At 70.6% G+C, this 57322-nt stretch carries 48 protein-coding genes and 1 pseudogene (1 of these 49 cut by a window edge); 26 read left to right on the plus strand and 23 right to left on the minus strand.

What is annotated here, in order from left to right; genetic code table 11:
• Window positions 1–119: 119 nt before the first annotated feature.
• Window positions 120–533, minus strand: a complete 414-nt coding sequence (locus ABTZ59_RS29835; RefSeq protein ID WP_503003776.1) for a hypothetical protein — start codon at window positions 531–533, stop codon at window positions 120–122.
• A 41-nt stretch (window positions 534–574) separates the two neighbouring features.
• Window positions 575–1369: a DUF8842 C-terminal domain-containing protein gene (locus ABTZ59_RS29840; RefSeq protein WP_351419880.1), complete on the minus strand. Its 795-nt coding sequence runs from the start codon at window positions 1367–1369 to the stop codon at window positions 575–577.
• Window positions 1370–1872: 503 nt separating this feature from the next.
• Here ABTZ59_RS29840 and ABTZ59_RS29845 point away from each other — a divergent pair.
• The 3 genes from ABTZ59_RS29845 to ABTZ59_RS29855 all read left to right on the plus strand — a co-directional run bounded on the left by ABTZ59_RS29845 (window position 1873) and on the right by ABTZ59_RS29855 (window position 4382).
• The gene (locus ABTZ59_RS29845; protein WP_351419883.1) at window positions 1873–2784 is read left to right on the plus strand and encodes a hypothetical protein; all 912 of its coding nucleotides are present in this window, start codon (window positions 1873–1875) and stop codon (window positions 2782–2784) included.
• Between the two features lie 76 nt (window positions 2785–2860).
• Complete coding sequence (locus ABTZ59_RS29850) at window positions 2861–3820, plus strand: helix-turn-helix transcriptional regulator (RefSeq protein ID WP_351419886.1); 960 nt, start codon at window positions 2861–2863, stop codon at window positions 3818–3820.
• 346 nt (window positions 3821–4166) lie between these two features.
• A complete protein-coding gene (locus tag ABTZ59_RS29855; RefSeq protein ID WP_249951270.1) occupies window positions 4167–4382 on the plus strand; it encodes an I78 family peptidase inhibitor in 216 nt (71 codons plus the stop codon).
• A gap of 158 nt (window positions 4383–4540) precedes the next feature.
• Here ABTZ59_RS29855 and ABTZ59_RS29860 read toward each other — a convergent pair whose 3' ends face one another.
• Window positions 4541–5542 (minus strand): phosphatase PAP2 family protein, encoded by a 1002-nt coding sequence (locus ABTZ59_RS29860; RefSeq protein ID WP_351419889.1) that lies wholly within the window; start codon window positions 5540–5542, stop codon window positions 4541–4543.
• Window positions 5543–5965: 423 nt separating this feature from the next.
• On the opposite strand from ABTZ59_RS29860, the gene ABTZ59_RS29865 reads away from it, so the two are divergent.
• Complete coding sequence (locus tag ABTZ59_RS29865) at window positions 5966–7705, plus strand: MFS transporter (RefSeq protein WP_351419893.1); 1740 nt, start codon at window positions 5966–5968, stop codon at window positions 7703–7705.
• Between the two features lie 153 nt (window positions 7706–7858).
• On the plus strand, window positions 7859–9100 hold the full coding sequence (locus tag ABTZ59_RS29870; RefSeq protein WP_351419898.1) for an acyl-CoA dehydrogenase family protein: 1242 nt from the start codon (window positions 7859–7861) through the stop codon (window positions 9098–9100).
• A gap of 38 nt (window positions 9101–9138) precedes the next feature.
• On the opposite strand, the gene ABTZ59_RS29875 is transcribed toward ABTZ59_RS29870, so the two are convergent.
• Complete coding sequence (locus ABTZ59_RS29875; RefSeq protein WP_351419901.1) at window positions 9139–9573, minus strand: cell division protein SepF; 435 nt, start codon at window positions 9571–9573, stop codon at window positions 9139–9141.
• A 238-nt stretch (window positions 9574–9811) separates the two neighbouring features.
• Here ABTZ59_RS29875 and ABTZ59_RS29880 point away from each other — a divergent pair, with 238 nt between their 5' ends.
• The 9 genes from ABTZ59_RS29880 (at window position 9812) to ABTZ59_RS29920 (ending at window position 24106) form a co-directional block, all read left to right on the plus strand.
• A complete protein-coding gene (locus ABTZ59_RS29880) occupies window positions 9812–11035 on the plus strand; it encodes a DUF5685 family protein (protein WP_351419904.1) in 1224 nt (407 codons plus the stop codon).
• A gap of 397 nt (window positions 11036–11432) precedes the next feature.
• On the plus strand, window positions 11433–13466 hold the full coding sequence (locus ABTZ59_RS29885) for an FAD/NAD(P)-binding protein (protein ID WP_351419906.1): 2034 nt from the start codon (window positions 11433–11435) through the stop codon (window positions 13464–13466).
• A gap of 15 nt (window positions 13467–13481) precedes the next feature.
• Window positions 13482–14591: an LLM class flavin-dependent oxidoreductase gene (locus tag ABTZ59_RS29890; protein WP_351419909.1), complete on the plus strand. Its 1110-nt coding sequence runs from the start codon at window positions 13482–13484 to the stop codon at window positions 14589–14591.
• The gene (locus ABTZ59_RS29895) at window positions 14588–15949 is read left to right on the plus strand and encodes an NtaA/DmoA family FMN-dependent monooxygenase (protein ID WP_351419912.1); all 1362 of its coding nucleotides are present in this window, start codon (window positions 14588–14590) and stop codon (window positions 15947–15949) included. Before ABTZ59_RS29890 ends, ABTZ59_RS29895 begins: the two co-directional genes overlap by 4 nt.
• Window positions 15946–16782, plus strand: a complete 837-nt coding sequence (locus ABTZ59_RS29900) for a DUF1684 domain-containing protein (protein WP_503003777.1) — start codon at window positions 15946–15948, stop codon at window positions 16780–16782. Before ABTZ59_RS29895 ends, ABTZ59_RS29900 begins: the two co-directional genes overlap by 4 nt.
• Window positions 16783–17064: 282 nt before the next feature.
• The gene (locus ABTZ59_RS29905; protein WP_351419916.1) at window positions 17065–18147 is read left to right on the plus strand and encodes a S1 family peptidase; all 1083 of its coding nucleotides are present in this window, start codon (window positions 17065–17067) and stop codon (window positions 18145–18147) included.
• A gap of 350 nt (window positions 18148–18497) precedes the next feature.
• On the plus strand, window positions 18498–21995 hold the full coding sequence (locus ABTZ59_RS29910; RefSeq protein ID WP_351419918.1) for a DNA polymerase III subunit alpha: 3498 nt from the start codon (window positions 18498–18500) through the stop codon (window positions 21993–21995).
• Window positions 21992–22972, plus strand: coding sequence for a DNA polymerase Y family protein (locus ABTZ59_RS29915; RefSeq protein ID WP_351419920.1), 981 nt, complete (start codon window positions 21992–21994; stop codon window positions 22970–22972). Before ABTZ59_RS29910 ends, ABTZ59_RS29915 begins: the two co-directional genes overlap by 4 nt.
• A gap of 189 nt (window positions 22973–23161) precedes the next feature.
• Window positions 23162–24106: an esterase/lipase family protein gene (locus ABTZ59_RS29920; RefSeq protein ID WP_351419921.1), complete on the plus strand. Its 945-nt coding sequence runs from the start codon at window positions 23162–23164 to the stop codon at window positions 24104–24106.
• A gap of 167 nt (window positions 24107–24273) precedes the next feature.
• Here the strand turns inward: ABTZ59_RS29920 and ABTZ59_RS29925 are convergent, their stop codons facing one another.
• A complete protein-coding gene (locus ABTZ59_RS29925; protein WP_351419923.1) occupies window positions 24274–25344 on the minus strand; it encodes a lytic polysaccharide monooxygenase auxiliary activity family 9 protein in 1071 nt (356 codons plus the stop codon).
• 400 nt (window positions 25345–25744) lie between these two features.
• Between ABTZ59_RS29925 and ABTZ59_RS29930 the strand changes: the two genes are divergently transcribed.
• The gene (locus ABTZ59_RS29930) at window positions 25745–26596 is read left to right on the plus strand and encodes a putative protein N(5)-glutamine methyltransferase (RefSeq protein ID WP_351419925.1); all 852 of its coding nucleotides are present in this window, start codon (window positions 25745–25747) and stop codon (window positions 26594–26596) included.
• A 33-nt stretch (window positions 26597–26629) separates the two neighbouring features.
• On the opposite strand, the gene ABTZ59_RS29935 is transcribed toward ABTZ59_RS29930, so the two are convergent.
• From ABTZ59_RS29935 to ABTZ59_RS29975, 9 genes are all read right to left on the minus strand, one after another.
• Window positions 26630–27943: a pectate lyase family protein gene (locus tag ABTZ59_RS29935; protein WP_351419928.1), complete on the minus strand. Its 1314-nt coding sequence runs from the start codon at window positions 27941–27943 to the stop codon at window positions 26630–26632.
• A 27-nt stretch (window positions 27944–27970) separates the two neighbouring features.
• Window positions 27971–29308: an ABC transporter substrate-binding protein gene (locus ABTZ59_RS29940; RefSeq protein WP_351419932.1), complete on the minus strand. Its 1338-nt coding sequence runs from the start codon at window positions 29306–29308 to the stop codon at window positions 27971–27973.
• Window positions 29309–29447: 139 nt separating this feature from the next.
• The gene (locus ABTZ59_RS29945; protein WP_503003778.1) at window positions 29448–30320 is read right to left on the minus strand and encodes a DUF6807 domain-containing protein; all 873 of its coding nucleotides are present in this window, start codon (window positions 30318–30320) and stop codon (window positions 29448–29450) included.
• Window positions 30317–31501 (minus strand): Gfo/Idh/MocA family protein, encoded by a 1185-nt coding sequence (locus ABTZ59_RS29950; protein WP_351419936.1) that lies wholly within the window; start codon window positions 31499–31501, stop codon window positions 30317–30319. The genes ABTZ59_RS29945 and ABTZ59_RS29950 overlap by 4 nt, the downstream gene beginning before the upstream one ends.
• Entirely contained in the window at window positions 31498–32400 is a 903-nt protein-coding gene (locus tag ABTZ59_RS29955; RefSeq protein WP_503003779.1) for a carbohydrate ABC transporter permease, read from the minus strand. The genes ABTZ59_RS29950 and ABTZ59_RS29955 overlap by 4 nt, the downstream gene beginning before the upstream one ends.
• 8 nt (window positions 32401–32408) lie before the next feature.
• A complete protein-coding gene (locus ABTZ59_RS29960) occupies window positions 32409–33362 on the minus strand; it encodes a carbohydrate ABC transporter permease (protein WP_351419941.1) in 954 nt (317 codons plus the stop codon).
• A gap of 81 nt (window positions 33363–33443) precedes the next feature.
• A complete protein-coding gene (gene araD, locus ABTZ59_RS29965) occupies window positions 33444–35198 on the minus strand; it encodes an L-arabinonate dehydratase (protein ID WP_351419944.1) in 1755 nt (584 codons plus the stop codon).
• Window positions 35195–36109: a dihydrodipicolinate synthase family protein gene (locus ABTZ59_RS29970; protein WP_351419947.1), complete on the minus strand. Its 915-nt coding sequence runs from the start codon at window positions 36107–36109 to the stop codon at window positions 35195–35197. Before ABTZ59_RS29970 ends, araD begins: the two co-directional genes overlap by 4 nt.
• Complete coding sequence (locus ABTZ59_RS29975; protein ID WP_351419949.1) at window positions 36106–36750, minus strand: GntR family transcriptional regulator; 645 nt, start codon at window positions 36748–36750, stop codon at window positions 36106–36108. The genes ABTZ59_RS29970 and ABTZ59_RS29975 overlap by 4 nt, the downstream gene beginning before the upstream one ends.
• 468 nt (window positions 36751–37218) lie before the next feature.
• Between ABTZ59_RS29975 and ABTZ59_RS29980 the strand changes: the two genes are divergently transcribed.
• The 3 genes and pseudogenes from ABTZ59_RS29980 to ABTZ59_RS29990 all read left to right on the plus strand — a co-directional run bounded on the left by ABTZ59_RS29980 (window position 37219) and on the right by ABTZ59_RS29990 (window position 40461).
• Window positions 37219–38433, plus strand: a complete 1215-nt coding sequence (locus ABTZ59_RS29980; protein ID WP_351419951.1) for a hypothetical protein — start codon at window positions 37219–37221, stop codon at window positions 38431–38433.
• A 117-nt stretch (window positions 38434–38550) separates the two neighbouring features.
• Window positions 38551–39189 (plus strand): annotated as a pseudogene (locus tag ABTZ59_RS29985) (LysE family translocator).
• Window positions 39190–39399: 210 nt separating this feature from the next.
• The gene (locus tag ABTZ59_RS29990; RefSeq protein ID WP_351419953.1) at window positions 39400–40461 is read left to right on the plus strand and encodes a hypothetical protein; all 1062 of its coding nucleotides are present in this window, start codon (window positions 39400–39402) and stop codon (window positions 40459–40461) included.
• A gap of 305 nt (window positions 40462–40766) precedes the next feature.
• On the opposite strand, the gene ABTZ59_RS29995 is transcribed toward ABTZ59_RS29990, so the two are convergent.
• Window positions 40767–41450: a response regulator gene (locus tag ABTZ59_RS29995; RefSeq protein WP_351420013.1), complete on the minus strand. Its 684-nt coding sequence runs from the start codon at window positions 41448–41450 to the stop codon at window positions 40767–40769.
• A gap of 149 nt (window positions 41451–41599) precedes the next feature.
• Here ABTZ59_RS29995 and ABTZ59_RS30000 point away from each other — a divergent pair, with 149 nt between their 5' ends.
• The 5 genes from ABTZ59_RS30000 to ABTZ59_RS30020 all read left to right on the plus strand — a co-directional run bounded on the left by ABTZ59_RS30000 (window position 41600) and on the right by ABTZ59_RS30020 (window position 46356).
• Entirely contained in the window at window positions 41600–42583 is a 984-nt protein-coding gene (locus tag ABTZ59_RS30000) for a Bug family tripartite tricarboxylate transporter substrate binding protein (RefSeq protein ID WP_351419956.1), read from the plus strand.
• Window positions 42580–43125, plus strand: a complete 546-nt coding sequence (locus tag ABTZ59_RS30005) for a tripartite tricarboxylate transporter TctB family protein (protein WP_351419958.1) — start codon at window positions 42580–42582, stop codon at window positions 43123–43125. Before ABTZ59_RS30000 ends, ABTZ59_RS30005 begins: the two co-directional genes overlap by 4 nt.
• Before the next feature lie 3 nt (window positions 43126–43128).
• The gene (locus ABTZ59_RS30010; RefSeq protein ID WP_351419960.1) at window positions 43129–44661 is read left to right on the plus strand and encodes a tripartite tricarboxylate transporter permease; all 1533 of its coding nucleotides are present in this window, start codon (window positions 43129–43131) and stop codon (window positions 44659–44661) included.
• Window positions 44662–44816: 155 nt separating this feature from the next.
• A complete protein-coding gene (locus tag ABTZ59_RS30015; RefSeq protein WP_351419963.1) occupies window positions 44817–46031 on the plus strand; it encodes a methyltransferase domain-containing protein in 1215 nt (404 codons plus the stop codon).
• A complete protein-coding gene (locus ABTZ59_RS30020) occupies window positions 45982–46356 on the plus strand; it encodes a GntR family transcriptional regulator (protein WP_351419966.1) in 375 nt (124 codons plus the stop codon). Before ABTZ59_RS30015 ends, ABTZ59_RS30020 begins: the two co-directional genes overlap by 50 nt.
• Window positions 46357–46516: 160 nt before the next feature.
• On the opposite strand, the gene ABTZ59_RS30025 is transcribed toward ABTZ59_RS30020, so the two are convergent.
• From ABTZ59_RS30025 to ABTZ59_RS30040, 4 genes are all read right to left on the minus strand, one after another.
• On the minus strand, window positions 46517–47626 hold the full coding sequence (locus tag ABTZ59_RS30025; RefSeq protein ID WP_351419968.1) for a DUF5925 domain-containing protein: 1110 nt from the start codon (window positions 47624–47626) through the stop codon (window positions 46517–46519).
• Between the two features lie 143 nt (window positions 47627–47769).
• On the minus strand, window positions 47770–48564 hold the full coding sequence (locus tag ABTZ59_RS30030) for a polysaccharide deacetylase family protein (protein ID WP_351420015.1): 795 nt from the start codon (window positions 48562–48564) through the stop codon (window positions 47770–47772).
• Between the two features lie 35 nt (window positions 48565–48599).
• A complete protein-coding gene (locus ABTZ59_RS30035; protein WP_351419970.1) occupies window positions 48600–49700 on the minus strand; it encodes a glycosyltransferase family 2 protein in 1101 nt (366 codons plus the stop codon).
• Window positions 49701–49780: 80 nt separating this feature from the next.
• The gene (locus tag ABTZ59_RS30040; protein ID WP_351419973.1) at window positions 49781–50686 is read right to left on the minus strand and encodes a glycosyltransferase family 2 protein; all 906 of its coding nucleotides are present in this window, start codon (window positions 50684–50686) and stop codon (window positions 49781–49783) included.
• Between the two features lie 527 nt (window positions 50687–51213).
• Between ABTZ59_RS30040 and ABTZ59_RS30045 the strand changes: the two genes are divergently transcribed.
• Together ABTZ59_RS30045 and ABTZ59_RS30050 are read left to right on the plus strand one after the other, a co-directional pair.
• Window positions 51214–52023: an SGNH/GDSL hydrolase family protein gene (locus ABTZ59_RS30045; RefSeq protein WP_351419976.1), complete on the plus strand. Its 810-nt coding sequence runs from the start codon at window positions 51214–51216 to the stop codon at window positions 52021–52023.
• A gap of 284 nt (window positions 52024–52307) precedes the next feature.
• Window positions 52308–52571, plus strand: a complete 264-nt coding sequence (locus ABTZ59_RS30050) for a hypothetical protein (protein ID WP_249951233.1) — start codon at window positions 52308–52310, stop codon at window positions 52569–52571.
• A 295-nt stretch (window positions 52572–52866) separates the two neighbouring features.
• Here the strand turns inward: ABTZ59_RS30050 and ABTZ59_RS30055 are convergent, their stop codons facing one another.
• Window positions 52867–53643: an ABC transporter permease gene (locus tag ABTZ59_RS30055; RefSeq protein WP_351419981.1), complete on the minus strand. Its 777-nt coding sequence runs from the start codon at window positions 53641–53643 to the stop codon at window positions 52867–52869.
• Window positions 53640–54680 carry an ATP-binding cassette domain-containing protein gene (locus ABTZ59_RS30060; RefSeq protein ID WP_351419984.1) on the minus strand — a complete coding sequence of 347 codons (1041 nt, stop codon included), beginning with the start codon at window positions 54678–54680 and terminating at the stop codon, window positions 53640–53642. Before ABTZ59_RS30060 ends, ABTZ59_RS30055 begins: the two co-directional genes overlap by 4 nt.
• A gap of 64 nt (window positions 54681–54744) precedes the next feature.
• Here ABTZ59_RS30060 and ABTZ59_RS30065 point away from each other — a divergent pair, with 64 nt between their 5' ends.
• Window positions 54745–55473 (plus strand): TetR/AcrR family transcriptional regulator, encoded by a 729-nt coding sequence (locus tag ABTZ59_RS30065; RefSeq protein WP_351419988.1) that lies wholly within the window; start codon window positions 54745–54747, stop codon window positions 55471–55473.
• A 106-nt stretch (window positions 55474–55579) separates the two neighbouring features.
• Here the strand turns inward: ABTZ59_RS30065 and ABTZ59_RS30070 are convergent, their stop codons facing one another.
• A complete protein-coding gene (locus ABTZ59_RS30070) occupies window positions 55580–56791 on the minus strand; it encodes a type ISP restriction/modification enzyme (RefSeq protein WP_351419992.1) in 1212 nt (403 codons plus the stop codon).
• 105 nt (window positions 56792–56896) lie between these two features.
• Window positions 56897–57322 carry the 3' portion of a GntR family transcriptional regulator gene (locus tag ABTZ59_RS30075; protein ID WP_351419995.1) on the minus strand. The gene runs 333 nt beyond the window's last position, so only the last 426 of its 759 coding nucleotides appear in the window; its start codon lies off the right edge, out of view; it ends in the stop codon at window positions 56897–56899.

The following is a 57322-nucleotide window of genomic DNA, read 5'->3' on the forward strand; positions in this document are numbered from 1 at the left end:
GACTACGTTATTAGGCCCGGCGCGCCCGGCCGGCCCCGCGGCGCGGCGGACCGCGGGGGGGAGGGGGGGGGCCGCCCGCGGGGCGCCCCCCCCCCCCCCCCCCACCGCTTCCGGCGTGGTCATCTGCCCCGGCGGGGGCCCGGCGGAAGGGCGGGCGGCAGCGCCGCCTGAGCCGGCCGCCCCGTGTGCTGCCGGGGGTCGCGCTGCCAGGACCCGGGGTACGGCGTATGCCCGAGCCCGGAGTGGCCGCCGTACCCGCCACGCGCGGCGTGCAGCCCGGTGCCGAAGGCGGTGAAGCCGAGATTCTCCTCATTGCTGCGGTCACCGGGCAGCGCCCTGAAGGACCGGCGGAATTCGGAGTACAGCGCGTCGTAGATCGGGGTCGTGGAGAACCCGTCGGCGACGTCCTGCGCGGGGCGCATGGACGGGATATGGCTCTGGTACTGCTGGCGGGTGGGGTCGTATGAGTGCACGTACGTGCCAACGACCTCGTCGCCCGTCGGATGCGGGCTGTCCTGGGATTTCGCCGCCACCGGGGTATGCAGCGGCGGGCGGGCGGGGCGCGTGGCCCCGGTCACGTGCCGGCCAGCGGCATCGCCGCGGCGACCAGCTTGCCGTTGGCAGCGGCCTTCTCCAGGGCGTCGCGCAGCAGGTCCTCACGGGGCTGCTGGCCGATGGAGCCGACCGGCGCGGCGAAGACCAGGACGGTGTGCGACTTGTTGGCGGCGGTCCGCCAGCCCTCGGTCACCTGGAGCGGCTGGTGGGCCTGCCACCACGCGGTCGGGGTGCCGCCGCCGGTGCCGGGCTGGAGCACGGCGTGCAGCTGTCCCATGGCGAGCAGCACCGACCAGCCGGGCAGCGGGGCGGGTACCTGGTTCAGATCCCCGAGTGGCTGGAAGCCCTGCTCGACGAGGAGCGGCAGGAACTCGTCGGTGGTGGAGTCCGAGCCGGGCCTGACGATCGGGGCGGTCGGCTCGACGACCAGGGCGGGGTGCAGATCGCCCTCGATCAGCACCAGACCGCTGGTGACCCCCAGCACCGCCTGGTTGGAGCCCGCCGCGGGGACTCCCGGCGCTCCCTGGGGCTGGGGCTCGCCGCCCGTGATCGACCGGACCGCCCCCTGGAGCTGGTCCTCGGCGACCTGGACGACCTGGGAGGGAATGCAGGTGGCGTGGGCGAAGGCGAGAACGGCGGTCTCCTCACCGACGAACAGCACGGTGCTGGTCCGCTCCTGTTCGCAGTCGCCGGGGGTCCGGCAGGACGTGCAGTCGTAGCTGCCCGGGGAGTTCTCACCGGAGAGCAGCCGGTCGGCTTCTTCGTCGCCGATCTCGGCGCGTACGTCCTCGCTGACATCGAGCATGCGCGGCACGGGTGGCTCCTCGAACTCGGTGCGTGAGCCGGGCTGTTCCCGGCTCGTACAGAAGACAACGGGCGAGCCGTCGCCCGGGTCACGCGCGAAGGGGCACGGAATCGAACCATCCCGGGCCGGGCGCGAGCCATCGGCCGGAACGGGCCGGTGCGGATCAACGTATGCCGGACGAACGGAAGTTGACCCGGTACCGCCGGGGTGCGGGTCTGTACATGGACAGATGGACAGGTCGACAAAACGGGAAAACAGCGAATCAATGGGATGGCCGAAACTCATTGCTCCCTTTGGTGGCCCCGGCGCGGTGGTCCAGTTGATGTCCGGGAGGGCGTCCCGGGAGCGTGCGCGGGACGTCCGCGCGGCTCGCGGGCGCGCGACCGGCGCGTGAACGTATGAATCCGCTTCGAGTCGGCACCATGTGGGTCATTTCCGCATCTACCCAGTCGGCCCGAACAGGGACCGGAGGAAACCGGAAGGACCAGGGAGACCCGAATGGGCAGAACCGTATGACCAGAGCCATCGGGCGCCGGGCGTCGCCCGCCGTGTGCACCGCCGACTGCATCGCCGACTCGGCGGGCGGCATCACCTTCGACATCACGGACGCCGACCGCCCCGGTGCGACGCTGGTACTGCGCCGCCGCGCCGACGGGCCGCGGGGCACGGGTGAGCAGGAAGTACGGCTGCCGCTGACCGGGCCCGCGACCGCCGTCGGCGCGGCGCGGACACGGCTGCGCGCCGTGCTGCCCAGCACCGTCGAACTGGCCGAGGGCCACTGGGACATCTTCGCGGGCGCCTCCGGCGACCAGCCCGTACGGCCCGGGATCAGGGACGTGCGGGCGCTGATCGACCGGGTGCCCGGGGCGGGCCCGGTCGTGGCCCGTGTCCCGTACCCCACCGCGGACGGTCGGCTGGCCCTCAGGGCCTGGCTTCGCGCGCCGCACGCCGAGGCCGGGACGGTCCGCTGCGAACCGGCCGGGATGTCGGTCGAGGGCGTGCTGTACGGCACGGAACTGGGGGAGCACGCGCGGGCCGAGGCTCGGCTGCGCGGCGGCGACCGTACGCACCGGGTGGCCGTGACCGGCCGGGGCGGGGTGTTCGCCTTCACCCTCCCTTACGGACCGCTGGCCGAAGGACCGGGCGGGCCGGGCGAAGCGGGCGGGCCGGGCGAGGAGCGCAGGCGCTGGGATCTGTGGCTGCTGCCCGCGCCGGACGCCGCCGGTGTACGGATCTCCCGCATCCTCGACGACATCTGGGACAAGCGGGCGATCCATGTCTATCCGGCGCACGGCGTCTCGTCCGCGCACGGCACGGACGGCTGGCTGGCCGCCCCCGGCTACACCCATGACAACGACTTCTGCGTACGGCTGGACCCCGCGCGCCCGCCCGCGCCTGTCCCGGCGCCGGCGCCGACGGGCTGACCTGAGGGCCCGCGCAGGGCGTGGGACGGGGGCTCGCGGACAGAAGCTGTCCGCGAGGACTGCCAGACTCGCGGCCATGTTGGAGACCTCGGCACGACTGCTGCGTCTGCTCTCCCTGCTCCAGGCCCACCGCGAGTGGTCCGGCGCCGACCTCGCGGACCGCCTCGGCGTGACCCCGCGCACCGTACGGCGCGATGTCGACCGGCTGCGCGCGCTCGGCTATCCGGTCAACGCCAGCCCCGGCACGGGGGGCGGCTACCAGCTCGGCGCGGGAGCCGAGCTGCCGCCACTGCTGCTGGACGACGAGGAGGCCGTCGCGGTCGCCGTGGGCCTGCGCATCGCCGCAGGAAACGGCATCGAGGGCATGGGCGAGACCTCCGTACGCGCCCTGGCCAAGCTGGAGCAGGTGCTCCCCGGCCGGCTGCGGCGCCGGGTCGGCGCCCTCAACTCCTTCACCGTGCCGATGCTGAGCGGGCCCCGGGGGCCCATGGTCGACCCCGGTGTCCTCACGGAGCTGGCCAACGCCTGCCGGGACGGCGAGCGGCTGCGCTTCACGTACCGCGACCACGAGGACACCGTCTCCCGCCGCACGGCCGAGCCGCATCGCCTGGTGTGCACCGAACACCGCTGGTATCTGGTCGCCTGGGATCTGGACCGCGCCGACTGGCGTACGTTCCGGGTGGACCGGATCACCCCCACACCGCCGCACGGACCGCGCTTCACCCCGCGCCCCCCGCCCGCCGAGGACCTCGCCGCGTATGTCTCCAGGGGTGTCTCCACCCGGGCCTACGCGACGGCCGCCGTGATCCGGCTGCACGCGTCCGCCGAGGAGGCGGCGCAGGACGTCACGCCGTCCTCGGGCGTTCTGGAGCCAGTCGACGAGCACAGCTGTCTGCTGCGGACCGGCGCGGCGACCCTGGATGTGATGGTGATCCATCTGGTGCTGCTCGGCTTCGACTTCGAGGTGATCGAGCCACCGGAGCTGACGGAGCACGTCAGGGTCGTACGGGACCGGCTGTCCCGCGCCCTCGGCTGACCGGCTCGCGCCCACGGGAAGACGCGGGTACGTGTCGGCCGGCGGCGGATTGTGCGGGGGACTCGTGAATTACTCGACGGTCCATCAATTGATTTCCGGGGGCGGCCGGAAAACGCCTGTCGTGGCCGGTCGAATTCGGGCGGGCTATTTATGTGATCTTCGAGGTTGTGGAATTTCTAAGAAGTCGGATGTGAAGGGGCCGTAAGAGTGACGCGGCGCGCATCCGGAGCGTGTCGGAACCTGTGACACAAGTGTGACGCGGAGGGCCGAGAAGCAGCCGAGAAGCATACGGGTGAGGTATCCGTTCGGCTTCCTTCGGCTGTCCCCGGCGCCTACGGTGAGTGGTATGGCACCGATACCGACTCCACCCCGACAGCCCGACGACTCCCCGGACTCCTATGTCGGACTCGACTCCGAGAGCGCCGAACGGATCGCCCGCCGGCGCGGCTGGACCACCGTCAGAGCGCTGCCCCCGGGCTCGATCATCACCATGGAGTTCGTCGTGGGCCGGCTCAACTTCGAGGTGGAGGCGGGCCGGGTCATCCGCTGCTGGCACGGCTGACCGGCCGGCCAGGTGGCCCGACCGACCGGCGGTTCGCTCCAACTCCCGACGGGCCCTGACGGGCTCCTGACGCATACGAAGGCCCCGGCCGGAACCGGGGCCTTCGTATGCGCGGGGGTGTGGGGCTGTGCGTACCGTCCCGCGGTCCCCGGGGGCGCTCAGCCGCCCGTCATGGGTCGCGAGTTGGGCGGCCGGCGGCTGCCGGTGGGGGTGCCCGGCGTACGTTCCGAGCGCACCGCGTGCGGCCTCGGCTGGGTGAGCCGGCCCGTGCCCGCGACGGTGCCGGCGTTCAGACCCGCGCCGGCGTGGCCGCTGTGACCCGCTCCGATGGGCTCGCGCGGCGACTCGTCGGCCGGCGACGCCGCCTCCGTCGACACCGGCACCGGCCGTGGGCCACCGGAGGCGACCGGGGTCGACGGGGTGGTCCTGTCACGCGCGCGCCACCGCTCGCGGACCGCGAAGATGACCAGCTCGGCCCGGCCGATCAGCGGCTCGAACAGAGGCAGCCCCAGCAGGATCAGCAGCCCGGCGGCCCAGCCGAGCAGCACATCGCTCAGCCAGTGCGTACCGAGGTAGACGGTCGTCGCGCCGACCCCCAGGGCGACCACGGCCGACATGACCGACAGATAGCGCCTGGCCCGGGGCGTGGTGGCCAGATAGGCCAGGATTCCCCAGGTCACCACGGCGTTGGCGGTGTGTCCCGAAGGAAATATATCGCCGCCGGCGAAGAGTTCCGTCGAGCCGATCTGCGTCGCGTAGTGGGGGCCGAGCCGGCCCAGACCGAGCTTCACCGCCCCGACGGTCACGTTGAGCAGCAGCAGCGCCGTGCCGAGTACCAGCAGCGGCCGCAGCGTGTGCTGCCGCCAGGAGCGCCAGCCCAGCCAGGCCGCGATCATCACGGCGGTGGGGCCGCGCTGCCCCAGCACCACGAAGTAGTCGAGAAAAGGATGCATATCCGGCCATTGCTGATAGGGCCGGAAGAGCATGATCTTCCAGTCGAGGATCACCAGCGAGGACGAGACGAGCACGGCAACGACGATGGCGAGATAGAACGCCAAGGTCCCGCCGAAGAGAGCCTTGCGGGTGCGGCTCATCCGCGGGATCTCTATCTTCGGCGGTTCCGGCTCCCGGTCCAGACGGGCAAAGATGTCGGTACGCACCCAATGGACGTTACAGCGAGTGAGCGAGTGAACCGGTCGATCCGGTCTCTTTGTGATGACGATGTGATGTGGAGTGCGTCTCGGAGCGGGGTTTATCAGGGGCCGTTCCGGAAATCGAAGGGACCTTCGGCCCTATTAATCGGCATGCCGTTCCCGGAACTGTCTCTGTGCGGAACAGAATTAGTTCACCGTGGCGTCGCATGGAATTTCCCTGCCGCTTGTGCGCGCTCGGACCCCGGTCCTGGCGCGGGGGAGTGGTGTACGCCACACTCGTCGGTCGGAACGGTGAGAGATGCGCCACGCGCCACGTACGTTCACTCGCGTACGCTGGCGGCTCACTCGCCCGTCGATGCCGGGCCACTCCGAGGGACCAGTGTCCCCGTTGGCCCACCGAGCGCGAGGGACGCATTGGGAGGTACTCAGATGTCCGGGAGCACCACGGCCGGCGCACGGCTGCGCGCGGCCGGGGCCCGCGGCGGTGCCAACCGCTGGATCGTCCTGGTCGTCCTCTGTGTGAGCCTGCTGCTGGTCGCGCTGGACGCGACCGTGCTGCATGTCGCCGTCCCGGCCGTCACCGCCGACCTCAGGCCCAGCGGCGTCGAGCTGCTCTGGATCGTGGACGCGTATCCGCTGGTCTGCGCCGCGCTGCTGATCCTCTTCGGCACGCTGGGCGACCGCATCGGAAGACGCCGGGTCCTGCTCATGGGCTACGCGCTCTTCGGGGTGGCCTCGGCCGTCGCGGCCCTCGCCGATACACCGCTCGTACTGATCGGGGCGCGTGCTCTGCTCGGTGTCGGCGGCGCGATGATCATGCCCGCGACGCTCTCCATCCTGCGTGATGTCTTTCCCGACCGGCGTGAGCGCGCCATGGCCATCGGTGTCTGGACGGCGGTCGCCGCGGTCGGTGCCGCCCTCGGCCCGGTGCTCGGCGGCTTCCTCGTCGAGCACTTCTGGTGGGGCTCGGTCTTCCTGATCAATATCCCGCTGCTGGCGCTCCTGCTGCCGCTCGGCCGGCTGGCGCTGCCCGAGTCGAAGGGCCCCGGTGACGGGCCCTGGGACGTGCTGGGAGCGCTGATGGCCGCGGCCGGAGTGCTCGGCGTGGTCTTCGGGGTGAAGCGGCTCGGTGCCGGGGAAGGGCCGCTCGGCCCCGAGACCCTCGGCCCGCTCTGTGTCGGCGTGGCTCTTCTCGTCCTCTTCGTCCGCAGACAGCGGCGCAGGGCGCATCCGCTGATCGATATGCGGATGTTCGCCAGGCCGACGTTCTCCACCTCCGTCGGCTGCATCGTCCTCGCCATGCTGGCCCTGGTCGGCCTTCAGCTGATCGCCGTCCAGTACCTCCAGCTCGTGCTGGCGCTCAGCCCGCTGGAGACCGGGCTGCGGCTGCTGCCGCTCACCTTCGCCGCCATGGCGGCGGGGGTCACCGGCTCGGCCACACTGCGCCGGGTGGGGCCGCGCCGGATGGTGGCCTGGGGCTTCGTGCTGACGGCGGGCGCCGTGCTGGTGCTGACGCTGATGGGCCAGCACGACCGGCCGTGGCTGCTGACCGGGGCGTTCGTGCTGCTCGGTTTCGGGCTCCAGACCACCCTCTTCGGCGCGTACGAATCGATGCTCAGCGAGGCTCCCGCGGATCAGGCGGGCGGGGCCGCGGCCATCGGCGAGACCTCGTACCAACTGGGCGCGGGCATGGGGATCGCCCTGCTCGGCAGCGTGATGAACGCCGTGTACGCGCCCGCGCTCTCTTCGGTGCGGGGCGTGCCCGCGGCGGCGGGTTCGGCGGCGTCCGACTCGCTCGGCGAGGCCTATCAGGTGGCCGCCAGGCTCGGCGGACCCGCGGGAGAGACGCTGCGTACCGCCGCGCGCCACTCGTTCGTCCACGGTCTGCATGTCACGCTGCTCGTCAGCGCGGGCCTGCTGCTGCTCGGCGCGCTGGCCGCGCTCCGGCTGCCCAGGGTCATGGAGTGTCCGCCGCGCGCCGCCGAGGAGCCGGGCGTCGAGAATCGGCGGTCCGTGGAGGCGCCCGAGGCGCGGGAAGAGGCGCCCGAGACCGGGAAGGCGCTGCCGTCCCGTCCGCGGGAACAGCGACCGCCCCGGCCGCGCAGAGCGCCGACGGCGGCACGTGAGTCCTCGGACGCGGCCGTCCCGGCGGGCCGCGGCTCTCGCTAGTGCTGAAGGATCCGGCCCGGAGGCGTTTGACGCGGGCGGGGCATGGACGCGCGGCACACTGAGTCGTAACGTCGTCACCGAGCCGTAACTAGCGCTGCTAGTTACGGCTTGTCCGAGTCGTCCGATGTCGTGCGAGCCGCCGGAGGCCGTCCCATGTCCGCACCGTCCGCACCGTCCGCCGCTTCCGGGCCCTCCGCGCCCGCCGCGCCTTCTTCGGTCAAGCCCCCGCCCTTCGACCCCCGCGACCCCCTCGGTCTCGACGATCTGCTCGAACCCGAGGACCTGGCGATCCGGGACACCGTACGGACCTGGGCCGCCGAGCGGGTCCTGCCGCATGTCGCCGAGTGGTACGAGCGCGGCGAACTGCCCGTGATCCGTGAACTGGCCCGCGAGCTCGGCGGACTCGGCGCCCTCGGGATGTCCCTGACCGGGTACGGCTGCGCGGGCGCCACCGCCGTCCAGTACGGGCTCGTCTGTCTGGAGCTCGAAGCCGCCGACTCCGGGATCCGCTCGCTCGTCTCCGTGCAGGGCTCGCTCGCCATGTACGCGATCCATCGCTTCGGTTCCAAGGAGCAGAAGCGGCGGTGGCTGCCCGGCATGGCCGCGGGCGAGATCATCGGCTGCTTCGGCCTCACCGAGCCCGACCACGGCTCCGACCCGGCCGGAATGCGCACCCACGCCAAGCGGGACGGCTCCGACTGGGTGCTCAGCGGCCGCAAGATGTGGATCACCAATGGCTCGGTGGCGGGGGTCGCCGTCGTCTGGGCGCGGACCGACGAGGGCATCCGTGGATTTCTGGTCCCGGCCGGCACCCCCGGGTTCTCGGCCCCGGAGATCACCCACAAGTGGTCGCTGCGGGCCTCGGTCACCAGCGAGCTGGTGCTCGATGACGTACGGCTGCCCGCCGACGCCGTACTCCCGGAGGCCATCGGGCTGCGGGGCCCGCTCAGCTGTCTGAGCCATGCGCGGTACGGCATCGTCTGGGGCTCGATGGGCGCGGCGCGCGCCAGTTTCGAAGCGGCGCTTCAGTACGCCGGGACCCGGGAGCAGTTCGGCCGGCCGATCGGCGGCTTCCAGCTCACCCAGGCCAAGCTGGCCGACATGGCACTCGAACTGCACAAGGGCATCCTGCTCGCCCACCATCTGGGGCGGCGCATGGACGCGGGCCGGCTCCGCGCCGAGCAGATCAGCTTCGGCAAGCTCAACAATGTGCGGGAGGCGATCGAGATCTGCCGCACCTCACGGACCGTCCTCGGCGCCAACGGGATCTCGCTGGAGTACCCCGTGATGCGCCATGCCACGAACCTGGAGTCGGTGCTGACGTACGAGGGCACCGTCGAGATGCACCAACTCGTCCTGGGCAAGGCGCTCACCGGCCTCGACGCCTTCCGGTGACCCCGTGCGGGACCGGGCGGAACCGGTGAGCGCCCTGCTCAGCTCTGATTGAAGAAGCCGTCCTTGCCGCGGCCCCCGGCCTCGCCGGTGACGATCTCGGTGTCGGCGGGGCTCAGCAGGAAGACCCGGGTGGCGACGCGGTCGATCGAGCCGCGCAGCCCGAAGATCAGTCCGGCGGCGAAGTCCACCACGCGCTTGGCGTCGGCGGGCTCCATGGCCGTGAGGTTCATGATGACCGGGGTGCCGGCCCGGAAGAGCTCGCCGATGGTCCGGGCGTCCCGGAAGCTGTCCGGGGAGACGGTGGCGATTCTGCGGTCCTGCTCAGGAGCGGCCTCGGCGACGACCCGTACGCGCGGGTCGGTCCGCCAGTTGTCGCTGTTCTCCGCACCCTCGGCGTACTCGTCGTCGTAGTAACGCTCGTCGTTGTCCTCGACGAGGCCCAGCCAGGCACTCGCCTTGCGCACCGATCCCATGGACGCCTCCTTTCACCGCGGTCACATGACGTTCCCTTATCCCTATGGTCGACCATCATGCGGATCGCGCGCCAAGGGGATAGTCGGCGCGCAGATGTTTCGTGACGGTACTGGTGCAGAAGATGTGGCGGTTCGTCAAGGTTCCTCCAGCGTACAGGCCCTGAGTCGGTACAAAATATTACGTTCCGGCCAGATGGGTGACGTCGGGGGCGTACGGGTGAACCGATCGCTCGGTACGATGCGTCACGCACTTGTGAACGACTCTCGGGGGACTGTCGTGTTCGGAATCGTCAGACCATGCGCGCATCGGCTCACCGATGGGCTCAAGGCCGAGTGGATGGCTCATCTCTGCGGGCTCTGTCTGGCACTTCGCGCGGACCACGGGCAGTTCTCCCGGGTCGTCACCAACTACGACGGGCTGATCGTCTCGGTTCTGACGGAGGCTCAGGTCGAACGCACCGCGCGGCAGCGGCGCACGGCGGGCCCCTGTCCGCTGCGCGGTATGCGTACGGCGCCGATAGCCAGGGGCGAGGGCGCGCGGCTCGCCGCATCCGTGTCACTGGTGCTCGCCTCGGCGAAGATTCGGGACCACGTCGCCGACGGGGACGGGCTGTTGAGGCGCCGGCCGCTGGCCGCCGCCGCGCGCCGGGTCGCCCACGGCTGGGACAGGGCGGGCGCGCGCACCGGCGCGGAGCTCGGGTTCGACACGGCCGTACTGGTCGATGCCGTCGAGCGGCAGCAGGGGATCGAGGCGCTGGCCCACTACGGCACACCTCTGCTCACCCTCACCGAACCGACCGAGACGGCGACCGCCGCGGCCTTCGCGTACACCGCCGTCCTGGCGGGGCGGCCGGGCAACAGAGCTCCGTTGGCCGAGGCCGGACGGCTCTTCGGGCGGCTCGCGCATCTGCTGGACGCCGTGGAGGACCAGCCGGCCGACGCCGCGTCGGGCGCGTGGAATCCGCTCACCGCGACCGGTACGTCCCGCGCGGAGGCGCGGCGGCTCGCCGACGACGCGGTGCGCGGGATCCGGCTGGCGCTGCGGGACGCGGAGTTCACCGACGGCAGGCTGGCGCATGTGCTGCTGGCGCACGAACTGCGGACGTCGGTCGACCGCGCTTTCGGCACGACGGCCTGCGCGCACGAAGGGCACGGCGGTCAGGGCGGTCAGGGCGGTCAGGTCGGTTCCGCCGACCCGAACGGCGGTCAGGGCGGCGGCGGGCTGCCGCCCGGCTTCGGGCGGCAACCACCGCCGAGGCCGGGCAAGCGCGGATTCCTGGCCGGTTGCGCGGCCTTCGTCGGGCTCTGCTGTACCTGCCGACTCTGTTGTGCGGACGAGTACGAGGGCCCGTGGTCACGCAAGAAGCGTGAGGGCTGCTGTGACTGGTCCGACCGCATTGACTGTTGCTGTGACAGCTGCGACTGCTGTGATGCGTGTAGTTGCTGCGACTGCGGAGCATGACGGACGCCCATACGGGGCCGGCGTCCATGCGAGGGGGAGGGAGCGGCGTGGCGCTCTGCGTGTGAAGGCACGCGGGGAAACGGCGCGCGAGCGCCGGAAGTACCGGGAGGCCGTGCAGGGCGTCAGCTCAACAGGAAGAGGACCACACGCGACCGAAGTCGATGTGGGAGCGCGTGACCAGCCACTGCTGCGAATGCATGAGCCAAGTGGAACAGGCATCCGTTTCCGCGTCAACCGAGCCGGGACGGACGGCTCACAGTACGGACAAGCTTGACAACGGGCCGTACACACCACATAGCCTCGTACGGACAAGCGGATCGTGCTGAGGGGCTCGGTCCGCCCGCGTTTTCTGTGAAGGCACTCCCGTGTTCGATCGCTGTATCCACGGAGCCTTCGCATGCCCCTGTCCTCGGTCACCGGCCGCACCGCACCCCTGACGCCGTCCGTAGTCGTGGTCGGGGCAGGCCCGCGCGGCACGGGCTTTCTGGAGCGGATCGCCGCCAACGCCCGTTCCCTGTACGACGGTCTGCCGCTGGACATCCATCTCGTGGACCCGCATCCGCCGGGCGCCGGACGGGTCTGGCGCCGTGATCAGTCGCCGCTGCTCTGGATGAACTCCATGGCCGAGGACGTGACCATGTTCACCGATGACACGGTGGCCCTGGCCGGTCCGGTACGGCACGGACCCGCGCTGCACGAATGGGCACGGGACATCAGGGAGGGCAGGGCGCGGCTCTCCGCCGAGTCGGAGGCGGCCGAGTCGGCGCTCGCCGCGTCGAGTTCCGGGCTGCGCGCCGAGATCGCCGCCCTCACCGGCCAGACCTTCCCCAGCCGCCGGGTGCAGAGCGCCTATCTGAGCTGGGTGTACGAACAGACCGTCGCCGCGCTGCCGCCCGGTGTCACCGTCCACACGCACCGCACGGACGCCGTGCGCGTCAGCGGTCCGCGCGGCGGACGCCAGCGCGTCTGGCTCGCGGACCGTACCGAACCGCTGCTCGCCGATCTCGTCGTGCTGACCCTCGGTCATCTCGACGCCGAACCGGACGCGGAACAGCTGGAGTTGGGCCGGTTCGCGGACGAACACGGACTGATACGTCTGCCGCCCGACTTCACCGCGGACAGCGATCTGTCCGTCCTGCCCGCCGGTGAACCCGTCCTCGTCCGTGGCTTCGGACTCGCCTTCGTCGATCTGATGGTGCTCGTCACCGAAGGGCGCGGCGGACGGTACTCGGGGAGCGCCGATCGCGACGACGGCGAGTTGGTCTACCACCCGTCGGGACGCGAACCGGTCCTGTACGTCGGATCGCGGCGCGGTGTCCCGTACCACTCCAAGATCGGCTACGGGCTGACCGGCGAACGGCCCCCGCTGCCCCGCTTCCTCGGGCCCGAGCAGATCGACGAACTGCTGAGCCGGCCGGTGCCGCCCGACTTCGCGCGCGATGTCCGGCCGCTGATCGACAAGGAACTCGGTTTCGCGCACTACCACCGCCTCTTCACCGCGCACCCCGAGCGCACCCGTGTCGACTGGACCGACTTCGAGGAGAAGTACGCCGCCGCCGACCCCGGCGGCCCCGAGCTGGACGCACTGGTCGGCGCGGCCGTACCCGACCCCGCCGACCGGCTCGATCTCGCCGCCCTCGACCGGCCGCTGGACGGGCTGCGCTTCCCCTCGTACGACGCGCTCCAGGACGGGCTGCGCGCTTACATCCGCGCGGATCTGGCCCGGAGGCACGACCCGGCACACAGCGCGGACCTCGCCGTCTTCCTCGGGCTGCTCTCCGTCTACGGCCAGTTGATCCGTCTCGGCGACCGCGGCGATCCGGGCGGCGGCTGGCACGGCTTCTTCAGCTATCTCGCCTCCGGCCCGCCGGGCCCCCGGCTGCGCCAACTGCTCGCGCTCTCCAAGGCCGGGATCGTCCGCTTCCTGGGCGCGGACATGTCGGTCGAGGCCGACGGGCGGCGGGGGATCTTCCGGGCGGGCAGCGCGGTCGTACCGGGGGAGTACGTCGAGGCGCGGGCGCTGGTCGAGGCGCGGCTGCCCGATCCCTCGCCCGAGCGCACCCGCAGTCCGCTGCTGCGCGCGCTGTACGAGGAGGGGGCCGCCACGATCTCGGCGGGTCTGGTGCGGGTCGACCCGGACGACGGGCGGCTGCTGGAGCGTGACGGCACCCCGCATCCCCGCCGCTTCGCGCTCGGTCCGTACACCACAGCCAGGTCCAGCGGCGCCTTCACCCGGCCGCGTACGGGCGGCCCCGCGTTCCGGCAGAACGACGCCACCGCGAGGGCCGCGCTCACCCTGCTCGCCCGCCTCGCGCGGCCCTCGGCCGCATCGCCCTCGGCCACACCGTCCACGGCCACACCGCCCGCGGGCGCACCGTCCACGGCCGCTTCGGCTCCTCAACCGCCGGACGGGCTGCCCGTCCGAAGCTGAAAGGTAAGGCCCGCCATGTCCGCCACCCGATCCCAGCACAACCCACCACACAACGCGCCGCACCGGCCGCTGTATCTCGCCGCCGACATCGGTGGTCAGCGGTCCTACGACGCGGCGTGGTACGTCGAACTCGCCCGGCTCGCCGAGCGGGGCGCCCTCGACTTCGTCACGCTCCAGGACACCTTCGCGCGCCCCGGCCCCGACGCGCTCGCCGTGCTGTCCCGGGTCGCGCCCGCGACCGAGCGCATCGGGCTCGTGCCCACCGTCACCACCACCCACACGGAGCCGTTCCATGTCTCGGCGGCCGTGGCCACCCTGGACTGGGTCAGTCGCGGCCGGGCCGGCTGGCTGGTCGATGTGTCCACCACCCCGGCGGAGGCCCGGCTGTTCGGCCGCCGCCCGGCCGGGACCGCCCCCGCCCTGTGGCAGGAGGCGGGCGAGGTGGCCGAGGTGGCCGCCCGGCTCTGGGACAGCTGGGAGGACGACGCCGAGATCCGCGACACATCGACAGGGCGCTTCATCGACCGCGACAAGCTGCACTATGTCGACTTCGAGGGGGCCACGTTCACGGTCCGCGGCCCGTCCATCGTGCCGCGCCCGCCGCAGGGCCACCCCGTCACCGTGGTCGACGCGACCGAGGGACCCAGCAGGGAGATCGCCGCGCGCCACGCGGATGTCGTCCTGGTCAGGGCCGGCCGGCCCGACGAGGCGGCGGCGATCCGGGAGAAGCTCCGCTCACGGGCCGCCGACCACGGCCGTGCCCCCGGCACACCGCGGGTCCTCGCCGCGCTCACCATCGATCTCGGCGACGGCGAACGCCCGCTGGAACCCGGCCTGGAGAGCGCGCCGCGCACCACGGCGGGCGACACCGGACCGCACTACCGCGGCGGCCCCGTCGATCTCGCCGACCTGATCACCACCTGGCACGCCACCGGTGCCGTGGACGGTTTCCATCTCACCCCCGCCGAGCCGCGACGCGATCTCGAACGGCTCGTCAACGGGACGGTGGCGCTGCTCCAGCACCGCAGTCTGTTCCGCACCTTCCATCCGGGCGGCACGCTCCGCGAGCATCTGAACCTCGCGCGCCCGGCCAACCAGTACGCGCCCGCCGGGGGAATCTCATGACCATCGACACCGACACCGACACCGACACTTCCCGTACCGCTCACAAGCGGATCCATCTCGCCGCGCACTTCCCCGGGGTCAACAGCACCACCGTATGGTCCGACCCCCGCTCCCGGTCCCAGATCGACTTCTCCTCCTTCGAGGCGCTGGCCCGCACGGCGGAGCGCGGGAAGTTCGACTTCTTCTTCCTGGCCGAGGGGCTGCGGCTGCGTGAACACAAGGGCCTCATCCACGATCTGGACGTGGTCGGCCGTCCCGAATCCCTCACCGTGCTGAGCGCGCTGGCCGCCGTCACCGACCGGCTCGGTCTCGCCGCCACCGTGAACGCCACCTTCAACGAGCCCTATGAACTGGCCCGCAGGCTCGCCACACTCGACCATCTCAGCGCGGGCCGTGCCGCCTGGAACGTGGTGACGTCCTCCGACGCCTTCACCGGGGAGAACTTCCGGCGCGGCGGCTATCTCGACCGCGCCGACCGCTACACCAGGGCCGCGGAGTTCGTCGCGACCGCGCGGGAGCTGTGGGACTCCTGGACCCCGCCCGCGCCCGGCGCCCCGTACGGCACACCGCGCCCGTTCGCCCACTCCGGGCGGCAGTTCGAGATCGAGGGGGAGTTCACCGTCCCGCGCTCGCCGCAGGGCCACCCCGTGGTGATTCAGGCGGGCGACTCGGAGGAGGGCCGGGAGTTCGCCGCCTCCGCCGCCGATGTCATCTTCACCCGGCACGGCACCCTGGAGGCGGGCCGCGAGTTCTACACCGACACCAAGTCCCGGCTGGCGAAGTACGGCAGGGACCCGGACGATCTCAAGATCATGCCGGGCGTCACCTTCGTCCTCGGCGACAGCGACTCCGAGGCGCAGGAACGGGCCGCCGAGATCCGTGGACAGCAGGTCTCCCCACAGAACGCGATCCTCGCCCTGGAGCAGGTCTGGGGGCGGGACCTGTCGGCGTACGACCCGGACGGGCCGCTGCCCGGCATCGATCCGGACCCGGACTCCGAACTGGTCCAGGGCCGGGTGCGGCACGGTGACGCGCTCGCCGTCGCGGCCAAGTGGCGGGCGCTGTCCGAGGCCAAGGGGCTCTCCATCCGGCAGACCGTCATCGAGACCACCGCGCGGCAGTCGTTCATCGGCACCCCGGAGAGCGTCGCCGAGAGCCTTGACACCTTCGTACGGACCGGGGCGGCGGACGGATTCATTCTCGTACCGCATCTGACCCCGGGCGGTCTGGACGACTTCGTGGACCGGGTCGTACCGCTCCTCCAGGAGCGCGGGGTCTTCCGTACGGAATACGAGGGCACCACCCTGCGCTCACATCTCGGGCTTCCCGCCCCCGAAGGGAAGGGTTCAGCGGCATGAGCACGGATGTAACGGATGTATCCGATGTTTCCCCCATGGTCGTTCAGGAATGGGAGAGTTGGCGCGAGCGCCGGACGGCCGTCGTCTCGGCGCCGTACGGACCGCTCTCGCTCACCGGCACGCACTGGCTCGCCGACCATCCGGAAGGTCGCCTCCCGGATGTTCCGGGGGTGTGGCGCGCGGCCGAGGACGGTGACGAGGTGGTGCTGACGGCGGCGGACGGAGACGGCCTGAGCGCCGACGGCCGACGGCTTGACGGCGAGATCCGGCTGACCGCCGATCGCGGCCCGTCCGAGGAGTCCCGGATCGCGGCCGGCGGGCGCAGGCTCCTGGTGCTGCGCCGCGAAGGGCTCTGGGCCGTCCGCTCCTTCGACCCGGAGTCCGCCGCGCGGCGCGCGTTCCGGGGCGTCGAGACCACGCCGTACGACCCGGACTGGACGCTGCCGGGCCGCTTCCGGCCGTACGACACGAGCCGCACCGTCCGGGTCGAGAACGCCGACGGGCGGGAACGTGGCCTCGGGCTCGGCGGCGAGATCGTCTTCACCGTCGACGGTACGGAGTACACCCTCCAGGTCGCGGTCGAGCCCGACGGCTCGCTCTGGGCGGTCTTCGCCGATACCACCAGCGGGAAGGGGAGTTATCGCTTCCGCTTCCTGCGGCCCACCGCTCCCGCGGCGGACGGGACGGTGACGGTCGACTTCAACCGTTCCCTGCTGCCGCCGTGCGCCTTCGCGGACCACTTCATCTGCCCGTTCCCGCCACCCGGCAACACCCTCCCGATCGCCGTGACGGCGGGCGAGCGCGACCTGTTGCCGGGCCGAGGCGCGAGGTGACACCCCCGGGCTGCCCGGGATCACGCCAGAGGACAAGGGCGAATTCAAGACAGGACTAGTCCTCACCCGCTGATGACATGGCGATCGCACCGGGTGTTCGCATATGGAACCGCCCTGCCCGGAAGCGGTCGTTCGACCGCGCCGCTCACAGCGGCCGTTGGGTACACCGGTCCTGAAGTCGACCTTGTGTGTTACTGGTCGGTTTCGGAATAGTGGGCGCCTCATCCTCCGTGTCAGGACACCCCACATGGCCTGACACGGTCCCCCCACAGGAGGCTGACGTTGAATCATCGACGCATATCGAAAAAGCGAGTGACGCTGGCGGGAGGCGCCGTGGCCGCTCTGGTGGTCGCCGGTTTCACCTTCCAGACTGCGAACGCCACTGAGGGCACGCCCCAGTTCACGGTGAAGTCGCTGACCGCCACGGCGGCCGGAACTCTCGCGTCCACCCTGGATGACAGCCTGGGCGCCGACGCGGGCGGCGCGTACTACGACGCCGAGTCGAAGGCGCTCGTGGTGAATGTCGTCGACGAGCGGGCGGCCGATGCCGTGCGCCAGGCCGGCGGCAAGGCCAGACTGGTTCAGAACTCCCTGGCCGAGCTGAAGAGCGCCCGGCAGACCCTCACGGACCGGGCGACCATCCCGGGCACGTCCTGGGCCGTCGACCCGGTGACCAACAAGATGGTCGTCACGGCCGACCGTACGGTCACGGGCGAATCCTGGGACAAGCTCAGCGGCGTGGTGAAGGCGCTCGGCGACAAGGCCGAACTGAAGAAGACGGCGGGGGAGTTCAAGCCCTTCGTCTCCGGCGGTGACGCCATCACGGGCGGCGGCGGGCGCTGCTCGCTCGGCTTCAACGTGGTCAAGGACGGCGCGCCGTACTTCCTGACCGCCGGGCACTGCACCGAGTCCATCCAGACCTGGTCGGACGCGCAGGGCACCGAGATCGGGACGAACGAGGGGTCCAGCTTCCCGGACAACGACTACGGCCTGGTCAAGTACACCGCCGAGGTGCCGCACCCGAGCGAGGTGAACCTCTACGACGGCAGCACGCAGGCGATCACGAAGGCGGGCGACGCGACCGTCGGCCAGCAGGTGACCCGCAGCGGCTCCACCACCCAGGTCCACGACGGTGAGGTCACCGGGCTCGACGCCACCGTGAACTACGGCAACGGCGACATCGTCAACGGGCTCATCCAGACCACGGTCTGCGCCGAGCCGGGCGACAGCGGCGGCTCGCTCTTCGCGGGCGACACCGCGCTCGGGCTGACCTCGGGCGGCAGCGGCGACTGCTCCTCGGGTGGTGAGACGTTCTTCCAGCCGGTGCCGGAGGCGCTCGCCGCGTACGGAGCACAGATCGGCTGACCGAACCCGCTGAGCCGGCCGAACCCGCTTCACGGAGGGGCCCGGTCCACCACGACCTGTGGTGGACCGGGCCCCTCTCTGTGTGACCGTTCCGTGACGGAGAGTGTCTTTGGTGTCGCGAACCGTCGCTCACTCGTGCGCCTCGATCGGGGTTTTTCCTCAACTGCGCTGCCTGGCCGAGGAGGTGACGGCATGGCGTCCGCCTCGGCCGCCGCCCCTCGCTCCAGGAATCGTTTGCGTGTTCGAATCTGGTCGCTGACCTGGACTGATGGAGTTAGAGTAATCGAACGAGCGTACGATGAACATATCGGGTGTACGGCAGAAAAGGGGTGGAGTGATGGAGGTGCGACATGGCGGGCTTCGCCCATCTGCACGTCGCGTCCGGTTACTCCGTTCGCTATGGAGCCGCCCACCCCGAACAACTCGTCCGGCGGGCGGCCGAGCGGGGCGTGACGGCGCTCGCGCTCACGGACCGGGACACGGTCACCGGTCTTGTCCGGTTCGCGCGGGCGTGCGCCGGGGCCGGCGTCCGGCCGGTCTTCGGGGTCGATCTGGCGGTGGAGGCCCTCGCGCCCCCGCCGCCGGTCCAGCGGCGCCGCACCCCGGCGCGCGGTGGCGCGCATGTCGTCGAGCCGCCGCTGCGGTTCGTCCTGCTGGCGCGGAACAGGGCGGGATGGGCGCGGCTGTGCCGTATCACGTCGGCCGCCCATGTCGGTGCCGTATCCGGTACGGCGCCGGTGGTGCCGTGGGAGGCGCTGCGCGAGCACGGCGGCCCCGGTCTGACCGTGCTGCTCGGACCGCTCTCGGAGCCGGTGCGGGCCCTGGCGGCCGGACGTGAAGACGTCGCGATGAAGCTGCTGGCGCCGTGGCAGGAGATCTTCGGTGAGGGACTCAGGCTGGAAGCTGTTGTGCATAAACGTTTCGGCATCGGGCCCGGATCGCTTCGGCTGGCTGCCAGGACCCTGGCACTGGCCGACCGCACCCACACCACCGCGGTGCTCTCCAACGCCGTCCGCTACGCCGACCCCGACCAGCACCGGCTCGCCGATGTCCTGGACGCCGCGAGGCTGCTGCGGCCGATCGACCGGCGCCGGCTGGACAGCGGACAGCGCTGGCTGAAGGACGAAAGGGCGATGACGGTCATCGCGCGGATGATCGCCGAATGCGCCGGAGCGGATGCCCGGCGGGCCCGTCGTCTGATGGCGGACACCGCCGCCACGGCGGCCATGTGCGCGGTCGACCCCGCGGCGGACCTCGGGCTGGGCACGCCGCACTTCCCGGAACCGTCGCTCTTCGGTGTCGGACCCGGGGCGGGCGGATCCGGCGCGGGCGGACCCGGCGCGGGCGGCCCCGGGGCGGGTGGAGCCGCGCAGCTGCTGCGCCGGCGGTGCGAGGCCGGCATGGCCCGACGCGGGTTGGACCGCGACCGCGCCGCGCTCGATCGACTGGAGGAAGAGCTCGATGTGATCTCCAAGCTGGACTACGACTCGTACTTCCTCGCCGTCGGCCAGGTCGTGGCCGACATCCGGGAGAAGGGCATCCGGGTCGCGGCCCGCGGCTCGGGCGCGGGATCGCTGGTCTGTCATGTGCTGGGCATCGCCACGGCCAACCCGCTCGACCACCGGCTGCTGTTCGAACGCTTTCTGAGCGTGCGCAGGAGGTCGCTGCCCGACATCGACATCGATGTGGAGTCCGCCAGACGGCTGGAGTGCTACGACGCGATCTTCGACCGGTTCGGCAAGGAGCGGGTGGCGGTCACCGCGATGCCCGAGACCTACCGGGCCCGCCGGGCCCTGCGGGACACCGGCCTCGCCCTCGGCATCGCGCCCGCGGACATCGACCGGATCGCCAAGAGCTTCCCGCACCTGCGAGCCTCGGACATCACCGGCGCGCTCGCCGAGCTTCCCGAACTGCGGCAGCTGGCGGCCGAGGCGGACCGGTTCGGGCCGCTGTGGGAGCTCGCCGAGGGCCTTGACTCCCTGGTCCATGGCATGGCCATGCACCCGTGCGGGGTGGTCATCAGCGACGCCACGCTCCTGGACCGGCTGCCGGTGCAGCCCACACCCCAGGGCGACTACCCCATGGCGATGGCGGCGAAGGAGGAGATCGAGGACCTGGGCAACATCAAGCTGGACGTTCTGGGCGTACGGATGCAGTCCGCGATGGCCCACGCCGTCACCGAGATTGAACGGACCACCGGCAACCACATCGACCTGGACGATCCCCAGCAGGTGCCGCTCGACGACGTCTTCGCGTTCAAGCTCATCCAGGAGAGCCAGACCCTGGGCCTGTTCCAGCTTGAGTCACCCGGCCAGCAGGATCTGTTGTCCCGGCTGCAACCCCGCGACCCACAGGACGTCATCGCCGACATCAGCCTCTTCCGTCCCGGGCCCGTCGCCGGCGGTATGCCCGAGCGGTACGTCGCCGCGCGCCACGGCGGCTCACCGTCCTACCCCCACCCGGACCTGGAGCCGGTACTCGCCGACACCTACGGCGTGACCATCTGGCACGAGCAGATCATCGAGACGTTGTCGGTGATGACCGGGTGCGACCGTGCGCTGGCCGAGATCGCCCGGCGGGCACTCGGCGACAAGAACCGACTGCCCAGGATCAAGGACTGGTTCGACCGGGAGACAGCCGCGCGCGGCTACAGCGCGACCGTCCGGGACGAGGTCTGGAAGACCGTCGAGGCCTTCGGCGCCTACGGCTTCTGCCGGGCCCACGCGGTCGCCTTCGCCGTACCGGCCCTGCAGAGCGCCTGGCTCAAGGCGCACTACCCGGCGTTCCTGCTGGCCGGTCTCCTCGAACACGACCCCGGTATGTGGCCCAAGCGAGTCCTCGTCTCCGACGCCCGTCGGCGCGGTGTGCCGGTGCTGTCCGTCGACATCAACCACTCCAGGGTGAAGCACACCGTGGAGAAGGCCGACGGAGGGCGCTGGGGCGTACGGCTCGCGCTGTCCGCGGTGCACGGCATCAGCGCGGAGGAGTGTGCCCGGATCGAGGAGGGCCAGCCGTACGGATCGCTGTCGGACTTCTGGCAGCGGGCCCATCCCAGCAGACCGGTCGCCGAACGCCTCGCTGAGATCGGCGCCCTGAACCGCCTGCACGACGGCCGTCTCACGCGCCGTGATCTGCTGCTCCAGATCGCCGAACTCCACCGGCAGTCCCGGACCCGGTCCGCGGGCAAGGGCCAACTGCCCATCGACGCGAACGCCGTCGGCGGAGCGGAGCCGAGCGGTCTGCCGGAGATGACCGGACGCGAAGCCCTGAGCGCCGAGCTGAGCACTCTCGGCATCGACGTCTCCAAGCATCTGATGGAGCACCATCACCGGCTGCTGCGCGAGATCGGCGCGACCGACGCGGCGCATCTGGCCGGTCTGCGCCCCGGTCAGCAGGTCCTCGTCGCCGGCGTACGGGCTTCCACCCAGACCCCGCCGATCGCCAGCGGCAAACGCGTCATCTTCGTCACCCTGGAGGACGGCTCCGGCCTGGTCGACCTGGCGTTCTTCGAGGACTCCCACCCGGCCTGCGCGTACACCGTCTTCCACAGCGGTCTGCTGCTGGTGCGCGGCACGGTCCAGGTGCGCGGCACCCGCCGCACCGTCGTCGGCACCATGGCCTGGGACCTGGACGAGATCGCCGCCGCCCGCCGCGACAACGGTCCCGAGGCCGCGCTCGCCCTCCTCGGCGCCGACCGCCCGCACCCGACCCCCGCCCAGCCGCGGCGCACCCTTGCCAACGGCACCACCGGCGCCCGGCTGCATCCGTACGCCGACCTCCAGCCTCCCGGCAGCCGCTCGGCCGATCTGAAGAAGTTCGGCCACATCAGCCCGGGGAGCGCGGGATGACCACGCGACAGCGGCATATCGCCCACCTCTATCCGCACGCCGCACTGGCCGAGGATCAGTACGGTGATCTCATCGAACTGATGTCCGGTATTACGCCCCATGTCCAGGCCGCCCCGCCCGACGCCGTCCAGCTCGACCTCACCTCGGCGCTCCGGTACTTCGACCTGTCTCCCTACGACGTGGTCCAGTTGGCGAAGCTCAGATTGAAGGCCTTCTACGGCATCGACAGCAGCGCCGGACTCGCGGGCAACCGCATGCTCGCCGTCATGGCGGCCGACTCGTCCGCGCCGGGAGAGACCACCTGGGTCCCCGCCGAACGGGCCGCCGACTGGCTCCACCCGCGCTCCGTCACCGCACTGCCCGGGATCGGCCGCGCCACGGCGGCGACACTCGGCCGATACGGTCTGCACACCATCGGTCAGGTCGCCGACACGCCCCCGGCGACCCTTCAGCGTCTTCTCGGTGTCGACCAGGCGCGGCTGCTGGCCGAACGCGCCCGAGGCCACGACCCCCGCCCGGTCACCCCCAGGGAGCCGGTGGCGCACCTGACCGCCGAGCGCGTGCTCGACCGGGACTGCCTCGATCCGGCACAGCATCATCGAGCCGTCCTGGGGCTGGCCGGGCAGATCGGTCAACGCCTGCGCGGTGAAGGCCGGGTGGCCGGCCGTATCACCCTCACGGTGCGATACGCCGATCGCACCTCCACCACACGCACACGTGCGCTCCCGGAACCCACCGACCACTCACCCGCCCTCGCCGTGGCCGCCCTGGGTCTGCTGACGGCTCTCGGTCTACAGCGAGCACGGGTCCGGGCCTTCGCGATCCGCGCCGACGACCTGTGGCCGGCCGGCAGCGCCTACCGTCAACTCTCCCTGGATCCTGGTGACGCCCGTGCTCGCGCGGCCGAAGCCGCCGCGGACCGTGCGCGTCGCCGCTTCGGGCCGGAGGCCGTCCGACCGGCGGCTCTGGCCGACTGACCGCTTGTACGCGGTCGCGGATGAGTGCCGACAGCACAAACCGGTGCCGCGCGTCGCACTTTTTACCGACGCGTAACTTCCCTTCTTCACCTTACTCATGCGTAACTTCAAAGCGGAAGCATCTTTGTGGTCCGGGCCACAGGGCTGACAGTCATCGCCATTTCCCTTGAGCCGCAAGGAGATCACACGATGCTGCCCTGGAAGCGCGCGCTCGGACCACTGACCGCGCTGCTGCTGGCCGTTGTATGCCTGGCCACCCCCGCCGTCGCCGCGCCCCCCGCCACCCCCACTGCCGTGCCCGGCGCCCCCACCGCCGCTGTCTCCGCCGACCCCGCCGTCTCCGCCGACCCCGCCGTCTCCGCTGTCTCCGCGTCGAGCAGCGGCTGGAACGACTACTCCTGCAAGCCCTCGGCCGCCCATCCCCGTCCCGTCGTCCTGGTCCACGGCACCCTCGGGAACGCCGTCGACAACTGGCTCGGCCTCGCCCCGTATCTCGTGAACCGCGGGTACTGCGTCTTCTCGCTCGACTACGGGCAACTCCCCGGCGTCCCGTTCTTCCACGGCCTCGGCCCCATCGACGCCTCGGCCGGGCAACTCGCCACCTATGTCGACAAGGTGCTCGCCGCCACCGGCGCCGCGAAGGTCGATATCGTCGGCCACTCCCAGGGCGGCATGATGCCGCGCCACTACCTGAAGTTCCTCGGCGGGGCGGCGAAGGTGAACGCCCTGGTCGGCCTCGCCCCCTCCAACCGCGGCAGCACGCTGCTCGGGCTGACCCGGCTGCTGCCGTACTTCCCCGGCGCGGGCGATCTGCTGAACGAGAAGACCCCCGGGCTCGCCGATCAGGTGGCCGGATCCGCCTTCCTCACCAAGCTCAACGCGGGTGGCGACACCGTTCCCGGGGTGCGCTACACCGTGATCGCCACCCGGTACGACGAGGTGGTCACCCCGTACCGGTCGCAGTTCCTGACCGGCCCCGACGTACGCAATGTGCTGCTCCAGGATCTGTGCCCGGTCGATATCTCCGAGCATGTGGCGATCGGGACGATCGACAGGATCGCCTTCCACGAGGTGACCAACGCGCTCGATCCCGCCCGTGCCACCCCGACCACCTGCTCGTCGGTGATCGGCTGACCCGTACACCCGTACACCCGTACACCCGTACACCCGTACACCCGTATCCCCGTATCCCCGTATCCCCGTATCCCCGTATCCCCGTATCCCCGTAGACACACGACTGCCTTCCGCCGCCGGGGAGTTCCCGGTGGCGGAAGGCAGTGTGGGGTGCCGTACGGCGGGGGTCAGCGGCTATGACGCCCGGCCGATACGGCCTTGCGGCGAGCGGTTCCGAAGGTCACCGCGGCACCGATGGCGAGCGCCGCCGCGCCACCGATCGCGAGGTAGGACGTGGTGCTGTCGCCGCCGGTCGTGGCGAGGGTGTCCTGACCGCCGGCGCTCTGCACCTCGGGGGAGTTGGCCTCGGCACCGGCTTCGGCGTGGGCGTCGGCGTTGGTGCCGGGGTAGGCGTCGGTGCTGGTGTCCGGCCGCTTCTCCGCGGTGGCCGCGGTGTCCGGGGTCGCCGGGGTCGCCGGGGTGTCCTTCGCCGAGACCTTCGTCGCGTCGGTACCGAGGTCACCATGGCCGTTGTGCTCGACGGTGGACTTCTCCGTACCCTCCGCGATCTTCTCGTCGGTGGGCGCGGAAGCGGTCGGCGCTCCTCCGCCCGCCCCGCCGTTGTCCTGTCCGAAGACCACGTCGGAGCAGGTGTAGAAGGCCTCGGGGCTGTCCGAGCGCTGCCAGATGGAGTAGATCAGATGACGGCCCGACTTGTTCGGGACGACGCCGTCGAAGACATAGGCGCCGCTCTCCAGCTTCGGATCGGTGACCTTGAGGAAGGGCTTCTCCTCCAGATCCGACCACTTCAGCGGCTTGCCCGGGTCATAGCCGTCCTTGGTGACATACAGCTCGAAGGAGCCGCGGTGCGGCGCGGTCGCCTTGTAGCGGAAGGTGCGGTTGCCCGGCGCCAGCTCGGACGACGGCCAGTCGCCACGCGCCTGATCGAGTCCCTTGTACTTGTCCTTGCCCGCGCTGCACAGCTTGCCGTCCGGGATCAACTGCCGGTGGTTCCCGGCGGCGTTGGCGATATTGACCTCGTTCCAGTCGTAGAGCGCCTGCGTTCCGCCGGCCGCGACCGCCGCCTTGCACGCCGCCGACCGCGGACTCTCCGGCCCCTCGGCGAAACACGCGGCGACCCGGCTGACCGGATCGGTCATCGACCCATGGGCGGCGGCGGGCACGGCGGCGAGCCCGGCCAGCGCGAGCGGAGCGAGGCCGAGGACGACGATCCCGGTGGCCGTACGTCGAACGGTCATGAACTGGTTCTCCTTCGGAGCGGCGGCAGCGGGGAGGAGGACAGCCGGAGCGGCAGGTGACCTCCCCGTCGCCGTACCGCCCCAGCGGTCAGCAAACTAGCCGCCCCGGACCGCGAAATCGGCTGTGGGGAGCGGGTGAGGGCGATCCTTATGCTCGGCTTAAGGAGCGGCTAAGAGACCCCTCAGGAAGCCCCGGTCACGCTCCTGGGAAGTCGCCCGGAAGCCCTCGGGACGGGTAGGGTGACCAGCGCAGTACGAGCTGTGGACGTACCTACCGAAGGAGGCGAGACCCATTACCGCTGTATCAGGTCGGGTGCTCCCTTCTCACGGCCGAGCGGTCCCGCAGGCATAGCTGACCGCCGGGAGTGCCCATCGGCATCCCGAAAGGCTCCCCCCTCTCATGTCAGCTCCTTCTCCTTCCCCCTCCCCCTCTCCGTCTTCTTCTCCGTCCTCTTCCGCGACCGAGTCCGTCATCGTCACCAGGCTTCGCGCCGCCGGCTGTGTCTTCGCGGAGGACGAGGCGCGGCTGCTCATCTCCACGGCGGCGACGCCGGAGGATCTCGCCGCCATGGTGGACCGGCGCGTCGGCGGTCTGCCGCTTGAACACGTCCTCGGCTGGGCGGAGTTCTGCGGACAGCGGATCGCCGTGGACCCCGGGGTCTTCGTACCCCGCCGCCGCACCGAATTCCTTGTGCGACAGGCGGCTGCCGCTGTCGCCACCGCCACCGCCCTCGCCGGGTCCCGAGCCGTCGTGGTCGACCTGTGCTGCGGCTCGGGCGCGCTGGGCGCCGCGCTGGCCGGGATCCTGGGCCGGGCCGAGCTGTACGCCGCCGACATCGACCCGGCCGCGGTGCGCTGCGCCCGGCGCAATGTCGCGGCCGTCGGCGGCCGGGTGTACGAGGGCGATCTGTACGGTCCGCTGCCCGCCACCCTGCGGGGCCGTGTGGACATCCTGCTCGCCAATGTGCCGTACGTACCCACCGAGGAGGTCGGACTGCTGCCCCAGGAGGCCCGTATCCATGAGGCGCGGGTGGCACTCGACGGTGGTGCGGACGGGCTCGACGTCCTGCGGCGCGTGAGCGCGCAGGCGCCGCGCTGGCTGGCCCCGGGCGGGTGCCTGCTGGTCGAGACGAGCGAGCACCAGGCGGCACGCGCCGTCGAGACCGTCGCCGGGAGCGGGCTGATCCCACGCGTGGCACGCTCCGAGGAGCTGTGTGCCACCGTCGTCGTGGGAACCATGCCCGCCCACTAGACCCTGTCCGTAGGTCCTGTCCCACGTCTTCGGTCAGCGGAGCTTTCCGGCGCCCGCCGCGCCGTCCACCAGGCACGGGACCGCGCGCGGGTCGTCGACCCGGGTGCGGAGCGTCGGTGTCCAGCCCGCGTCGGGGCGCAGTGTCTCCTCGGGGACCTCCGCGTTGTGGACGGCGAGCAGATCGACGTGCCTCCCGTTGACGTGGTTGTTCGCTGTGGTGACCGGTGAGTCCTTCCACTTCTTCAGGATCCGCCCGGCGCTCATACCCGCCGGCATCGTGAACGCATTGTTCTCCGCGACCAGTTGGGATTCGAGACCGATACCGAAGGAGTATCCGTAGCCGGACCGCTGGACGACGTAGTGGTTGTTGTAGGTGTCGACCCGGCCGAAGCGGACCCGGGGCGCCCGCTCGACGACGTTCTTGAACTGGTTGTGGTGCAGGGTGACCCGCAGCTTGCCGCGGTCGGTGCCGGCCGCGCTGTCGCTGTTGCCGATCAGCATGGTCTTGTCATGGTCGGCGAAGACGTTCCAGGAGACGGTGATCAGATCGGAGCCCCGGACGATATCCAGCTCCCCGTCGTGCTGCTGGTACAACCGACCGTAGTAGTACGGCTGTTCACTGTCCGGGCGACGGCCGTCGGTGAAGGTGTTGTGATCCACCCACACATGCGTGGCGTTGTAGAGCACCACATTGTCGTACTCGGAGTTCCAGTTGCCCAGCTCGGTGTCCGTCGGGTCCCACTGCGGGAAGCAGTCGAAGGTGTCCTCGAAGGTGAGGTTGCGGATGATGACGTTGTCGACATCCTTCACCTGGAGGCTGCCGCCGAGGATACGGGCGTCCCGCCCCACGCCGACGATGGTCGTGTCGGCCGGGACGTACGCCTTGATCTGCGCGTCCTGGTTCTTGGCGGAGGCGGCGCGCAGGTCCTCCTGTTCGCCGCTGACCGGGTTCTCGCGGCCCCAGACCGCCGGATCGTACGCGGCGAGGTACGTGGCGAGGGAGTAGCCGTCCGCCGCGTAGTCGTCGCAGGTGAGGGGGGTTCCTTGGGCGTCGCTGAGCGCGTCCAGGGTCCCTTTGACCCGGATGACCGACGGGCTGCCCGCCGCGTCGGCCAGCGCCGTCCTGAACTCGGCCCAGGTGGTGACGGTGTAGATGTGCGCGGGGTCGGCGCTCCGGCCGCCGGTGGTGCCGCCGTCGGCGGCGGCCCAGCCGTCGTCCGGGGCGAGGACGGTCCGTTCGAGGGACGGCCGTACGAGCGCCGGTGCCGCCAGGGCGGCCGGGGGCAGCGCCATCACGCACGCCAGCCCCGTCGCCACGATGAGTGCCCGCTGTCTGCCTCTGCGCATGACTCCTCCAACTCCTCCTCGGTCAGGTCAGCCCTTGGACTGTTCGTTCCACTCCGCCTGGGCCTCGTTGAGCTCCTTGGCGACCTTGTCCGCGAACTCCTTCGCGGTCATGTCTCCGAGCAGCACCTTCTGGAAGTTCGGCTCGTTGCCGCTCTTGCTGATGGTGTTCCAGTCGGGCAGGTAGTACGGCAGGTCGACGATCGTGGTCGTGCCGTCGCTGAGCGCCTTCATCGCGGCCGCGGTCGGCTCCGCCCGCTGGATCCAGGCGTCCCCGGCGGCATCGGTGTTCGCCGGAATGGACCCCGCCGACTCGTTCCACGCGCTGTTCGACTTGTGGGAGGCGGCGAATTCGATGAGCTTCCAGGCGGCGGCCTTGTTCTCGCTGTTCTTGAACAGGCCCAGCCCGTCAACCGGGTTCGAGACCTGGACGCGTGTGCCGTCCTCCTGGGCCGGATAGGGGAGACCCTTGAACTTCTCGTTCCCCAACGCCTTCACATGGTCCTGGTACGAGGCGAGGTTGTGGGTCAGCATGCCGATCGTGCCGTTGTCCCACTGGGCGACCATCTTGATGAAGTCATTGTTGACGTCGGCGGACGGTGTCACCTTCTTGTACAGGGCGACATACTTCTCCAGCGCCGCCACATTCCTCGGATCGTTGACGGTCGTCCTGTCACCGTTCCAGAACGACGTGATGCCGGACTGTCCGTACATCGCGTCCATCGCCGGGGCGATGGAACCCGCGCCGCCCCGGATGGTGTAACCGAACTGGTCCGTCCCCGCCTTGGTGAGCTTGTCCGCCGCCGCGTAGAACGCCGGCCAGGTGGTGGGCGGTTCGAGCCCGGCCCGCGCGAACAGGTCCGTGCGGTACCAGAGCGTGCCGTTGTTGGTGGAGGTCGGCACCGAGTACATGGTGTCCCCCCGGCCGCCCGCCGCCTTGACGCTGTCCACCAGCGCCGGCACGAGCCTGCCCTTGAGCGGACCCGCGTCGATACGGTCGTCGAGCGGCTCCAGGACGTCCCGTATCACCAGGTTGGAGAGATAGGCGGTACCGACACCGCCGACGTCCGGCAGCCCGCCGCCTTCGATCGCCGTGTCGTACTTCGCCTGGACCTGGTCGATGGGGAGACCGACGTACGTGACCTTGATGTCCGGGTTCTGCTTCTCGAAGTCCTTGATGATCTGGGCCCAGATCTCCCGGCGCTCACCCGTGTTGTTGTCCCAGAGGGTGATCTCCCCCTTGCCCGAGCCCTCGCCGCCGCTCCCGCCGCTCCCGTCGTCACCGCACGCGGTCGCCGTCAGGGCGAGTACCGCCGTCAGGGAGACGACCGCGCCCGCCCGCCCTCTGTACGTGCTGGAAATCCTCATGGCCGGCTCTTCCCTCTCGATCGGTTCTCTGCTGAGTTCATTGGTGGGGCGCCCCACCGCCCCTGCCCGCCGGACAGGCTTGTGTCCGAAGGGTGTCCGAAGGCGGTGTGACGTGATGGTTCGGGCGCGGCGCGGCCCCTCATACCGCCACCGCCTTGCGCGCGAGCGCGGCGGCGGCCCGGCGGTCGAGCCGGCCGTCCGCGACGACCGTCACCACACGCCGGGAGACACTGCCGCCCGCGGGCAGCGGCAGCCGCCGCCGCCAGGCCAGCGCGGAGCCGACCCCCGGATACTCGGTGGTACGGACGAACCAGGGGTCGTCGCGGGTCTCCCGGTTCGCCCCGGCGAAGATCAGGGTCCAGTCCCGGCCCGCCAGCGCCAGCCAGGGCGCGGTGCTCCCGTGCACCGCGCGTTCGCCGGACGCGCCCTCGGTGAAGACGTCGGGCGCCGGGCCCGCCGCGTCCCCCTTGGGCGCGCGCCAGAAGAACCCCCCGTACCCCGCCCCCGTACGGCCGTTGGTGGCCGGGCTGCCGAGCGACAGTTCCCCGTCCGACACATTGGTCAGCGACGAGGTGAAGTCGAGGACCCACGCGTCGCCGGAGAGGGCGAGAGCGCTGATCGTGCGGCGCTCCCTGAGCAGTTGCCGGTCGCCGTGTGTCCAGCACAGCTCCTGGACACAACCGTCGGGGTCGCGCAGCAGCCAGTCCGTGTGCCGCTGCGCGCCATGGTTGGCGAGCCATACCGGGCCCCGGTCGCGTACGTAGGTCCGCCCGCCCCAGAAGTTGGCGCCCGCGACGTCCGGCACCGCCATGGAGACGCCCAGGTGGTGCGGGTGGTCGGCGGGTCCCAGCTCCGTGACCGTGACACCGCCGAGGGTCCGTACCGGATGCAGATAGGGGCGCGGCGACAGCGTCCCGGCCAGCCGAGGCCGGTGTACGTAATCGGCCACGGGCCCGACGTCGCAGCGCAGTACCGTCACTTCGTGGGCCCGGGAGAGCCGTGCGCCGCTCACCGCGGCGGCTCCCGCATCGCCGGGTCCTGTCCCCGCGCCGGGGACACGGCCCAGCTCGCGCCCAGTTCGGAGAAGGTGGCCAGGGAGTTCGCGCTCTCCTCGATCAGCGCGTCGATGCCTTTGACGATCCGGCGCGGCGCCTTCTCGCCGGGCGCGCTGTACCAGGCGTCCGCGGGCAGCGGCTCGGGGAACGGCCCGGTCCTGATGGTCTCGACGATCCGCGTGAAGGCACCCGTACGGCGGGGCGGTACGAGAAGACCGCTGCCGTCGCGCAGATGCGCGAGCAGGTTCTCCAGCAGGTCGGTACGCGCGTGGACGGTCTCGACCGGGCCCACGCCCGCACGCTCCACCAGCACCCGGTCCTGCTTGTACCAGAAGGTGATCCGGCCCTCCGTGCCGTGGACCAGGACGTACGGCTCCGCGTTCCGCTCCGCGCACAAGGTGACCGCGACCGCGATCCGGGTCCCCCTCGCCGTCCTCAGCCGCAGACAGCTGGTGTCGTCGGCCTCGATGTCATGTGCTCGGTACTGCTCAAGCTCCGACTCGCGGACGTCATCGGCCAGATCGCTGCCGTCGATGCGCAGGGCGGTCGCCACCGCGTGCGCGAGCGGGTTGGTGAGCACCCCGTCCACGACGTCCCGTCCGTTCAGGGTGCGGTGTCCCGCCCAGGGGACCCGCCGGAAGTACGCCTCGTCGCGTACCCATGCCCCGGCGGCGCCGATCCCGCGCAGCCGTCCGATCGCGCCGTCCGCGATCAACTCCCGTATCGCTCCCACCGCGTGGGAGCCGAGCGACTGGAACCCGACCTGGCATGCCGTGCCCCGCTCGTCGAGGCCGGCCAGCAGCCGTTCGTACTCCGCGTACGACGGTGTGGTCGGCTTCTCCAGCAGTGTGTGCACACCGTGGGCCGCGGCGGTGAGGGCCAGCTCCGTGTGGGTGTGGATGGGGGTGCAGATGACCGCGATCCGCGCGCCCGTGCGCTCAAGCAACTCGCCGAAGTCGGCGGACTGCGCGGGCCCGGGGGCGCGGTAACCGGCCTCGGCCAGCTCTCGCGGGCTCAGCGGAGCCAACTCGCAGACGCCCACGAGCCGTACCGCCCCGGCCTGTTCGAGACGGCGGATGTTGCGCAGATGCGTACGGCCGTGACCGCGCGCCCCTGCCAGCACGACGGGGAGGCTCATCCCTTCACCGCCCCCGCGCTGAAGCCGGTGATCAGCCACTTCTGGATGAAGGCGAAGACGATGACGACCGGCACCGCGGAGATCACACCGCCCGCGGCGAGCGCCCCGAAGTCCACACTGTCCGCGCCGATGAGGGTGGAGAGGCCGACCGGGATGGTCTGCTTGTCCTGTTCCATCAGGAACATCAGGGCGAAGAGGAAGTGGTTCCAGCTGTGGACGAAGGCGAAGGAGCCGACGGCGATCAGACCGGGCCGCAGCATCGGCAGGACGACGATACGGAACGCCTGGAGCCGTGAGCAGCCGTCCACCCAGGCCGCCTCCTCCAGGGAGTACGGCACGTTCTTGATGAAGCCGCTGATCAGAATGATCGACAGCGGCAGTTGGAAGACCGTCTCCGCGATGACCACGCTCAGCGGGGAGTTGATCAGGGAGAGGTTCTTGAAGATCTGGAACAGCGGGACCAGCATCAGCGCGCCCGGGATGAACTGGGAGCACAGCAGCGCCAGCATGAAGCCCTGCTTGATACGGAAGTCGAAGCGCGCCAGGGCGTAGCCGCCGGCCAGTGCGACCCCCGTCGTACAGATCAGGGTGAAGACCCCGATCAGCGCGCTGTTCTGGAAGAAGACCGAGAAGGCGCGTTCGTTCCAGACCTTCTCGAAGTGGTCGAAGGTGGCCGGCCAGGGCACCAGCGAGGTGGAGCCGGCGGGCCGCAGGGAGAAGAGCAGCATCCAGTAGAAGGGGACGAGGGTGAAGAGCAGATAGAGGCCGAGCGGTAGATAGATCTGCCACCGGGGGACCTCGTCGAAGGCCCGCTCGCGCCGCCCGCGCCGCCTGCGCCGTGGGGGCGGGGACTTCCGGCCGCCGTCCGCGGGCGCGGCGGGCAGGCCCTTCTCGGTGATGACAGCGGTCACTTGTGGTCGCCTCCGAACTTGCTCAGGCGGAGATAGAGGATCGAGCAGAAGAGGAGGATCGCGAAGGCGACGGTCGTCAGCGCGGTGGCGTAGCCGAAGTCGTGTGCCTCGAAACCGGTGACGGCCACATACAGCGGCAGTGTGGTGGTGACACCGGCAGGACCGCCCTCGGTGAGGGTCAGCAGCAGATCGACGTTGTTGAACTCCCACACGGCCCGCAGCAGTGTGGACAGGATGATCGCGTCCCTGAGATGGGGGAGTGTGATGTGGAAGAACTGTCGCAACCTGTTCGCCCCGTCGACCGAGGCCGCCTCGTACAGATCGCCGGGGATGGACTGGAGGTCGGCGAGGATGAGGATCGCGAAGAACGGCACACCGCGCCAGAGTTCGGCCAGTACGGCGGCCCAGAAGACGGTGCCGGTGTCGGAGAGCACGGACGAGCCGTACTCACCGATGCCCGCGTCCGCGAGATAGCGGCCGACGCCCGTGGACGGGTTGTAGAGCAGCAGCCAGATGGTGGTCGTCAGCACACCGGAGACGGCCCAGGGCGAGAAGACCAGGGCGCGGGCCACCGCGCGGCCCATGAAGGTCTGGTTGACGAGCAGCGCGAGCACCAGCCCCAGGGCCAGTTGGAGTGTGACTTCCGTGACGACCCATTTGCCGCTGAAGACGAGGCTGTCCCAGAACAGCGGGTCGTCGGTGAAGATCCGCCGGAAGTTGTCGAGACCGGCGAACCCGTTCCGCCAGGGCTTGGTGACGTTGTGGTTCTGGAGGCTGTAGTAGAAGACGCTGAGCATCGGATAGGCGATGAAGCCGAGCATCAGCAGTCCGGCGGGGGCGATCAGCAGATACGGGAGCCGGCGTGGTGTGGCTCCCGTACGGCGCCCCGGCTTTCCGGGCGTCCGGGGCGGTGGCGCCCCTGGTGAGTCCTGCGCCACAGCTGAGGCCATGACTGCTTCTCCGTTCCTTTGGTGAAGCGCTTCGCAGACAGTGTTCGATATACCGAACGTACGGGCCGGGCGGCCGCCGGTTCAGCCCACGTACGGGTCGGGCACCTCGCCCGGCCGCGCCAGGAAGGTGAAGTCGCAGCCGGTGTCGGCCTGGGTGATCTGTTCGTCGTAGAGGGCGCCGTAGCCACGCCGGTAGCGTTCGGGCGGCGGTGTCCACGCGCTTCGCCGCCGCGCCAACTCCTCCTCCGACAGATGGAGATGGAGGCTACGGGCCGCCACGTCGAGGGTGATGGTGTCGCCGGTCTGTACGAGCGCGAGCGGACCGCCGACATAGGACTCGGGCGCGATGTGCAGGACGCACGCGCCGTAACTCGTGCCGCTCATGCGGGCGTCGGAGATCCGGACCATGTCCCGCACCCCCTGCTTGAGCAGATAGTCCGGGATCGGCAGCATCCCGTACTCGGGCATGCCGGGCCCGCCCTTGGGGCCCGCGTTGCGCAGTACCAGCACATGACCGGGGGTGATACCGAGCTGCGGGTCGTTGATGGTCCGCTGCATCGTCCGGTAGTCGTCGAAGACCACGGCGGGACCGGTGTGCCGGAGCAGCCGCGGTTCGGCGGCGATGTGCTTGATGACCGCGCCGTCGGGGCAGAGATTGCCGCGCAGCACCGCCACCCCGCCCTCCGCCGCGAGGGGGTTCTCGCGCGGCCGGATCACGTCCGGGTTGTGGACGAGCGCACCGTCGAGCTGCTCTCGCAGGGTGGGGTGCCCGACGGTCGGCCGGTCCAGGTGCAGTACGTCCGTCAACTGCCCGAGGAACGCGGGCAGTCCGCCGGCGAAATGGAAGTCCTCCATCAGATACCGGCCGCCGGGACGGAGGTTCGCCAGCACCGGCACCGTGCGCGCGGTCCTGTCGAAGTCGTCGAGGGTGAGCCGGATCCCCGAGCGTCCCGCCATCGCGATCAGATGGATCACCGCGTTGGTCGAGCCGCCCAGCGCGAGGACGGTGGCCACGGCGTCCTCGTACGCCTCCCGGGTCAGGATCTTCGAGAGCCGCAGATCGTGGCGTACCAGCTCCACCACGCGCCGGCCCGAGGCGGCGGCCATCCGGTCGTGTCCTGAGTCCACGGCCGGGATCGAGGAAGCCCCGGGCAGGGTGACGCCCAGCGCCTCGGCGGCGGCGGTGAGCGTGGAGGCGGTGCCCATGGTCATGCAGTGGCCGGGCGACCGGGCCAGACCGTTCTCCAGCTCGGCCAGCTCGGCGGCGCCGATCAGCCCGGCCCGCTTGTCGTCCCAGTACTTCCACATGTCCGTGCCCGAACCCAGCACCTCATCGCGCCAGTGCCCCGGCAGCATGGGGCCCGCGGGTACGAAGACGGCCGGCAGATCGACGCTCGCCGCGCCCATCAGCAGCGCCGGTGTCGTCTTGTCGCAGCCGCCCATCAGCACCGCGCCGTCGACCGGATAGGAGCGGAGCAGCTCCTCCGTCTCCATCGCCAGCAGATTGCGGTAGAGCATCGGTGTCGGCTTCTGGAAGGTCTCGGAGAGTGTGGACACCGGAAACTCCAGTGGGAATCCGCCGGCTTGCCACACCCCGCGCTTCACCGCCTGCGCGCGCTCCCGCAGATGGACATGGCAGGGGTTGATGTCGGACCAGGTGTTGAGGATCGCGATGACGGGCTTGCCCAGATGCTCTTCGGGGAGATAGCCGAGCTGGCGGGTGCGGGCGCGGTGGCTGAAGGAGCGGAGACCGGTCGCGGCGTCGCCGCCGCCGTACCAGCGATGACTGCGCAGGTCCTCGGGGCGTACGGTCGTCCCCTCGGGCGGTACGGTCATATCGCCCACCCCGCCACCATCGCGGCGACATCGGCACGCAGCTCCTCGGGCAGGGCGTGGCTCGGCGGGCGGATGTCGCGCCGGCACAGACCGAGGGCGGCCAGCGCCTCCTTCACCACCGTCACATTGTCGGCGGACTGCCGCGCTGCCCGTAGCTCCTCGAACGGCCTGATCTGCTCCCACACCTTCATGGCCGCCGCGTAGTCCCCGGCCCGCAGTGCCTCCAGCATCCCCAGCGAGACGGCCGGGGCGACATTGACGAGGCCCGAGGTGAAGCCGGTGGCTCCGCCCGCGAAGTACGAGGGGGCGTACAGCTCGGCGAGCCCCGCCACCCAGACGAAGCGTTCCAGACCCGCGTCACGCGCGAAGGCCGCGAAGCCGGCCGCGTCCGGCACGGCGTACTTCGCCCCGATGACATTGGGGCACAGCTCCCCGAGCCTCGCGAGGCTCGCGCCGCTCAGCCGCGGATTGCGGATGTACGGGACGACGCCCAGCTCGGGCACCGCGTCCGCGATGGCGCGGTGGTAGTCGATCCAGCCGGCCTGTGACACATAGGGGTGCACGGGCTGATGGACCATCACCATCCCGGCCCCGGCCTCACGGGCATGTGCCGCCGCGGCCACGGCCGTCGGCAGATCGAGACCGATACCGGCCAGCACGGAGGCTCGGCCCGCCGACTCCTCGATGGTCAGCTCGGTGACCACGCGGCGCTCGTCGGGGCTGAGGGCGTAGTACTCACCGGTGTTGCCGTTCGGGGTGAGGGTGCGTACGCCGCCGTCGAGCAGTCGGCGCAGCAGAGCACGATGGGCGGCGACGTCGAGTGTGCCGTCGTCGCCGAACGGGGTGACGGGGATCGCCACGACATCGGCGAGCGCGTCCCGCGACGAGTCGAGATCAGGGGTGGTCGTCATGCGTGGTCTCCCTCGGGGAACGCCCGGTGTACGAAAGAGGCGATGTGGTCGTGCAGGGCCTGGGCCGCGCCCTCGGCGTCGCCGGCGAGCGCGAGCCGCAGGATCTCCCGGTGCTCTCCGGCCTCCTGCTCCCAGGACGGGACGGCGGCCCAGGCGACGGTCGAGACGAGGGCCGCCTGGTCCCGTACCTCGTCGAGCATCCGGGCGAGCAGCGGATTGCCGCAGGGGAGATACAGCGCCCGGTGGAACTCCCGGTTGGCGAGCGACCGTTCGGCCCGGTCCGCCGCCTCGTCGGCCTTGACCAGGGCTTCCCTGGCGGGCTCCAGCGAGGCGCGGCGGGTCAGGGAGCGGCGCAGGGCCTCCGGTTCGAGCAACAGGCGTACGTCATAGACCTCGTGCGCCATGGCCGCGTCGACCGTACGGACGGTCACGCCCTTGAACTGGCTCATCACGACGAGGCCGGTGCCCGCCAGGGTCTTCAGCGCCTCCCGTACCGGAGTCTTCGACACCCCGAATCGCGCGGCCAGTTCGGTCTCGACCAGGGGCTGACCGGGGCTGAGGCCGCCGGTGAGGATGCCGTGTTTGATCGCTTCCAGAACGTACTGGGTGCGGGAGGGGATGGGACTCGGGGCGAAGGCCATGGGCGCTCTTTCACATCTCGTGTCTCATATATCTCGTGTCTCATATATGACGTACGAAGTACGACGCGATGAAGCTAGGGCCGGCCCGGATGCCTCGTCAATGCTTCGCGCAGAAGTCGGTGAAGCGCTTCCAACAGGATCGCGCGAACCGTTGACGTTGCCCGCGATGACCCATAGCTTCGCACGGCAAGCGCTTACTGAAAACGTTTCAGTCACGGCTGTCCCCTCCATCGCGCCACACGCGCCGGGCACAGGGAAGGAGTGCGAAGCGCCCTAGGGCCTTTCGTTTGGATCAGGCCGGATCAGGGAGCGGGGGCTGGTGCCGTGGATCGCAAGGCGGAGGAGGGAGCCATGGCGGAGCCCTGGTGACTGACGACAACGCGGCGAGGCGCGGTGCCAGGGCACGCGAGCCCGGCAAGATCCGAACGAAAGGCCCTAGGGTTGAGGTCCTCGACGGGGGAGGGACCCATGGTCATACGAGGTTTCCGGCGAACGCGCGGCCGGGATCGCGGGAAGGGCGCGGAAAGCTTCGCCGACGACTCGTTCGCCATGTGGACCGCCCACCAAAGGGCGCCCCGGCAGCACCAGTTGGTCCGCGCCGACGTCCTTGAGGCGACGCTCGTGGCGTACGCCCCCGACTGGGACGCGCTGACGTCCGGCGGCCGAGCCCACCCCACGGCCGTCCAGCCGCTGGTCCGGATGAGACTGCGGGTCCGCGCGGACGGGGCCGAGCCGTTCGAGGAGACCCGCGAGTGGCACGTACCGGCACTGTGCCTGTCGGCCGTCACCGCGGGCCGTATCGTCGCCTTCGTCGACCCAACCGCCGCCAAAGTACTGAGCGTTGACTGGTCCCGCAGCGCCCTGCTGTCGGGTACCCGCTACTGCAAGGTGAGATGTCCCGACGGCCGGTGCGTCGATCTGACCGGACACCCCGACCTCCTGCTGGAACAGATGAGGATCGCGCGCGCCGCCGGCGGAATCGCCATGACGGTCGACACCATCGATCTCCGGTCCATGGCGGACCCCGCGGTGGCGGCGAAGATCGAGGCACTGGCCGCACGGGCCGTCAACGCCCCCGAGGACCGCGTACCCCCGTCCGGGCCCGGCGGCGCGGGCTGGATAGTCGACCGACTCCCCGGTGAGGCGGGCGCGTTCGGTGGCGTGGAAGGCCGCTGGGCCCGCGCCGGCGGACAACTCGCCCGAGCCCAGCTTCTGGAGATCCGCTCCACGCCCACCTTCCACTACCACGGCCCGCTGCTGAAGACCTTGCTCCGTGTCCGTCCCGCCGACGGCCGAGCCCCGTACGACGTACGGCGGTCGATGACGGTGCCGATGAACTACCTCGCGCTGCTGCACCGTACGAAACAGCTCGTCGTACGCATGGGCCCGAGGGGCCGCTCGTTCGAGATCGACTGGGAGCGCACCAACCTCCTGGCCGGAACCTCCCCGGCGGTGGTGATCAGCCCCCACGGGCAGCCGATCACCCTGACCGGCCCGGCCGATCCGCTCCTGGCCGTCATGAGGCTGCTGGCGTCCCACGGCGTCGGCCACCTGAGCCACGTCCTGGACCTGCGCGGCCAGGACCCGGCGCTCGCGGCGCGGGTGATGGACGCCATCCCGCGCACGCCCGGGAGCCCGCGCACGCCCGGGCGTTGGACGGAGTTTCCGGCGCCGCCGCCCTGATCGGTGCCGCCTGATCGGTGCCGCCCTGATCGCCGCCGCCGCCCTGAATCGCCCAGGGGATTCGCCTGCCGGAAAAGGGCTCCGGTGGTGAACCGTCGCCGTGCTTACATGGGCCTCATGGTGTCTACCGATCGACTACTGGCCTTCGCGGCCATGTCGTTTCTGCTGATCGTGATTCCGGGGCCCAGCGTGCTGTTCGTGATCGGGCGGGCACTGGCCCAGGGGCGCCGTGCGGCGCTGACCACGGTCGTGGGCAACACACTCGGAGCCTATGTACTCGTCGTGGCCGTGGCCCTCGGGGTCGGGGCGGTCGTGGAGCGCTCGGTCCTCGTCTTCACGGTGCTGAAGCTCGTGGGCGCCGCCTACCTGGTGTATCTCGGTGTCAAGACGGTGCGGCAGCGCGGGGCGATGCAGGCCGCGTTCGCGGGTGAAGGTCCCACGCACGGCAGTCTGCGCACCTTGTGGGAGGGGTTCGCGGTCGGCGTGGCGAACCCCAAGACCATCGTGTTCTTCGCGGCCGTGCTGCCTCAGTTCGTCGACCGCGGCCAGGGGCACATCCAGCTGCAAATGCTGCTGCTCGGGCTGGTCTTCAATGTGATCGCGGTGGCGTGCGACAGCGCCTGAGGTCTGGTCGCGGCCACCACGCGGAGCTGGTTCGCCCGCTCACCGAAGCGGCTTTCCCTGGTCGGCGGGGTCGGTGGGCTCACGATGATCGGCCTCGGCGTCACCGTCGCCGCGACGGGCCGCAAGGATTAGGGCCTTTCGTTTGGGTGGGCGCCGACGAGGTGCCCGTGGCGTGGGTCCTTCTCAACGGGCCCGCCCCGGGCTGGTAAGGGCTCGATGTGAACCGAACAGGCGGGCAAGCCGTAGAGACCTGAGCCCGGCCGCTCCCTTTGGAAGCCGCCATCACCCGGCCCCCTGGGGGCCGCCCCTGTCAACGTGTCGGACAATTTATCGGAGAACAAAATGACGAAAGAACCTTCGGAACGTAAACCCCACGTCGTTCAATCGGATGAGTATAAGACGTACGTGTTGAACGAGTGGATGAAGTCCAACAAGACTCAGCTTGCCTTCGTGGAGGATTACAACAAGAGGCCCTGGGTGCAGGAAAACCCCGGGGCGCGAGAAATCGAACGTTCGAATCTCAGCAGGTGGGCGAAATTGGCGAGGGAGAATCCGGACAGGTTCCCTGGACTGAAAAGCGAGATGCCGGAATCCTCGAACAAACCCCGCACCGTTCATTCGGATAAGTATAAGACGTACGTGTTGAGCGAGTGGAGGGAGTCCGGCAAGAGTCAGCTTGAGTTCGCGGCGGATTACAACAAGAGGCCCTGGGTGCAGGAAAACTCCCGGGCGCGAAAAATCAACCATCGGAATCTCCGCAACTGGGCGAAAGTGGCGAGGGAGAATCCAGGCAGGTTCTCCGGGCTGGAAAGCGAAATGCCGGAATCCTCGGGGGAATTGCGGGCCGATCACAGCGGGCACTCTGCTGACGGGCAGGGAGCGTACGAGCAGGCGGTGGCCGGTCTCGATCCGTCCGATATACAGGACCTGTGGGAACTTGTGGATGCCCAGCTCGTCGACCCCCCGTTCATGAACCCTTCCGCATACTCTGCCGATGGTCCGTCCGAAACACACGACACCCAGGTCTCTTACGCCCCCTACCCGGAAGGCCCGTTCTCCTATGGACAGGAGTCCGGGCAGGGTCCTTACGACGTTGCTGGCGGAGCGTATGCGATGCCGCAGGGAATGGGACAGCTGACGGTCGCGGCCCCCACGAATCCCTCCGCGGCGTACGCCGCGCCCGACCCGTTCGGCAGCGGTCAGTCCGGCGGTCAGGGAGGGTGGCCGCCGGGTGTGGCCGTATCCACGTACCCGGTCAACTTTTTCGCCGGTGAAGTCCGCCAGTACAACGCCTGGTCGGCCGGCGACCACAACAATACGTCCGGCCCGTCCGCCGGCTACCAGCAACCCGCACCCGCCGCGCAGAACAAGGACAAAGGCAAAACGAAGGGCCAACGGCGCTGAGCTCCAACCCCGGGTCGAGCCCTTCACCACACCTCAACCCGAAGTGGAAAAGCCCGCTGACCTCGATCTTTCGTGAGGGTACGTCGACGGAGTCGGTGGACCCTGAGCCGGTCGCCCTCGCCCCGCTCACACTCACCGTGGCCGAAGCGGAACAACTCCATGCCGCGCTCTGCTAAGCCCTGAGTGGCGCGCCCGTATCCGCCGACGCGCCGGAGTGCCGTCAGCCGATCCAGTGCGCCGCCGGCTGGGCCGGTCCGGGAAGCCCGTAATTCCGTACCGCTCTGGCCCCATGGACCGTTACGCGGTCAGCCCCGCCAGCGGTAGCGGCGTTCCGGGCGGCCCGTGCCTCCGTAGCGCAGGGTGATCTCCGCCCGGCCCGTCGTCGCGAAGTACTCCAGGTAGCGGCGCGCGCTCACCCGCGACAAGGCGCCCGCCTCGGCGCATTCCGTGGCCGAGAGGCCGTCCTCGTGTTCGCGCAGGACGCGTTCGACCAGGTCGGCCGTGTGTGGCGCCAGGCCCTTCGGGAGACCGCGGCTGCCGGGCGGGCGGGTGCCGAAGATGTGGTCCACGTCTTCCTGGCGCGCCTCGCCCATACCGGCCAGCCGCGAGCGCAGGGACGCGACATGGCGCAGCTGCTCCTGGAGCGCCGCCTGACTGAACGGTTTGATCAGATAGTGCAGGGCGCCGGCCCGCAGCGCCGCCCTGATCACCCCCGCGTCCCGCGCCGCCGTGATGAACAGGGCGTCGACGCCATTGGGTCTTCGGTCCCGTTCCTCCGCCGCCCGTAGCTCGCGCAGCACGGCGATACCGTCCATATCGGGCAGATAAATGTCAAGTAGGACAAGGTCCGGCGACAGCCGCTCGGCGGCGCGCAGGGCTTCCGCGCCGCTGTGAGCCACTCCGACGACCGTGAACCCGTCCATCGCCGACACATAGCGGCTGTGCAGCTTCGCGACCATGAAGTCGTCGTCCACCACCAGCACTTTCATCACGCGGACACGCTAGGCCGCGACCACAACGACCACAACGTCCGTTGATTCCGGAAGAGAGACAGCTTGTTAACGCGAAGGCAACATGTGGCCCACTTCACAGCACGTCTCTCAACTCTTCACGCACAGCATTCCGAAAGGCGGCACACGTGCGATTGCGCACCCCCCTGGCCCTGCTGGGGTCGGCGCTGCTGGTGCTGGTGGGGCCGCCGCTGCTCACGCCGAGCAGCGGTGCCGACACCGGTACCCAGATACCCGGCCTGCGCTTCATGGTCCCCAACACACCCGGCGGCGGTTACGACATCACCGCGAGGACCCTGGCCAAGAACGTCGAGGACGCCGAAATCACCCACAACGTCGAGGTGTTCAACCTGCCCGGCGCGGGCGGCACCGTTGGCCTCACCCGGCTCGTCAGCGAGCACGGCAACGGCAAGCTCGCGATGTCCATGGGGCTCGGGGTGGTCGGCGCCGTCCGCACCAACAAGCTGCCCAAGACTCTCGCCGACACGACCCCGATCGCCCGGGTCACCGAAGAGTCGGACATCGTCGTCGTCGGCAAGGGCTCCCCGTACAAGACCCTCGACGACCTGCTCACCGCGTGGAAGGCCAACCCGGCCAAGGTGCCGGTCGGCGGTGGCTCCTCGCCTGGCGGGCCCGACCATCTCGCCCCCATGCTGATGGCGAAGGCCACCGGTATCGCGCCGAAGACCGTCAACTACGTGGCGTTCGACGGCGGTGGCGAACTCCTCGCCTCGATCCTCGGCAACAAGGTCTCCTTCGGCGTCTCCGGCGTCGGCGAATACCTCGACCAGATCGAATCCGGCGACCTGCGGGTCCTCGCGGTCACCGGACCCGAGCGGATTCCCGGCGTCGACGCCCCCACGCTGCGCGAGTCCGGTGTCGACACCGTGTTCACCAACTGGCGCGGCATCGTCGCACCACCCGGCATCTCCGACGCCGAACGCGCCAAGCTTCTCGCCCTCTTCGAGAAGCTTCACGACTCGCCCCAGTGGCGGGAATCCCTCAAGAAGAACGGCTGGAGCGACGCCTTTCTGACCGGTGAGAAGTTCGGCGACTTCCTCGCCGCGGAAGACCGGCGCGTGGACTCCGTCCTGAAGGAGCTGGGACTGTGACGACGACCACGGATCAACCGTCCGGGCCGTCCCGGAACGAGGCCGGCGCCCGCGCCTGGCTGCGCGAGCACTCCGAACTCGGCGTCGGACTCCTCCTGCTCGTCCTCGGCGTCCTCGTCCTCACCGACGCGCTCACCATGAACGTCGACATCACCCAGCGCGGCCCCGTCGGTCCCAAGACCGTTCCGGTCGTTGTCGGCATCGGCCTGCTCGTCGTCGCCGTGCTGCTCACCCTCGACGTCCTGCGCGGCGGTCGCGGCGAGGCGGAGGGCGGCGAGGACATCGACCTGGCGGAGCCCAGCGACTGGCGGACCGTACTGCTGCTCGCCGGTGTCTTCCTCGGCAACGCCGTCCTCATCGGCCCGCTCGGCTTCCCGATCTCCGGCGCCCTGCTCTTCTGGGGCTCGGCGTATGCGCTCGGCAGCCGCCACTACGACCGTGACCCACTCATCGCCGCGGGCCTCTCGCTCGTCACCTACGTCCTCTTCAACAACCTGCTTGGTGTCCCCCTCCCCGGTGGCCCGCTGATGGGGGTGCTGTAACCGATGGACTCCCTGAACTCGCTCATCGACGGATTCGGTACGGCGCTCACGCCGATGAATCTGTTCTGGGCCGCGCTAGGTGTGCTGCTCGGCACGGCCATCGGGGTCCTGCCGGGCATCGGCCCCGCCATGGCGGTCGCGCTGCTGCTCCCGGTGACCTACGGGCTCGAACCGACCGGCGCCTTCATCATGTTCGCCGGTATCTACTACGGCGCGATGTTCGGCGGCTCCACCACGTCCATCCTGCTCAACACACCTGGTGAGAGCGCCTCCGTGGTGGCCGCGATCGAGGGCAACCCGATGGCCAAGAGCGGGCGCGGTGCCCAGGCCCTCGCGGCGGCGGCCGGCGGGCACTTCGCCGGAGGCATGATCGGCACGATGCTGCTGGTCCTCCTCGCTCCCGCCGTCGCGTCGCTCGCCGTGGACATCGGCGCCCCCGACTACTTCGCGATCATGGTGCTGGCGTTCATCGCCGTCACCTCCGTCCTCGGTTCGTCCCGGATCCGCGGTTTCGCCTCACTGCTCATCGGTCTCACCATCGGGCTGGTCGGCCTCGACCAGATGACCGGACAGCAGCGGCTGACCTTCGGCTCGCTCCAACTCGCGGACGGCGTCGATGTGGTGATCGTCGCGGTCGGGCTCTTCGCGATCGGCGAGGCCCTCTGGGTCGCCGCCCATCTGCGGCGTACCTCGGGCGAGGCGATCCCGGTCGGTCGTCCCTGGCTCGGCAAGGAGGACCTGCGTCGGACCTGGCGGCCCTGGCTGCGCGGACCGCTCATCGGATTCCCGTTCGGCGCGATCCCGGCCGGTGGCGCGGACATGACCACGTTCCTCTCGTACGTCACCGAGAAGCGACTTTCCAAGAACAAGGCGGAGTTCGGCAAGGGCGCCATCGAAGGCGTCGCCGGGCCCGAATCGGCGGCCACGGCCTCGGCAGCTGGGACGCTGGTCTCGATGCTGACCCTCGGACTGCCGACGACCGCCATCGCCGCCGTGATGCTCGCCGCCTTCCAGCAGTACGGCATCCAGCCAGGACCGCTGCTCTTCGAACGCGAACCCGAGCTGGTCTGGGGCCTGATCGCCTCGCTCTTCATCGGCCTGGTGCTGCTGCTCGCGCTCAACCTGCCGCTCGCGCCGGTCTGGGCCAAGCTGCTGCGCGTCCCGCGCCCCTATCTCTACGCGGGCATCCTCTTCTTCGCGGCCGTCGGCGCGTACGCGGTCGGCGGGGAGGCGCTGGACCTGGTCATCCTGCTGATCATCGGTCTGATCGGCTTCGGCATGCGGCGGTACGGACTGCCGGTGCTGCCGGCCGTGATCGGTGTCATCCTGGGCCCGGCCGCCGAAAACCAGCTGCGGCGCGCGCTCCAGATCAGCGACGGAAGCGTGACCGGACTGGTCAACACACCCTTCTCCGTGACGGTGTACGCGGTGATCGTGCTGCTGCTCGCCTGGCCGGGGGTGAAGAAGCTGATCGCGCTGCGCCGTGACCGCGGTGACCGTAGTGACCGCGGCGACCGCGCCGATGTGACCGTGTGAGGGACGAGGCCGGGCCGTACGAAGGTTGAGCCACGGCCGGCCCCTGCCCTGCCTCAGCGCCGCCTCGCGACCGCCACCCCGGTGGTCGCGGGGCGGCGACGTAGATCCGTCACGAGGTCAGGGGCGTTGTCAGTGGCGGCTGTCACCATCGGGGCATGACCACGATCGACTGGGATTCCCTCGCCGACTCCTTCGACCAGGAGCCCGACCACGGGCTGCTCGACCCGGCCGTCCGTGCCGCCTGGGCCGCCCGGCTGGGCGGCTGGCTGCCCGGAGCGCCCTCCCGGGTGCTCGACCTCGGGTGCGGTACGGGCAGTCTGGCCCTGCTCGCCGCCGAGCAGGGCCATCAGGTGACGGCCGTCGATCTCTCGCCCCGCATGGTGGGTCTGGCGAGGACCAAGCTCGCGGGTACGGACGCGGAGGTGCTGGTCGGTGACGCGGGGCGGCCACCGGTGGGAGAGCGGACGTTCGACGTGGTCCTGGTCCGCCATGTGCTCTGGGCGCTGCCCGATCCCGAAGAGGCCCTGCGGCACTGGACATCGCTGCTGCGACCGGGCGGCCGGCTGGTACTGATCGAAGGGGTCTGGTCCGGTACGGGCCTGCCCGCCGCGCGGCTCACCGCGGCCCTGGCCCCCCTCGCCGAACGGGTCCACCACGAGCGGCTGTCGTCGGAGCCCGCCCTGTGGGGCCGCCCCGTCGACGACGAGCGGTACGCGCTGATCGCCCGGACGGCCCCGACCCCGCGCCATACCGAGGTCGTCGACGTCCATCTGATCCTGCGCAGGGGCGACGAGGTGCTGCTCGCCCGCCGCTCCGGCACGGGATACGGGGACGGCCTGCTCAACGGACCCTCCGGACATGTCGAGCGGGGCGAGGACGTCCGTACGGCCATGATCCGTGAGGCGTACGAGGAGATCGGTGTCGAGCTGACCCCCGCCGATCTGCGCGTCGCGCTGGTCATGCAGCACCGGGGACCGGCCGGACAGCCCCGGATCGGCTGGTTCTTCGAGGCCGGGTACGGCGCGGGGGGCGAGCCGTACAACCGGGAGCCGGAGAAGTGTTCCGGCCTCTCCTGGCATCCGCTGTCCGCGCTTCCGGACGATCTGGTCGCCTACTGCCGCGCGGGCCTCGACGCCTACCGCGCCGGCGAACGGTTCGTCATCCACTGGCATGAGGACGGCGACCCGATCGCCCACACCCCGGGCATCCCCGACCGGTCGGTCATCCTGCCCGCCACCCTCGATCACGCGTTCCGTCGCGTTCCGGCCACCCCTGCCGTGTACCGCCCGGTGGTGGTGGGTCGTGGGGGAGAATCGGTCCGTGACCTTGAAGATCGTGATCGACCCGGCCGCCACGACCGCACCGTATGAACAACTGCGTGCCCAAATCTCCGCCAAGGCGCGGTCCGGCACGCTGCCGGTCGGATACAGACTCCCGACCGTACGGGGGCTCGCCGAGGAACTGGGACTGGCCGCCAACACCGTCGCCAAGGCATATCGCGCGCTGGAGACCGACGGGGTGATCGAGACGCGTGGCAGAAACGGTACGTTCGTCGCCGCCGCGGGGGAGGCAGCCGAGCGCGAGACCGCGGCGGCGGCACGGACCTACGCGGAGCGCGCCCAGCGACTGGGGCTCGGCCGGGCCGCCGCGCTCGCCGCGGTGGAGGAGGCCGTACGCGCCGTCTACGCCAAGTGACCGGAGGCGGCGCGAGCCCCTCGCCGCGCGACGGGCGCGGGACGTGGGCGCCGACGGTATCAGTGGTATCGGAGATACCAGGGCGTCAGAGGCGTCAGACGTATCAGACGTATCCGACGTATCAGGGGTGTCAGACGACGTAGCAGAGGTGTCGGACGTATCAGAGGTAGAGGCCCGCGTCCTCGCCCGTGTGCTGGGCGGGGACCGACGCCGGTCCGGTGCCCCGGCGCAGCGCGTACAGCTCCGCCAGCGTCGCCCCCTCCCGGCCGACCGCCGTCTCCCAGTCGCCGTCCTCCCGGCTCAGCCAGGACAGCGCCTCCGGACGGGTCAGCGAGCCGACCTCGATCCTGGCCAGACAGCGGCCCGGCCGGACCACGGCCGGATGCAGCCGCTCCAGATCCTCGTTGGTCGTCACGCCCACCAGGACGTTCCTGCCCTGGCCGAGCAGTCCGTCGGTGAGGTTCAGCAGCCGCGAAAGCGCCTGGCCCGCCGTGTGCTTGGCCTCACCGCGGATCAGTTCGTCGCAGTCCTCCAGGAGCAGCAGCCGCCAGCGGCCCTTGGCCGAGCCGTCGTCCTCGCCGATCGCGATGTCCATCAGATAGCCGACGTCGTTGAAGAGCCGCTCCGGGTCGAGCACACAGTCCACCTGGCACCAGTCGCGCCATGACCGGGCCAGCGTCCGCAGCGCGGAGGTCTTGCCCGTGCCCGGCGGGCCGTGCAGCAGAAGCAGCCGGCCCGCGATGTCGTCCGGGGTCACCTTCATCAACCGGTCCATCGCGTCGGCCACCGGCGCGGTGTAATTGGGCCTCACCTCGTCCCAGGTACCCGCCGCGATCTGCCGGGTGGTGCGGTGCGGGCCGCGGCGCGGCGAGACGTACCAGAAGCCCATGGTCACGTTCTCGGGCTGCGGCTCCGGCTCGTCCTGCGCGCCGTCCGTCACCTGGTGGTGGATCTTCTCGGCCAGTTCGGAGCTGACCGCCGTCACCGTGACATCGGCGCCGCGGTTCCAGCGGGACACCAGCAGCGTCCAGCCGGCGCCCTCGGCGAGGGTCGCGCTGCGGTCGTCGTCGCGGGCGGCGCGCAGCACGGTCGCGTCCGGCGGCAGCAGGGTCACACCCGTTCTGACCCGGTCGATCGTGGAGCTGTGGGAGTACGGCTGCTCGCCCGTGGCGAAGCGGCCGAGGAACAGCGCGTCGACCACATCCGAGGGCGAATCGCTGTCGTCGACGTTGAGCCGGATCGGCAGGGCGTCCTGAGGCTTGGCAGACATGCCGCCCATGATCCGGCACAGGGGCGGCCGATGCACGGTGTTTTGCCCTGTGGCGGCCGCTAGGGCCTTTCGTTCGGATCTCGCCGGGCTCGGGGTTCCAGGGCCCGTCCGCACGGGCCCCGGCCCGCCCGTACCCGTATCCGTCATCCGGGACCGGCCGCGATCCGGCGGCTCAACTCCCGGGCGATCGGTCCCGCCCGCCGGGCGCGGCGCACCATCGCGTATCCCTTGGTCAGCACCCGGTCCCCGGCGAACGCGCGGCCGACCGATCTGCCCTCCACCAGGCGTGAGAAGTCCTCGATGCCCGTGGTGCGGCGTACCGTCACCCGCGCGAGGGCGTAAGGGCCCTGGCTCCGGCGGGCGAGCGCGTTTCGTACGGCGAGCGACTGCGCGAACCCCGCCGCGCGGACCGTACGCCGTACGCGCCGGCTGGAGTAGCCGTACGGATAGGCGAAGGAGACGGGCGGGGTGCCCAGCTCCGTCGCGATGATCTCCCGGCAGCGCCGGATCTCGAAGCCGAGCCGTCGATCGTCGAGCTGGTCCAGTTGCGGATGAGTGTGGCTGTGGCCGCCGATCTCCGTACCGGCTGCGGCCAGTTCGCGCACCTGGTCCCAGTCGAGCATGGTGTCCGGCGCGCCGCCCTCGTCGTACGGCCCGCGCAGCCACCCCGTCGTGACGAACAGCGTGGCGGGGAAGGCGTACGGGGCGAGAGCGGGCAGGGCGTGCCGGTGCACGCCCTCGTAGCCGTCGTCGAAGGTGATCAGCACGGGCCGCCGCGGCAGCGGCGTGCCCGTGCGCCAGGCATCGGCGAGACCTGCCGCGGTCATGGGCGTGAACCCGCGCGTGTGCAGCAGCTCCATCTGCTCACCGAACGCCTCGGGCGAGACGGACAGCGCGTACGTGGCGGCCGGGGGCCGGGGCCCGACGGCGTGGTACATGAGGATCGGTACGGCGGTGCCCGTCTCGCCCCGGCTCACGCGACAGCGCCCCGGGGGCCGGTGCGTCCGGTGCGCGCTACGGCGGCCCTCTCCACCGGCCCTGACCCGACCGGCCCTGACCCGGGCGGCCCTGGTTCCCATGGAACGGGTTCCACCGGACGCGGCTTCACCGGAGCTGTCTTGATCGGACCGGAGGAGAAGGCGACGCCCCCGCCCCGGCTTCGGAAGAGGCCCACCAGATAGCCGGCGGTCGTCATCGTCACCCCGGCGACGATCACGCCGGCGCGGCCGAGACCATTCGGCCGCCCCCGCAACGCGTCGCGCACGCCGCGCACCACACCCGCCGGAAGCACGCGGGTGGTGTAGCGGCGCTCGGACGCGAGCCCCATCTCCACCCCCACGCTCCTGGCGACCAGCGCCTTCGACAGCCCCTCGGCGTAGGTACGCGTACGGAAGTAGCCGAGCCGCGTGCGGACCGTCGGCACCTTGTGGTGAATGACCGACCGGTCGTCGATCAGGATCACCGCGCCCGGCACGGCCGAGGCGAGCCGGATGCACAGCTCCGTCTCCTCGCAGCCCAGCGGACGCTTGTCGCCGTCGCGTCCGATCCCCGTCGCGAACCCCCCGGCCGCGTCGAACGCGGTGCGCCGGAAGGAGGCGTTGCCGCCGAGCACATTGCGCACCCGCGCCGTGCCGTGCGGCAGTCCCCGGTACGTACAGCCGACAACCCAGTCGAACTCCTCGGGGAACCACCCCGGCCTGCTCCCCGAGGCCCAGACCGGTAGCGTCCGCCCGCCGACCGCCAGCACGCGCGGATCGTCGTACGCCTCGTCGAAGAAGCGCAGCCAGTCCCGCTCGGCGACGGCGTCGTCGTCGAGGAACGCGACCAGCTCGCCGCGGGCGGCGGCGATGCCGGTGTTGCGGCCCGCGGAGAGCCCGCGCGGGCCCGCGTTGGCGAGCACCCGCACCTCTCCGCGCGCCGCGTGCTCCCGGTACTCCCGGCGGAGCCGTGCGAGCAGAGCCGCGTTGTGGTCGACCACGAGAAGTGTCTCCAGGGCCGGCAGTGACTGGTGCCGTACCGAGTCGACGGCCGCGAGGATGTCGTCCCAGCGGTCCTCGGTATAGACGCAGATCACCACGGAGAACGGCCGCCAATGGCGGGGTCGGGGAGGACGGGGAGCGCGCGGGGGAGGGTGGTGGCGGTGGTGAGCACGGGTCACAACACCTCACCCCCGGGCATCGTGGGTGCCACGGGGACGACAGGGACCGCCGGGATGGTGAACCGGAGACCGGCCGGACGCCGATGGACCGCCCGGACCGACCGGGGGATACCCCTCTCGCGCAGTATCACCCGCAGCACCCGGATGCCGTCACGGACGGCTCTCAGATTGCTGACGCCATGGATCCGGTCGTATTCGTGGCTCGGAATCTCCTGCACCCTCAACCCGGCCTTCACCACCCGGATGTTCATCAGGGTCTCGACCTCGAACCCGGTGCAGTCGAGCGTGATCTCGTCCAGGCAGTGGCGCCAGAAGGCGTTGTAGCCGTAGCAGAGATCGGTGTACCGGGCGCCGAACTTGGCGTTGACCACGGCGCAGAGCACCCAGTTGCCGAGCTTGCGGATCGGCGTCATGTCGTCCGTACCACCGCCGTTGGCGAAGCGCGAGCCCTTCGCGAAGTCGGCGCCGGAGACGAGGGCCGACACATAGGAGACGATCTCCTGCCCGTCGGCCGAGCCGTCCGCGTCGACCATCACGATGATGTCGCCGGTGCAGGCGGCGAAGCCGCTGATCAGGGCGTCACCCTTGCCTTTGCCGCGCTGTTCCACGACCTTCACGTCCGGCCGCAGCGTACGGGCGACCCGGACGGTGTCATCGGTCGAATTGCCGTCCACGAGCACGACTTCATGGATCCAGCCGGGCAGGGATCTGAAGACATACGGAAGGTTCTCCGCCTCGTTCATCGCCGGAATCACGACGCTCACGGGCGGGGCGATCGCCAAATGAGAGGAGACGGGCCGATAAGGCCGCTCGCTCACCGGACTTGGCTGACTCGCCATGGTCCGGGACGGAATGATCAATGGATCTTCGCCTGAGGATTCCGGGCGCAGAACAGCGCTCACTTGTCACTTTCCCTCTCGTCCGGTGGACCGCCCGCCCCCGGGCGGTCCGGCTGTGTTTCCGGTTCGAAAGGGGGGTTCTCACCCCGGCCATGACGGCATGGAACGTAGAACTCCCGCTGGACGGGTGAGCGTTGGAACGTGTCGCGCGGCATGCGACTCGGCACCGCACGCGGTCACCGAGTGCGGCCACCCCCCTACCGCGACCCGCGCCGGGAGCCAACGCGACGCTTGAGCCCTCCCCTTGAGCCATGCGTGCGATGGGCCGATGCGGGTGGATGTACGACGGTATTGATGCTTGGGACCCTATGGCAAGACCTGGAACCTCGGAGCGGTTTTCGCTTCTTTGGTCGTACATCGCCGGTCACATCCGTAACCTCCCTGATCGACTCCATTCAAACAGGGGTGAATTATGTGCTTCTGCCGCTTCAGCAGGGAAGCCTCTGAGAATGTTCTTGGCATGGACACTTCCAGCGAACTGAACTGCCTGGTAACAAAGTTGAGGCAGCAATCCTGCTAGGAGAGGTCTTATGAAACTGTCCCGCATCACTGCGTTCTCGTCCTCGCTCCTGCTGGGCGCCGTGCTGGCTCTCACCGGAGCCGCCACGGCCCAGGCGGCGGACTCGGCGGCAGCCGTCGACTATGTGGCGCTCGGCGACTCGTACTCCTCGGGCGTCGGCTCCGGCAGCTACGACAGCGCGAGCGGCAGCTGCAAACGCACCCCCAAGGCGTACCCCGCCCTCTGGGCGGCCGCCAACGCACCCGCCTCGTTCGCGTTCACCGCTTGTTCCGGTGCCCGTACGGGTGATGTGACCGCCAGTCAGCTGGGCCCGGTCAACTCGGGAACCGATCTCATCAGCATCAGCATCGGCGGGAACGACGCCGGCTTCGCGGATGTGATGACCACCTGTGTGCTCCAGTCCGAGTCGACCTGCCTCAGCCGGGTCGCGCAGGCGCGCGCCTACGTCGACAGCACGCTGCCAGGAAACCTCAACTCGGTGTACACGGCGATCAGATCGAAGGCGCCGTCGGCCCGCGTGGTCGTCCTCGGCTATCCGCGCTTCTACCAGCTCAACGGCAACTGCATCGCGGGGCTGAGCGAGGCGGAGCGGTCCGCGATCAACGCCGCCTCCGACCATCTCAACGCGGCGACCGCCAAGCGCGCGGCCGACTACGGCTTCACCTTCGCCGATGTGGCCGGCGCCTTCACCGGCCATGAGATCTGCTCCGGCTCGGCGTGGCTGCACAGCGTGAACTGGCTCAACATCGGCGAGTCGTACCACCCCACCGCCGCCGGTCAGTCGGGCGGCTATCTGCCGGCCTTCCGTTCGGCGGCCTGACGGGCCTGACGGGTGCGACGGGTGTGACGGTCGTGACGATCTGACGTCGTGACGATGGCGGGGCCGGTGACCGGGGTCTGATGACGCCGGAACCGGCCCCGCCGCACGCACCGGCCGGGATGCGGCGAAGTGTCCAACTCGCCCTGAAATAAGATGGATCGGGCGATGGTGGTCACTACCCGTACGGGTGTGGTCAATCGCAAAGGCGGTATACACGAGTGTCCGGGTGGGGCGATAGGGTTAACCTGCCCGGGCCGGGTGCCCTCGTACGGGTGGGGAGTGAAATGAAACAGATAACGGTGCACAGCAGGGCGCGAGTCCCTGCGATCACATGCGGGAGCAGCGCGTCCAGTTCGCGCCTCGACCGCCATCTCTCGGTGCTCGGCGGTCCCGCCGTGCCCCAGCGGGAGACGGCCGAGGCGACGCTGTTGATGCAGGAGCTGACGTCGCGTGACAGCTCGGAGACGCACGGAAGCAAGGGCGCGCGCGTCTCGCTCTTCGCGCCGCTGCGGCGGCTGCGCCGGACGCTGTTCGGCAGCCGCCGCTGATCCTCACGGCTCCAGGCGTTGGCGCGCCGCACCGTGAGGGCGTGACCGCCCCACGGCGTTTTCGCGTCCCCAACTGCCCGAGCTCGCCCGAGCGTTCCCGCGTGTGCTCGGGTGATCACGCCGCCCGGCGCAGCGCCGCACTCCCTCGTCCGTCATCCCCAACGGCCCGCGGCGGTGCGCCGGACCACGCCCGGCGCGTGACCTTCTCGGGCGACGACCCGGCCGGTGATCCACTCCCCGACACCGGTCCGGGCCGGCCGCCCGCGCACATCGCCCCCGGCTCCCTCCTCGCCCGTCACTTTCCGGCGTACCGCCGTACCGCGAGCGGTACGAACAGCGCGAGCAGCAGCAGCGAGCACAGCAGCGATCCGGCCACCGGATGCGCCACCGGCCAGGCCGCGTCCGCGGCCGGTGCGGCATTGCCACAGAGATCGCGGATGGCCGTGGCGAGCGCGCTGATCGGGTTCCACTCCGCGAGCACGCGCAGCCAGCCGGGCAGCCCCTCCGCCGGGATGTACGCGTTGGAGAGCAGCGGCAGGATGAATGTCACCGCGCCGAGCTGACCGGCCACTTCCTCATTTCGGATGAGCAGGCCGAGATACGTACCGACCCAGTTGGCCGCGAACCGGAAGAGCAGCAGCAGTCCGAGGGCCCCGAGCGCGCCGGGTACGCCGCCCTCGATCCGCCACCCCACCGCGATCCCCACCAGCAGCAGCGGCACCATCCCCACGGCCGTGGTCAGCAGATCCGCCGCGGTCTGCCCCAGCGGTACGGCGACCCTGCTCATCGGCAGCGTCAGAAACCGGTCCATGACCCCGCGCTGCACGTCCTGCGACGCCTGGAACATCCCCGTCATGATGCCGCCCGCGGCCGTCGCGGCGAGCAGGCCGGGCACGAGATACGCGCGGTACTGCTCACCCGGCATCGCCAGCGCGCTGCCGAAGACATAGCCGAAGAACAGCAGCATGTTGACCGGCATGGCCTGGGTGAGGATCACCACGCCCGGCGCGTGCCTGATCCGCTGGAGGTGACGTCCGAGGACGGCACCGCTGTCGTACGCGATCGCGTTCACGCGGCGTGCTCCTTGTCGTGTCGCCCGTTGTGCTTGCGGGCAGGTGACTCGTCATGTCGGTGCGGGGCGCGGGGTTCCGTACGGTCGGTCAGTCGCAGGAAGACCTCGTCGAGCGTCGGCGGACGCAGGCTCGCGTCGGCCACCGGCACCCCCGCCGTGTCCAGCTCCCGCACCAGCCGGGGCAGGGTCAGGGCCGGGTCCTTCGCCACGGCCCCCGCGGTACGGCGCTCCCGGTCGAGTGTGGGTTCGGCGCCGGTCAGCTGGTCGAGTACGGCCGCCGCCGCGAGGATCGCCGTCTCCAGCGCGGCCCGGGTGGGCTGCTCGGCGAGGACGACCTCCGCGTACGAGCCGATGCGCGCCTTCAGTTCGGCCGGGGTGCCGCGGTGGGCGGCCCGGCCCCGGTCGATCAGCACGATGTCATCGGCCAGCCGGTCGGCCTCCTCCAGATACTGCGTGGTCAGCAGGATCGTGGTGCCCCGGTCGGCGAGTTCGCGCACGGCCCGCCAGATCTGGTTGCGGCTGTGCGGGTCGAGCCCGGTGGTCGGCTCGTCGAGGAACAGCACCTGGGGCCTGGTCAGCAGGCTGGCGGCCAGATCGAGCCGCCGCCGCATGCCGCCGGAGTAGGTCCGTGCCGCCCGGTCCGCCGCGTCCGTCAGCTCGAAGCGCTCCAGCAGCTCATCGGCGCGGGCCCGGCCCGCCGGGCCCCTGATGCGGAGCAGCTTGGCGAAGAGCCGCAGGTTCTCCCGGCCCGTCAGCTCGCCGTCGACGGAGGCGTACTGGCCGGCGACCCCGATCGCCCGGCGCACCGCGCGCGGATCGGCGATCACGTCATGCCCGGCGACCAGGGCGGTGCCCGCGTCGGGCGTGGTGAGGGTGGTCAGGATCCGTACGGCGGTGGTCTTGCCCGCGCCGTTCGGCCCGAGCACCCCGCAGACCGTGCCCTCCGCGACGGCCAGATCCAGGCCGCGAAGCGCGTGCACATCGGCGCCGTAGCGCTTCTCCAGACCTTCACTAAGTACAGCGTACGTAGTTGTCATGCGGCTCACCGTAGCGCACTACGTACGTTGTACGTAACTAAGATGGTGGACGAGGTGATGATCGATGGCGGGGCGACCTGCTGAACCCGAAGTGATCTGGGCACGCCCGGAACGGTCAGGACGCGGCCCCAAGCCGGCGTTCAGCCGCGCCGACATCGCGGCGGCGGCCTGCCGTATCGCCGACGCGGGCGGCCTCGACGCCGTGACCATGCGCCATGTCGCCGCCGAACTGGGCTGCGGCACGATGTCGCTCTACAACTACGTGCCGCGCAAAGAGGATCTGTACGAGCTGATGGTCGACCGGGTCTCCGGTGAGTACGACCTGCCCGAGAAGCCCACCGGGGACTGGCGGGCCGATCTGACGGCCCTCGCGCACCGGGCCCGCGCGATCATGCACCGGCATCCCTGGATGTCCCGGCTGATGTCGGCGGTCTACGGGCTGAGCCCGAACACGATGCGGTACCTCGAATACAGCCTGAGCTGCCTGGACGAGTTGGATGTGTCCTTCGGCGAGAAAATGGAGCTGGTGGCCATGGTCAACGGGGTCGTGACGACCTATGTCGCCAATGAGCTCCAGACCGCCGAGCGCACCAAGTCCCTGCCCTGGTCGGCGGAGAAGGAGCACGCCGTGCGCATGGCCTATCTGGGGCGTGAGATCGCCTCCGGCCGCTATCCACGCATGGCGGCGGCGTTCGCGGAGGATTCGGGACCGGTCGACATGGAGGCCGTCTTCGACCGGGCGCTCGCGCGGGTCCTCGACGGGTTCGACGCCCGGCGGCCCAAGACGTCCTGATACGCCCCGGCCGCCGCGCGGCGGGCGCGAGCCCCGCCCTCCGGGCGGACGGCGCCCTGGGTCGGACAGGCCCGGGTCGGACGGGCCGCGGTCAGACGGGCCCGGGTCAGATCAGCGCGAACTGGCCGTCCGGTCCCTCCTCATGATGGTCCAGCACGGAGGCCGGCCGCCGGGCCGCCGCCGGGACCGGCAGCACGCCCGCGGCGCGCAGCTCCGCCGTACCGATCTCCGGGCCGTCCCCGCGCAACCGGGCCTGAAGCGGCCGGAGTTCGGCCAGCAGCGCCAGGACGGTGATCAGCTCAAGCAGTTCCGAGGTCCACTCCCGCGGCCACTCCGACGGGCGGATCGCCGCCAGCGTCCCCGGCTCGGGGCGGGCCGTACGGCGCTTGAACCACAGCTCCAGCGTCCGTACGCCGCCCACCGTGAACTCCCACGCCCCGGCCGGTACGGGGGAGATCCGGCCGGAGCCGAGCCGGAGCACCTCGTCCCCGGGGTCGTACGCGATCGCCTCCGGCCGGGCCGGAACGGCGGCCCGCACATAGGGACGGCGGCCACCGGGCAGCCGGGGGCGCTCACCCCCGTGCGCCCCGCGCAACTGGATCCGCGTCAGCCGCCGCCCCAACTCGACCCCGGAGGCCCACACGGCGGGATCGGCGGTCAGCGGGACCGCGCAGCCGGCCGGGGTGCCCACGGCGACCGCCAGGGCCCAGGCGAGCACGTCCTCGGCGGTGACCTCCTGGCCGTACCGCGCGGCCAGCAGGGCGGTCAGCCCGGGGGCCAGATTGGGTTCCACACCGCCGGGACGGCGGTAGAGCGGCCGGATCCTGCCCGGCCGCCCGGCCGGGGAGCGGCCGTCCGGGAGCACCGCGCCGACCAGCAGCGCGGGCCCGGCCGCCGCCGGTACGAACCCCTGCTCCATGGCGAAGACCTGATGGTCGTCGGCGACCCGCCACAGCTCGGGGCGGGCCGCGTCGATCAGCCGGTGGTCGGGGATCAGCCACTGCTCGTCGAACGGCCCGTGCAGTACGCGGACCGGTTCGGGGCACCGCCCCGACTCCCGCGCGAACCGCCCGGTACCGGTGGCCCGGCCCGGCAGCGCGGCGACCGCGCTGTACGGCGTACGCGCCCGGGTCGGCCCGAACAGCGCCTCTCGCTCGGCGCCCTCGGCCCGTACGAGCCGGTCCCAGCGCGCGGTGAGGGAGGGCCGGTCGGGGGCGAGGATCCACTCCCTGCCGAACCGCAGCGGGGGCGTCGACCACGGCATGAGATCGCTGAGCAGCGGGCTCTCGTCCGTGGCCCCGGACCGCGTCGCCGTCATGCGGACCGTCCCTCCCGTCGGTCTGTGCGCCCTCGATGGCATGCTATCGGCCACCGCGTACCGGCCGCCGGGGCGGTTTGCCCCCCTGGGAAACGGGGACAGGGCCTACCCCATGAGGTCCGCCTCGACCGTGACCGAGAAGGCGAACCGGTCCCCCCGGTAGTGGATCCGCGCCACATCGGCGACCCGGCCGCTCTCGTCGTATGTCACCCCCGTGTAGTGCAGGATCGGGCTCAGCAGCGGCACCCGCAGCAGCTCGGCCGTGACCGGGTCCGCGAGCCGGGCCTCCACCGTGTCCGTGATCCGGCTGATCCGGATCCCGACCATGTCGCGCAGCACCTTCGTCATCGGCCAGCGCTCCAGATCGGTCACCTCGATGCCGGCCGCGATGTCCGGGCGGACCGCGTTCTCCGCCCAGTTGACGGGTTCGCCGCTCTCGCCGTCGCAGCGCAGCCTGCGGTACGTGATCACCTCGTCCGCCCCGGGGAAGTACTCCGCGAGTTCGCCGGGCACCGGGGCCGGGCCATGGCC

The sequence above is a fragment of the Streptomyces sp. NPDC094034 genome (assembly GCF_040303865.1).
Classification (GTDB): Bacteria; Actinomycetota; Actinomycetes; order Streptomycetales; family Streptomycetaceae; genus Streptomyces.

Coding starts and splice junctions, on each gene's coding strand:
- ABTZ59_RS29845 (WP_351419883.1), top strand. CDS start 1,873: ATGACCAGAGCCATCGGGCGCCGGGCGTCGCCCGCCGTGTGCACCGCC.
- ABTZ59_RS29980 (WP_351419951.1), top strand. CDS start 37,219: ATGGTCATACGAGGTTTCCGGCGAACGCGCGGCCGGGATCGCGGGAAG.
- ABTZ59_RS29975 (WP_351419949.1), bottom strand. CDS start 36,750: ATGGCCTTCGCCCCGAGTCCCATCCCCTCCCGCACCCAGTACGTTCTG.
- ABTZ59_RS29935 (WP_351419928.1), bottom strand. CDS start 27,943: ATGCGCAGAGGCAGACAGCGGGCACTCATCGTGGCGACGGGGCTGGCG.
- ABTZ59_RS30070 (WP_351419992.1), bottom strand. CDS start 56,791: ATGACGGCGACGCGGTCCGGGGCCACGGACGAGAGCCCGCTGCTCAGC.
- ABTZ59_RS30065 (WP_351419988.1), top strand. CDS start 54,745: ATGGCGGGGCGACCTGCTGAACCCGAAGTGATCTGGGCACGCCCGGAA.
- ABTZ59_RS29960 (WP_351419941.1), bottom strand. CDS start 33,362: ATGGCCTCAGCTGTGGCGCAGGACTCACCAGGGGCGCCACCGCCCCGG.
- ABTZ59_RS29885 (WP_351419906.1), top strand. CDS start 11,433: ATGCCCCTGTCCTCGGTCACCGGCCGCACCGCACCCCTGACGCCGTCC.
- ABTZ59_RS30050 (WP_249951233.1), top strand. CDS start 52,308: ATGAAACAGATAACGGTGCACAGCAGGGCGCGAGTCCCTGCGATCACA.
- ABTZ59_RS29870 (WP_351419898.1), top strand. CDS start 7,859: ATGTCCGCACCGTCCGCACCGTCCGCCGCTTCCGGGCCCTCCGCGCCC.
- ABTZ59_RS30030 (WP_351420015.1), bottom strand. CDS start 48,564: ATGTACCACGCCGTCGGGCCCCGGCCCCCGGCCGCCACGTACGCGCTG.
- ABTZ59_RS29875 (WP_351419901.1), bottom strand. CDS start 9,573: ATGGGATCGGTGCGCAAGGCGAGTGCCTGGCTGGGCCTCGTCGAGGAC.
- ABTZ59_RS29890 (WP_351419909.1), top strand. CDS start 13,482: ATGTCCGCCACCCGATCCCAGCACAACCCACCACACAACGCGCCGCAC.
- ABTZ59_RS29910 (WP_351419918.1), top strand. CDS start 18,498: ATGGCGGGCTTCGCCCATCTGCACGTCGCGTCCGGTTACTCCGTTCGC.
- ABTZ59_RS29970 (WP_351419947.1), bottom strand. CDS start 36,109: ATGACGACCACCCCTGATCTCGACTCGTCGCGGGACGCGCTCGCCGAT.
- ABTZ59_RS29850 (WP_351419886.1), top strand. CDS start 2,861: ATGTTGGAGACCTCGGCACGACTGCTGCGTCTGCTCTCCCTGCTCCAG.
- ABTZ59_RS29950 (WP_351419936.1), bottom strand. CDS start 31,501: ATGAGCCTCCCCGTCGTGCTGGCAGGGGCGCGCGGTCACGGCCGTACG.
- ABTZ59_RS30015 (WP_351419963.1), top strand. CDS start 44,817: ATGACCACGATCGACTGGGATTCCCTCGCCGACTCCTTCGACCAGGAG.
- ABTZ59_RS30010 (WP_351419960.1), top strand. CDS start 43,129: ATGGACTCCCTGAACTCGCTCATCGACGGATTCGGTACGGCGCTCACG.
- ABTZ59_RS29990 (WP_351419953.1), top strand. CDS start 39,400: ATGACGAAAGAACCTTCGGAACGTAAACCCCACGTCGTTCAATCGGAT.
- ABTZ59_RS29880 (WP_351419904.1), top strand. CDS start 9,812: ATGCGTCACGCACTTGTGAACGACTCTCGGGGGACTGTCGTGTTCGGA.
- ABTZ59_RS29855 (WP_249951270.1), top strand. CDS start 4,167: ATGGCACCGATACCGACTCCACCCCGACAGCCCGACGACTCCCCGGAC.
- araD (WP_351419944.1), bottom strand. CDS start 35,198: ATGACCGTACCGCCCGAGGGGACGACCGTACGCCCCGAGGACCTGCGC.
- ABTZ59_RS29865 (WP_351419893.1), top strand. CDS start 5,966: ATGTCCGGGAGCACCACGGCCGGCGCACGGCTGCGCGCGGCCGGGGCC.
- ABTZ59_RS29995 (WP_351420013.1), bottom strand. CDS start 41,450: ATGAAAGTGCTGGTGGTGGACGACGACTTCATGGTCGCGAAGCTGCAC.
- ABTZ59_RS29925 (WP_351419923.1), bottom strand. CDS start 25,344: ATGACCGTTCGACGTACGGCCACCGGGATCGTCGTCCTCGGCCTCGCT.
- ABTZ59_RS30025 (WP_351419968.1), bottom strand. CDS start 47,626: ATGTCTGCCAAGCCTCAGGACGCCCTGCCGATCCGGCTCAACGTCGAC.
- ABTZ59_RS29900 (WP_503003777.1), top strand. CDS start 15,946: ATGAGCACGGATGTAACGGATGTATCCGATGTTTCCCCCATGGTCGTT.
- ABTZ59_RS29895 (WP_351419912.1), top strand. CDS start 14,588: ATGACCATCGACACCGACACCGACACCGACACTTCCCGTACCGCTCAC.
- ABTZ59_RS29915 (WP_351419920.1), top strand. CDS start 21,992: ATGACCACGCGACAGCGGCATATCGCCCACCTCTATCCGCACGCCGCA.
- ABTZ59_RS29920 (WP_351419921.1), top strand. CDS start 23,162: ATGCTGCCCTGGAAGCGCGCGCTCGGACCACTGACCGCGCTGCTGCTG.
- ABTZ59_RS29930 (WP_351419925.1), top strand. CDS start 25,745: ATGTCAGCTCCTTCTCCTTCCCCCTCCCCCTCTCCGTCTTCTTCTCCG.
- ABTZ59_RS29940 (WP_351419932.1), bottom strand. CDS start 29,308: ATGAGGATTTCCAGCACGTACAGAGGGCGGGCGGGCGCGGTCGTCTCC.
- ABTZ59_RS30060 (WP_351419984.1), bottom strand. CDS start 54,680: ATGACAACTACGTACGCTGTACTTAGTGAAGGTCTGGAGAAGCGCTAC.
- ABTZ59_RS30045 (WP_351419976.1), top strand. CDS start 51,214: ATGAAACTGTCCCGCATCACTGCGTTCTCGTCCTCGCTCCTGCTGGGC.